54 protein-coding genes (2 of these 54 running past the window's edge) are annotated in these 57,671 nt (G+C 30.0%); 5 read left to right on the top strand and 49 right to left on the bottom strand.

What is annotated here, in order from left to right:
- Positions 1-256, top strand: partial view of an MBL fold metallo-hydrolase RNA specificity domain-containing protein gene (locus tag J418_RS0102995; RefSeq protein WP_017750576.1) — the 3' end only. It extends 1,262 nt beyond the left edge of the window; only the last 256 of its 1,518 coding nucleotides appear in the window; its start codon lies beyond the left edge, outside the window; it ends in the stop codon at positions 254-256.
- Positions 257-308: 52 nt separating this feature from the next.
- On the opposite strand, the gene J418_RS0102990 is transcribed toward J418_RS0102995, so the two are convergent.
- Complete coding sequence (locus J418_RS0102990; RefSeq protein WP_017894759.1) at positions 309-1,415, bottom strand: methyl-accepting chemotaxis protein; 1,107 nt, start codon at positions 1,413-1,415, stop codon at positions 309-311.
- 190 nt (positions 1,416-1,605) lie between these two features.
- Here J418_RS0102990 and gltX point away from each other — a divergent pair, with 190 nt between their 5' ends.
- Positions 1,606-3,063 carry a glutamate--tRNA ligase gene (gene gltX / locus J418_RS0102985; protein WP_017894758.1) on the top strand — a complete coding sequence of 486 codons (1,458 nt, stop codon included), beginning with the start codon at positions 1,606-1,608 and terminating at the stop codon, positions 3,061-3,063.
- Positions 3,064-3,107: 44 nt separating this feature from the next.
- Here the strand turns inward: gltX and J418_RS0102980 are convergent, their stop codons facing one another.
- The 4 genes from J418_RS0102980 to purB all read right to left on the bottom strand — a co-directional run bounded on the left by J418_RS0102980 (position 3,108) and on the right by purB (position 7,409).
- Positions 3,108-3,521: an acyl-CoA thioesterase gene (locus tag J418_RS0102980; protein ID WP_017894757.1), complete on the bottom strand. Its 414-nt coding sequence runs from the start codon at positions 3,519-3,521 to the stop codon at positions 3,108-3,110.
- A 20-nt stretch (positions 3,522-3,541) separates the two neighbouring features.
- Positions 3,542-4,372: a hypothetical protein gene (locus tag J418_RS0102975; protein ID WP_017894756.1), complete on the bottom strand. Its 831-nt coding sequence runs from the start codon at positions 4,370-4,372 to the stop codon at positions 3,542-3,544.
- A gap of 85 nt (positions 4,373-4,457) precedes the next feature.
- A complete protein-coding gene (locus J418_RS0102970) occupies positions 4,458-5,903 on the bottom strand; it encodes an NAD(P)/FAD-dependent oxidoreductase (protein WP_017894755.1) in 1,446 nt (481 codons plus the stop codon).
- 75 nt (positions 5,904-5,978) lie between these two features.
- Positions 5,979-7,409, bottom strand: coding sequence for an adenylosuccinate lyase (gene purB, locus J418_RS0102965; RefSeq protein WP_017750582.1), 1,431 nt, complete (start codon positions 7,407-7,409; stop codon positions 5,979-5,981).
- A gap of 190 nt (positions 7,410-7,599) precedes the next feature.
- Here purB and J418_RS0102960 point away from each other — a divergent pair, with 190 nt between their 5' ends.
- Entirely contained in the window at positions 7,600-7,821 is a 222-nt protein-coding gene (locus J418_RS0102960) for a DUF378 domain-containing protein (protein WP_017750583.1), read from the top strand.
- A gap of 44 nt (positions 7,822-7,865) precedes the next feature.
- Here J418_RS0102960 and J418_RS0102955 read toward each other — a convergent pair whose 3' ends face one another.
- The 42 genes from J418_RS0102955 to dprA form a co-directional block, all read right to left on the bottom strand.
- Positions 7,866-8,126 (bottom strand): HPr family phosphocarrier protein, encoded by a 261-nt coding sequence (locus tag J418_RS0102955; RefSeq protein WP_017750584.1) that lies wholly within the window; start codon positions 8,124-8,126, stop codon positions 7,866-7,868.
- A 95-nt stretch (positions 8,127-8,221) separates the two neighbouring features.
- Positions 8,222-9,415, bottom strand: coding sequence for a pyridoxal phosphate-dependent aminotransferase (locus J418_RS0102950; protein WP_017750585.1), 1,194 nt, complete (start codon positions 9,413-9,415; stop codon positions 8,222-8,224).
- A 76-nt stretch (positions 9,416-9,491) separates the two neighbouring features.
- On the bottom strand, positions 9,492-10,748 hold the full coding sequence (locus J418_RS0102945) for a hypothetical protein (protein ID WP_017894754.1): 1,257 nt from the start codon (positions 10,746-10,748) through the stop codon (positions 9,492-9,494).
- Between the two features lie 17 nt (positions 10,749-10,765).
- Positions 10,766-11,626 carry a decaprenyl-phosphate phosphoribosyltransferase gene (locus J418_RS0102940; protein WP_017750587.1) on the bottom strand — a complete coding sequence of 287 codons (861 nt, stop codon included), beginning with the start codon at positions 11,624-11,626 and terminating at the stop codon, positions 10,766-10,768.
- Positions 11,627-11,750: 124 nt separating this feature from the next.
- Entirely contained in the window at positions 11,751-12,011 is a 261-nt protein-coding gene (locus J418_RS0102935; RefSeq protein ID WP_017750588.1) for a stage V sporulation protein S, read from the bottom strand.
- Positions 12,012-12,159: 148 nt separating this feature from the next.
- Positions 12,160-13,704 carry a ribonuclease Y gene (rny, locus tag J418_RS0102930; RefSeq protein WP_017750589.1) on the bottom strand — a complete coding sequence of 515 codons (1,545 nt, stop codon included), beginning with the start codon at positions 13,702-13,704 and terminating at the stop codon, positions 12,160-12,162.
- 209 nt (positions 13,705-13,913) lie between these two features.
- The gene (gene recA, locus J418_RS0102925) at positions 13,914-14,999 is read right to left on the bottom strand and encodes a recombinase RecA (protein WP_017750590.1); all 1,086 of its coding nucleotides are present in this window, start codon (positions 14,997-14,999) and stop codon (positions 13,914-13,916) included.
- A gap of 224 nt (positions 15,000-15,223) precedes the next feature.
- Positions 15,224-15,811, bottom strand: a complete 588-nt coding sequence (gene pgsA, locus J418_RS0102920; protein WP_017894753.1) for a CDP-diacylglycerol--glycerol-3-phosphate 3-phosphatidyltransferase — start codon at positions 15,809-15,811, stop codon at positions 15,224-15,226.
- Complete coding sequence (gene rimO, locus J418_RS0102915) at positions 15,795-17,135, bottom strand: 30S ribosomal protein S12 methylthiotransferase RimO (protein WP_017750592.1); 1,341 nt, start codon at positions 17,133-17,135, stop codon at positions 15,795-15,797. The genes pgsA and rimO overlap by 17 nt, the downstream gene beginning before the upstream one ends.
- Before the next feature lie 95 nt (positions 17,136-17,230).
- The gene (locus J418_RS0102910; protein WP_017894752.1) at positions 17,231-19,504 is read right to left on the bottom strand and encodes an FtsK/SpoIIIE family DNA translocase; all 2,274 of its coding nucleotides are present in this window, start codon (positions 19,502-19,504) and stop codon (positions 17,231-17,233) included.
- 109 nt (positions 19,505-19,613) lie between these two features.
- Positions 19,614-20,300, bottom strand: coding sequence for a ClpP family protease (locus J418_RS0102905; protein ID WP_017894751.1), 687 nt, complete (start codon positions 20,298-20,300; stop codon positions 19,614-19,616).
- Positions 20,301-20,384: 84 nt separating this feature from the next.
- Positions 20,385-21,590, bottom strand: a complete 1,206-nt coding sequence (gene dapG / locus J418_RS0102900) for an aspartate kinase (protein WP_017750595.1) — start codon at positions 21,588-21,590, stop codon at positions 20,385-20,387.
- 83 nt (positions 21,591-21,673) lie between these two features.
- Positions 21,674-21,946 (bottom strand): YlmC/YmxH family sporulation protein, encoded by a 273-nt coding sequence (locus tag J418_RS0102895; protein WP_017750596.1) that lies wholly within the window; start codon positions 21,944-21,946, stop codon positions 21,674-21,676.
- Positions 21,947-22,011: 65 nt separating this feature from the next.
- On the bottom strand, positions 22,012-23,310 hold the full coding sequence (locus tag J418_RS0102890; RefSeq protein WP_017894750.1) for a M16 family metallopeptidase: 1,299 nt from the start codon (positions 23,308-23,310) through the stop codon (positions 22,012-22,014).
- Between the two features lie 111 nt (positions 23,311-23,421).
- Positions 23,422-25,533 carry a polyribonucleotide nucleotidyltransferase gene (locus J418_RS0102885; protein ID WP_017894749.1) on the bottom strand — a complete coding sequence of 704 codons (2,112 nt, stop codon included), beginning with the start codon at positions 25,531-25,533 and terminating at the stop codon, positions 23,422-23,424.
- Positions 25,534-25,611: 78 nt separating this feature from the next.
- Positions 25,612-25,875, bottom strand: a complete 264-nt coding sequence (gene rpsO, locus J418_RS0102880) for a 30S ribosomal protein S15 (protein ID WP_017750599.1) — start codon at positions 25,873-25,875, stop codon at positions 25,612-25,614.
- Positions 25,876-25,997: 122 nt separating this feature from the next.
- Positions 25,998-26,930 carry a bifunctional riboflavin kinase/FAD synthetase gene (locus J418_RS0102875; protein WP_017750600.1) on the bottom strand — a complete coding sequence of 311 codons (933 nt, stop codon included), beginning with the start codon at positions 26,928-26,930 and terminating at the stop codon, positions 25,998-26,000.
- Between the two features lie 2 nt (positions 26,931-26,932).
- Positions 26,933-27,814 (bottom strand): tRNA pseudouridine(55) synthase TruB, encoded by an 882-nt coding sequence (truB, locus tag J418_RS0102870; RefSeq protein ID WP_017750601.1) that lies wholly within the window; start codon positions 27,812-27,814, stop codon positions 26,933-26,935.
- The gene (locus J418_RS0102865; RefSeq protein ID WP_017750602.1) at positions 27,815-28,780 is read right to left on the bottom strand and encodes a DHH family phosphoesterase; all 966 of its coding nucleotides are present in this window, start codon (positions 28,778-28,780) and stop codon (positions 27,815-27,817) included. It lies immediately after the preceding gene.
- Entirely contained in the window at positions 28,770-29,132 is a 363-nt protein-coding gene (gene rbfA / locus J418_RS0102860) for a 30S ribosome-binding factor RbfA (protein WP_017750603.1), read from the bottom strand. Before rbfA ends, J418_RS0102865 begins: the two co-directional genes overlap by 11 nt.
- A gap of 32 nt (positions 29,133-29,164) precedes the next feature.
- Complete coding sequence (infB, locus tag J418_RS0102855; RefSeq protein WP_017894748.1) at positions 29,165-31,228, bottom strand: translation initiation factor IF-2; 2,064 nt, start codon at positions 31,226-31,228, stop codon at positions 29,165-29,167.
- Positions 31,229-31,245: 17 nt separating this feature from the next.
- Positions 31,246-31,557 (bottom strand): ribosomal L7Ae/L30e/S12e/Gadd45 family protein, encoded by a 312-nt coding sequence (locus J418_RS0102850; protein ID WP_017750605.1) that lies wholly within the window; start codon positions 31,555-31,557, stop codon positions 31,246-31,248.
- On the bottom strand, positions 31,547-31,816 hold the full coding sequence (gene rnpM / locus J418_RS0102845; RefSeq protein ID WP_017750606.1) for an RNase P modulator RnpM: 270 nt from the start codon (positions 31,814-31,816) through the stop codon (positions 31,547-31,549). Before rnpM ends, J418_RS0102850 begins: the two co-directional genes overlap by 11 nt.
- Before the next feature lie 13 nt (positions 31,817-31,829).
- The gene (nusA, locus tag J418_RS0102840; RefSeq protein ID WP_017750607.1) at positions 31,830-32,900 is read right to left on the bottom strand and encodes a transcription termination factor NusA; all 1,071 of its coding nucleotides are present in this window, start codon (positions 32,898-32,900) and stop codon (positions 31,830-31,832) included.
- 17 nt (positions 32,901-32,917) lie between these two features.
- Positions 32,918-33,382: a ribosome maturation factor RimP gene (rimP, locus tag J418_RS0102835; protein ID WP_017750608.1), complete on the bottom strand. Its 465-nt coding sequence runs from the start codon at positions 33,380-33,382 to the stop codon at positions 32,918-32,920.
- 207 nt (positions 33,383-33,589) lie between these two features.
- Positions 33,590-34,231: an amino acid ABC transporter permease gene (locus J418_RS0102830; protein WP_017894747.1), complete on the bottom strand. Its 642-nt coding sequence runs from the start codon at positions 34,229-34,231 to the stop codon at positions 33,590-33,592.
- Complete coding sequence (locus J418_RS0102825; RefSeq protein WP_017750610.1) at positions 34,228-34,899, bottom strand: amino acid ABC transporter permease; 672 nt, start codon at positions 34,897-34,899, stop codon at positions 34,228-34,230. Before J418_RS0102825 ends, J418_RS0102830 begins: the two co-directional genes overlap by 4 nt.
- The gene (locus J418_RS0102820) at positions 34,899-35,699 is read right to left on the bottom strand and encodes a transporter substrate-binding domain-containing protein (RefSeq protein ID WP_017750611.1); all 801 of its coding nucleotides are present in this window, start codon (positions 35,697-35,699) and stop codon (positions 34,899-34,901) included. The genes J418_RS0102825 and J418_RS0102820 overlap by 1 nt, the downstream gene beginning before the upstream one ends.
- 42 nt (positions 35,700-35,741) lie before the next feature.
- On the bottom strand, positions 35,742-36,467 hold the full coding sequence (locus J418_RS0102815) for an amino acid ABC transporter ATP-binding protein (RefSeq protein WP_017750612.1): 726 nt from the start codon (positions 36,465-36,467) through the stop codon (positions 35,742-35,744).
- 313 nt (positions 36,468-36,780) lie between these two features.
- Positions 36,781-41,091 (bottom strand): PolC-type DNA polymerase III, encoded by a 4,311-nt coding sequence (locus tag J418_RS0102810; RefSeq protein ID WP_017894746.1) that lies wholly within the window; start codon positions 41,089-41,091, stop codon positions 36,781-36,783.
- A 55-nt stretch (positions 41,092-41,146) separates the two neighbouring features.
- Positions 41,147-42,196: a flavodoxin-dependent (E)-4-hydroxy-3-methylbut-2-enyl-diphosphate synthase gene (ispG, locus tag J418_RS0102805; RefSeq protein WP_017894745.1), complete on the bottom strand. Its 1,050-nt coding sequence runs from the start codon at positions 42,194-42,196 to the stop codon at positions 41,147-41,149.
- A gap of 28 nt (positions 42,197-42,224) precedes the next feature.
- The gene (gene rseP, locus J418_RS0102800) at positions 42,225-43,235 is read right to left on the bottom strand and encodes an RIP metalloprotease RseP (RefSeq protein WP_017750615.1); all 1,011 of its coding nucleotides are present in this window, start codon (positions 43,233-43,235) and stop codon (positions 42,225-42,227) included.
- Between the two features lie 21 nt (positions 43,236-43,256).
- Positions 43,257-44,432: a 1-deoxy-D-xylulose-5-phosphate reductoisomerase gene (locus J418_RS0102795; protein ID WP_017894744.1), complete on the bottom strand. Its 1,176-nt coding sequence runs from the start codon at positions 44,430-44,432 to the stop codon at positions 43,257-43,259.
- 160 nt (positions 44,433-44,592) lie between these two features.
- Entirely contained in the window at positions 44,593-45,390 is a 798-nt protein-coding gene (locus J418_RS0102790; protein ID WP_026142614.1) for a phosphatidate cytidylyltransferase, read from the bottom strand.
- A gap of 43 nt (positions 45,391-45,433) precedes the next feature.
- Positions 45,434-46,189: an isoprenyl transferase gene (locus tag J418_RS0102785; RefSeq protein WP_017750618.1), complete on the bottom strand. Its 756-nt coding sequence runs from the start codon at positions 46,187-46,189 to the stop codon at positions 45,434-45,436.
- A 73-nt stretch (positions 46,190-46,262) separates the two neighbouring features.
- Positions 46,263-46,820, bottom strand: a complete 558-nt coding sequence (frr, locus tag J418_RS0102780; protein WP_017750619.1) for a ribosome recycling factor — start codon at positions 46,818-46,820, stop codon at positions 46,263-46,265.
- 17 nt (positions 46,821-46,837) lie between these two features.
- A complete protein-coding gene (gene pyrH, locus J418_RS0102775; RefSeq protein WP_017750620.1) occupies positions 46,838-47,551 on the bottom strand; it encodes a UMP kinase in 714 nt (237 codons plus the stop codon).
- Between the two features lie 83 nt (positions 47,552-47,634).
- Positions 47,635-48,555, bottom strand: a complete 921-nt coding sequence (gene tsf, locus J418_RS0102770) for a translation elongation factor Ts (RefSeq protein WP_017750621.1) — start codon at positions 48,553-48,555, stop codon at positions 47,635-47,637.
- Between the two features lie 91 nt (positions 48,556-48,646).
- Positions 48,647-49,348 (bottom strand): 30S ribosomal protein S2, encoded by a 702-nt coding sequence (gene rpsB / locus J418_RS0102765; protein ID WP_017750622.1) that lies wholly within the window; start codon positions 49,346-49,348, stop codon positions 48,647-48,649.
- 140 nt (positions 49,349-49,488) lie between these two features.
- A complete protein-coding gene (gene codY / locus J418_RS0102760; RefSeq protein WP_017750623.1) occupies positions 49,489-50,265 on the bottom strand; it encodes a GTP-sensing pleiotropic transcriptional regulator CodY in 777 nt (258 codons plus the stop codon).
- A 295-nt stretch (positions 50,266-50,560) separates the two neighbouring features.
- Entirely contained in the window at positions 50,561-52,678 is a 2,118-nt protein-coding gene (topA, locus tag J418_RS0102755; protein ID WP_017750624.1) for a type I DNA topoisomerase, read from the bottom strand.
- Positions 52,679-52,780: 102 nt separating this feature from the next.
- Complete coding sequence (dprA, locus tag J418_RS0102750; protein ID WP_017894742.1) at positions 52,781-53,893, bottom strand: DNA-processing protein DprA; 1,113 nt, start codon at positions 53,891-53,893, stop codon at positions 52,781-52,783.
- 151 nt (positions 53,894-54,044) lie between these two features.
- Here dprA and J418_RS0102745 point away from each other — a divergent pair, with 151 nt between their 5' ends.
- Both J418_RS0102745 and J418_RS0102735 read left to right on the top strand, forming a co-directional pair.
- The gene (locus J418_RS0102745) at positions 54,045-55,562 is read left to right on the top strand and encodes a YifB family Mg chelatase-like AAA ATPase (RefSeq protein WP_017894741.1); all 1,518 of its coding nucleotides are present in this window, start codon (positions 54,045-54,047) and stop codon (positions 55,560-55,562) included.
- 325 nt (positions 55,563-55,887) lie between these two features.
- The gene (locus J418_RS0102735) at positions 55,888-56,256 is read left to right on the top strand and encodes a YraN family protein (protein WP_017750628.1); all 369 of its coding nucleotides are present in this window, start codon (positions 55,888-55,890) and stop codon (positions 56,254-56,256) included.
- 20 nt (positions 56,257-56,276) lie between these two features.
- On the opposite strand, the gene J418_RS0102730 is transcribed toward J418_RS0102735, so the two are convergent.
- The gene (locus J418_RS0102730; RefSeq protein WP_182915960.1) at positions 56,277-57,029 is read right to left on the bottom strand and encodes a ribonuclease HII; all 753 of its coding nucleotides are present in this window, start codon (positions 57,027-57,029) and stop codon (positions 56,277-56,279) included.
- Between the two features lie 139 nt (positions 57,030-57,168).
- Positions 57,169-57,671: the 3' portion of a ribosome biogenesis GTPase YlqF gene (ylqF, locus tag J418_RS0102725; protein ID WP_017750630.1), read on the bottom strand. The gene runs 343 nt beyond the window's last position; the window shows 503 of its 846 coding nt (coding positions 344-846); the start codon falls outside the window, past its right edge — the gene reads right to left on this strand; it ends in the stop codon at positions 57,169-57,171.

Here is a 57,671-nt window from a genome sequence, read left to right as displayed (position 1 = left end):
AGCTAAGCCGGAAAAAATAATACTTGTACATGGTGAAAAACAGTCTTTAGAAAGTTTTAGTAATTTTTTAAATTTAAGGGGTTACTCAACATTTATAGCTAGTGCAGGAGATACTTTTATACCTGGTATAATTCCGAAAAAATTTAGTATGGTTAGAAATAAAATATTATCCATAATAAATTCTATAGAAGACCTGGATTCTTTTGACAGGGAAACTCTAATAGAAAAAATAAGTTCTCAAATTAAAAATATATAAAAAACAGAAGGATTACATAAATATCATTAAATTCATGTAATCTTTCTAATTTTTATTCTTTAATTAAACTTTTAATTTCATTACTGATACCTGAAGATAAATTTGAAAGTTTTTGTGAAGCAGCTGCTATTTCTGACGAAGATGAAGATATGAATTGTGAATCTCGCGAAATTTTTTCTATTCTCTCTAGTATTTCACTATTATCACTTAAAGTTTCATTAAAAGACTTTTTAGCTTTATCTATAAGATTTGGAACTGTCGTAATTGAATTTATAATATCCTCAAATGAAATTATAGTATCATTGGCTACTTCAGCTTGATTCTCTAGTAGTGATCCAACTGCATTTGAATTATCAATAACATCTTTTGTTTCATCTATTATAGAAGTAACCAGATTAGCTACTCTTTCTGATGAATCTTTAGATTTTTCTGCTAATTTTCTTACTTCATTTGCAACTACTGTAAAGCCTTTTCCATTCTCTCCTGCTCTGGCAGCTTCTATAGAAGCATTTAGTGCTAAAAGATTTGTTTGTTGAGATATTCCTGATATAACATCAGTTATTTTTCCTATTTCGGACACTGTACTAGATAAACTATTTATCTTATTCATCACTATATCAAAAGAGCCCTTTATATTTACTATATATTTTATAAGTTCATATATTTTATCTTCTCCCTCTTTTGCATTTAATGTACTATGTTTAGTATTCTTAGATATCATTAATAACTTTTGTTCTATCAAGTCGACTTTATTCTTCAAATCTTCAATCAAAGTAACTACATTTACTATTTCATCACATTGTAAATTTGTATCCTTGGATATATTCTGTATAGAACTTGCTACTTCATTAGCAGAAGATACAATTGTTTTTGATATATTAAATATATTATTAACAGATTGTGGTTGCTTGGAATCCATACTATCATTCACATTAATTAAATTATCTTCAATACAAGATATGTTTTTTACATCTTGATTTATAGGCTTGCCTATACCAAAAGATATAATTATACAGATAACTGATATTATTGCAAGACATATTATAAAATTATAATTATTTATACTTTTTGTATAACTTAAAAAAAAGTATACAATGCTTATAATTACTATAGGAATTACTGAAAAACATATGCACATCAATCTAGGTCTTTTATTCATCTTTTATAATTACCTCCACATGTTGCTGAATTTTATATATGTATATTATACCAAAAGTGCTTGATATTTAAAATCATCTTGACACCCAAACTCCATTATTATATGATTTAATTAAGATTAAGATTAATTTTAACCTTTCGTCTTTTGGATGAGAGGTTTTTACTTTAAAATAATAGGAGTGAAGTTAATAATGACTAAAGTAAGAACAAGATTTGCACCAAGTCCAACAGGTTATATGCATGTCGGAAATCTACGAACTGCCTTGTATGCTTATTTGATAGCAAAACATGAAGGTGGAGATTTTATACTTAGAATAGAAGATACTGACCAGGAAAGATTTGTAGAAGGTGCTTTAGATATAATTTATGACACTTTAAAAATAACAGGGTTAAAACACGATGAGGGGCCAGATATAGGTGGTCCAGTTGGTCCTTACATTCAAAGTAAAAGAACTAACATATATATAGAATACGCAAAACAGTTAATTGAAAAAGGAGAAGCTTATTACTGTTTCTGTTCAAAAGAGAGACTTGATGAACTTCATAAAAATGCAGAATCAGCAAAACAAACTTATAAATATGATAAACACTGTCTCCATCTTTCAAAAGAAGAAATACAAGAAAATTTAAATTCGGGAGTACCCTATATAATAAGACAAAACAATCCTGAAACTGGTACTACAGTTTTTCACGATGAAATTTATGGAGACATATCTGTAGACAATTCAGAATTAGATGACATGATACTTATAAAATCTGATGGATTTCCAACATACAATTTTGCCAATGTTGTAGATGATCATCTTATGGGAATAACTCACGTTGTAAGAGGAAGTGAATATCTATCTTCTTCTCCAAAATATAACAGACTGTATGAAGCTTTTGGATGGCAGGTTCCAATTTATGTTCACTGTCCACCAATAATGAAAGACACTCATCATAAATTAAGTAAAAGAAATGGAGATGCTTCTTTTGAAGATTTAATAAAAAAAGGCTATCTAAAAGAAGCAATAATAAATTACATAGCCCTACTAGGCTGGAATCCTGGAGGCGAAAATGAAATATATAGTTTAAACGAGTTGGTGAAGGCTTTTAATTACAAAAACATAAACAAGTCTCCTGCTATATTCGATGACGTAAAATTAAAATGGATGAATGGTGAATACATAAAAAAAATGAATACTGATAAGTTTACTGAAATGGCAATACCTTATTATAAAAAAATAATAACAAAAGATTTAAATTTTAAAAAGATAAGTGAACTTGTGCAAACTAGAATTGAAGTATTACCTGAAATTTGTGATCTAATAGATTTCTTTCAGGATCTTCCAGAGTATTCAGCTGATATCTACGTTCATAAGAAGATGAAAACAACTTTTGAAAATTCGCTTTTAACTCTTGAAAAAATCCTTCCAGTATTTGAAGCAATAGATGACTGGAATATAAAAAATATAGAAGATGCATGTATGAATCTAGTTAAGGAACTGTCTGTTAAAAACGGTATAGTTTTGTGGCCTATAAGAACTGCCCTGTCTGGAAAAAAGTTCTCTGCTGGTGGTGCTTATGAAATTGCAGATATCATAGGTAAAGAAGAATCTCTAAAAAGATTATCTATAGGAATTGACAAATTAAAATCGGCTATTAAATAAAATGAAAGCTGCATGAAAATATCTAATTTTTCATGCAGCTTCTACTATTTTAACAGCTGAATCTTGTCCCAAAAACTTGTATATTTTTTTTGCAGGTTTATTATTTTAAAATCTTTATTTACAAAGGTTTGAGTAGTTTTGCCTTTAGCAATCAGTTTTCCTGTAGATTCATGTATGACCTTATAGTTAAGTATTATTTTAACTGGAGTTAGCTCTCCAATTGAAGTTTCAACTATCAATTTATCATCGTACACTGAGGGTCTTAAATACTTGCAGTAAGTTTCAACAAGTGGCATGAGTATACCCCTTTGTTCCATTTCATTATAGGTAATATCAAGTTCTTTTATAAAGTCTCCTCTAGCTACTTCGAACCAGATATAGTAGTTGGAATGGTAGGCTATTCCCATCTTATCTGTTTCAGCATATCTTACATTTATCTTCGTAGTACTTGTATACATAAATAACAAATTACTCCTTTTTATATAGTATGATTATCTAAGTCTTCTTTTATTAAAATAATACTACTAAAACTTATAATAATATTATTGTCAAATAAAACAAATCTATCATAAACTTTTTTAACAATACATTCTTTTATAAATTTAAATTTTCCTTGATTTATAGTTTCAATACTAATTTTTTTTCCAATGTGAGAATTAAAATATTTTTCCATATAATTTTCCATAGAAATGATTTCTACATGGGTATGTTTAGTATTATATTCTTTAAAAGAACTATTTTTTAAGTATATTGCTGATATATTCCAAACTGGTAAAACAAAAATTTGATTTTGAGAATCTCTAATTCTTAAAACATTGTCATCTGCATATATCAAAAATACATTTTCCATTGTATTTACTGATGGATATTTAAATGATATATCAATATATTGGTTATAAAATCCAGATAAAAACTGACTAATATAATTATGGTAATCTTTTTTAGCAGAAGTTTCTTTAACTTTCGCATCTTTTTTATCTTTTACCAAACTGCCATCTGCAGCTTGGTTTGATATCTTATTATCTTTCTTACTAACTTTTTTATCTTGCTTTACTTCTCTTTTTTTATTTTTAGAATCTATATCTTTTTCAGATAAAAAATTTTTTTCTAAAAAATCAAATAACTTTTTTCTATCTATCAAAGGATCTTCATGATAACCGTGAGAATGTTTTTCTCTTTTAAAATGATTGTCAGGTTCTCCATGATCATTATAATGTCTTCTATATCTCTCTATTCGCCTCATATATTTGGGCAGCATATATAGTGCAATCTGCATAAAATCATCTATATCATTATAGGATCTGCTCATATTAATACCTCCACGTATATCAGTATACTATATGATATGGAATCATATGCAAGCAGTTACACTACATGTTATTATAATTTCAATATTATTTTTTTAAATTCATAATATCAGATCTACTTGCTCTTTTAGGAAGTATAGATGACCCTGGACCTCTTCTCTTAACTTCATCTTCATCTATTTTTAATTCTCTTGCTATAATTTTTTTTACTCTTGGTTGGCAGAACATGCCCTGACACATTCCCATCCCTGCTCTTGTACGTCTTTTTATACCATCTATTGAATTCGTCTTTATAGGTCTTCTTAAAGCATCTAAGATCTCCGCTTCTGTAACCTTTTCACATCTACATATTATATGGGTTTTAGGATCTTTGGAATTAATATCCCCAACAAATTTTTCATCCTTTTTTACTATAATAGGCTTTCTATAAGGGTTAAATTCTTTATTTTTTTCTAACTTCACATTCATTTCTGATATTATATCCACTACTTTTAGAGCTATCGCAGGTGAAGATGTAACTCCTGGAGAATCAATACCTGCTACATTAATAAAACCTTTAATTTGAGTTTCCTCTATTATAAAATCTTTTGTACTGCTAGTTGGCCTTACTCCTGCAAAAGATGTTATAGCCTTTTTCATATTAAAACCTGAAACTGATTTTTCAGCCGTTTTTACTATATATTCAAGTATTTCCTCATTAGTAGATACATCATTCCTGTCAGATACTTCTTGAGCATTTGGTCCAATCATAAGGTTGCCATGATATGTAGTTGTTACCAATATTCCTTTTCCCTTTTCGGTCGGGACCTGAAATATAACACTATTTACCAAATAGGATTGATCCTTATTAAAGATAACATATTGTCCCTTTCTAGGAATAATACTAAAATAATTTAATCCCAGCATATTAGATATTTTATCACTATACGCTCCTGCTGCATTTATAACATATTTACTTTCTAATTTTCCTTTATTGGTAACTATTTCAAAATATTCCTGCTTTTTAATTATTGAAGTAACTTCATGTTCCAATTTCAATTTGACGCCATTTTCTACTGAATTTTCTGCTAGTGCAATTGTCATTTCATATGGTGAACATACACCTGCATTTTTGCAATATAATGCCCATTTAACATCTTTACTTATATATGGTTCCATCTCTATAGCTTTCTGTCCATTGATTATTTCCATACCTTGTACACCATTTTTTATTCCATTGGTATATAGCTCTTCTAAATGAGTTTTCTCATCATCATTGAAAGCCAATACCAATGAACCTGTTTGTCTGTATCCAAAATTCAATTCATTATTTAAATTTTCATACATTCTGTTTCCTTTAACACAAAGCTCAGCTTTTAATGTACCTGGTATATCTGAATATCCACCATGAACTATACCACTATTAGCTTTAGATGTACCACAAGATACATCATCTTGTTTTTCAAGTATACATAAATTCAATTTATATTTTGAAAGTTCTCTTGCAATTGAACAGCCTACTATGCCTGCACCAATAATTGTAATATCAAACATAAAATTTCCTCCATTAAATGAATTTTATGTTTACATTATACTACTAAATCAGCATAAATTAAATTATTTACAGTTCTATACGTTTATCTCAACTTTTTCTCCAAGAATATCTTTATTTTTTTCAAGCAGCGGCTTTATATCACAATTTATAAAATCTTCTACCTGTTGTTTTGACCTTCCAGTAAATTTATATGGATCTATCAAATCCAATATTTCATTTTTGTCCATATTAAAGAAAGGATCTCCTATTATTCTCTGAATAAGGTCGTTTTCCTGTCCTTCCATTTTAACTTTTTTAGCAGCCTCCATTGAATGAACTCTTATTCTCTCATGAAGTTCCTGTCTGTCTCCACCCTTTTTAACAGACTCCATTATTATATTTTCAGTAGCCATAAATGGAAGCTCCTTTTTAACATGGGATTCAATTACCTTTTTATATACGACCATATTTTCTGATACATTAAGATATAAATTTAACACTCCATCTAAAGCTAAAAATGCTTCAGGTATTGCTATTCTCTTATTTGCTGAATCATCCAGTGTCCTTTCAAACCATTGTGTTGCGGCTGTTATCGCTGGGTTCAATGAATCTACTATTATATATCTTGCAAGTGAGCCTATTCTCTCACATCTCATAGGATTTCTCTTGTATGCCATGGCTGAAGATCCTATCTGATTTTTCTCAAAAGGTTCCTCCATTTCCTTCATGTTTTGGAGTAATCTCATATCATTGCTAAATTTATATGCACTCTGTGCTATTTCAGATAGTGTATTTAATATTATAGAATCTACCTTTCTAGTATACGTCTGGCCTGTAACCATAAACTCATTTTTAAATCCCATCTTTTCAGTTACAATTTTATCAAGAGCTTTTACTTTTTCAGTATCTCCATCAAAAAGTTCCATAAAACTAGCCTGAGTTCCTGTAGTTCCTTTAACTCCTCTAAATCTTAAGGTATCTATCACAAATTGAAGATTTTCCAAATCCAGGTAAAGATCTTGTATCCAAAGAGTAGCTCTCTTTCCTACTGTAGTTAACTGAGCTGGTTGAAAATGAGTAAATCCAAGAGTAGGCAAATCCCTATATTTTAATGCAAATTTAGTTAATACATTTATTACATTTAATATTTTTTTCTTAATCAAATTAAGTCCATTTCGCATAATTATTAAATCAGTATTGTCCCCTACGTAACAACTAGTAGCACCTAAATGAATTATTCCTTTTGCTTTTGGACACTGAAGTCCATAGGCATATACATGGCTCATTACATCATGTCTAACTTCTTTCTCTCTTCTTTGTGCATCTTCATAATTTATATTATCAACATTGGCCCTTAATTCGTCCACTTGCTCTTTGGTTATATTAAGTCCCAACTCTCTTTCGCTATCTGCAAGAGCAACCCATAGTTTTCTCCATGTTTTAAATTTCATTTCTTCTGAAAATATGTAACTCATCTCTTTTGATGCATATCTTGTATTCAATGGTGTATTATAAGTATCTCTCATATTAAAATTCCTCCGCAATTATTTAATTTTTCTATGCTTTTCGTTCATATTATAACATATGAAAACTTATTTTTATACTTTTATATTCGTATTTTTAACATAATACTGTAATTATAAATATACGGTTCTATATTTTTTGGTATTTAAATATAATTTTACTGATAAGTAATATTTTGGGAGGTAAAGTTCTATGTATAAATTTACCATTATAGATATCGTTTCTCTTTTTTTAATACTTATATGTGCTTTAAATCAAGGATTATATGGTATTTCAGATTTTAACCTAATTGAAATTATATCTGGCGGTCATGACAAATTGATAGGAAAAATTATTTACATACTTATGGGAGTATCTGGAATAGATATAGTTATATTTTTAATGAAGGCAAGAAATTATAATTCATATAAATAAATGGCCCATTAGGAGCCATTTATTTATGTAAGTTATTCTTAATTTTATTCTTCCAATGAGTCTATTAATTTAGCTATTTCCTCAACAGCCAAAGATTCGTCGTCTCCTGATGCAGTAATTTTTACTGTTGAGTTGTTTGTAACACCTAATGATAGTACTCCTATTAAACTTTTAATATTAGCTTTCTTTCCATCAAATTCTATAGACACATCTGATTTAAATGAAGAAGCTTTCTTAACTAATAATGTTGCAGGTCTTGCATGCAATCCTGTTGCACTTTTAACTGTAACTTCCTTAGATACCATTTTATTCACCTCAATTATTCTGTAATTAAATTATTTAAAAACTCTCTTTTCATTATAACATTTTTTTTACTTCTTTTAAACATATTTTGGTTAAATTAATTTATACCATTGATAAACTTTTCTATTCTATCCAATCCTTCCTTTATATTTTCCATAGATGTAGCATATGATAGTCTAATATAATTATTCACTCCAAAACCACTACCTGGTATTACTGCTACTTTTTCCTTTTCAAGAAGTTCACTGGAAAAACCAAGTGAATCATTAATTTCAACTCCATCAACTTTTCTGCCAAATAATTTTGATATATTTATCATTACATAAAATGCACCTTGTGGTTTAATAGCAGTTATTCCTTGTATATTTTCTATACGTGATATCATATATTTTCTTCTATTGTCAAATTCTTTTATCATGTATTTAATATCAGAACTATCGTGTTTTAACGCACACAAAGATGCATATTGGGATATGGAATTAGCATTGCCTGTAGTATGGCTTTGTATATTAGACATTAATTTTATTATTTTACTGTTTCCTGCTGCATATCCTAATCTCCAGCCTGTCATAGCATAAGTCTTTGACATTCCATTTATAACTATTGTTCTATTATAAGCGTCTTCTGATATACTTGCTATACTTATATGAAGGTTATTATTATATATTAATTTTTCATATATTTCATCAGATATTATAATTATATCTTTCTTCTTTGCAAATTCTGCTATATTGGAGAGTTCCTCTTTAGTATATACACTTCCAGTAGGATTATTAGGACTATTTATTATAATTGCTTTAGTTTTAGTTGTAACTGACTTCTCAAGATCTTCTATAGTATATTTAAATCCATTTTCCGCTTTAGTTGATACAAAAACAGGTATACCATCAGCAAGCTTTACAAGTTCAGGATAACTAACCCAGTATGGCACTGCTATAAGCACTTCATCTCCTGGATTTAATATAGCAGATAATACATTTGAAATACACTGTTTGGCACCTGTGGATACAATAATCTGAGCAATTCCATAGTTTAAATTATTATCCTTTTTAAATTTATTTGCTATTTCCTGTCTAAGATCAGCTATTCCAGCAGCTGGAGTATATTTAGTAAAACCATTTTTCATTGCATCTAAAGCAGCTTCTTGAATATACTGTGGTGTATTGAAATCGGGTTCTCCTGCTCCAAATCCTATTACATCAATACCTTCTGACTTCATTTGTTTTGCTTTGGCTGTTATTGCTAAAGTTATAGATGCTTGAATTTTTTCAGCTTTTTTTGATAAGTTCATTTTTATTCCTCCATTTTACATTTGAATGATATTTTAAATTATTAACTGTTCATGAAGCCAAAATTAAATAATCTATTTAATTTTTTCTTATCTTGCCAAATAAAAATAAATTTTTAAAAAACATATAAAAATAATATAAAAGCACAAATATTATTGGAAAGGAATACCTTCCCTGTCCTTCCGTTACAAAATAAACACATGTAAACATAAAGAATAGTAATACTCCATATATATTAAATTTACTAATAAGATAGCTTCTGCGTTTTATTAAACATTTTAATATAAATATACTATAAACTATTATACATAATATAGCTGGAGCGAAAACTATCTCCCTTATAAGATTTGCATAAGCAATAAGAAAATACCTAAAGCCATTGCTTATTCCGCTTGCATATGTACTATAAATTATATCATCTCCTACAAAATATGTATTAAAAAGTCTTTTAAATCCCAATTCAATAAATTTGGCAGGATGAGATTTTATCCATTCTTTAGCAGATGTACTTAACATTTTATTTTTACCAGTCATATTTTCATTTTTATATTCTGAAGTATTTACAATGGAATTTTCAACTGAACTGGCCGCCATCCAACGTCCTTTTGAATTTTGGGAGTTATTATTTATATATAGTACTATTCCTCCGTTATTGGACACATAAGTAAATTCACCCATTAATTTAGAATTTCTATATATCCAGGGCGAAATTACAATAACTGTCACAACTAATACTATCAATGCATTTTTTATAGAACCTATAATCTTCTTGTTCATTATAATTTCCACAAGAAATATTGCAAAAAATATTATTATAAAAAATGGCTTAATCATAGTATTAATTCCTGATAAAATACCAATCCAAAAGTATTTAAATTTTACTTCACTCATATAGAAATTAGTTATAATTAAAAGTACTACTGTAAAAAGTAGTTCTGTACCTAATATACTATTATAAAAAATATTATTTGGTATAAATACAAACAAAGCAAATAGTATCCTTCTATCTATATCATTTAAATCTAGTTTAAATAAAATTGATTTAAATAATAAGTAACTTATAAATGTCAATATTATATTGAATATTTTAGCTTTAATAACACTAGCTCCAAATAACTTAAATATGCCACCCAATACAATGGAATATCCAACTGAAGTATACGTATCTCCCCATGAACCTCCATTTGCTATTGTAACTGCCATTTTATAATAATAATCAAAATCTGAGAATGGTGCGGAATTTATAAATATTATCCACAATGCACATAATACCATACCTATTATCATAATGATTTTATAATAAAATGTATCTTTTAAAATATTTCTTATCTTCATCCAAAATCGGCACCTTTCTAAAGTTTTAGATATATTATAGCAACTACACTTATAATCCAAATAATAATGTCTATTAAAAATGGCTTATCTTTAGCAAAAACATCTTCGGGCCTGCCTCCTAAATTTTTCTTGTCTATCAAGTATTCATATCTGAATATTCCATAGAGTACAAATGGAATTGTAAGCATCATGGTCCTACTTTGAATTGAGCTAAATGTATAAAGACAATATGCCATTAATATAGACGGATTAACTATAGTAAGCATTTTATCTATATTATTAACAGAATACTCTTCTAATATTTTTCTATGAGATGCACTTTTATCTTTTAATGTCAATATCTCACTTTTCCTTTTATTTAGTGCCAAAAATAGAGATAAAAGTACAGTACACAAAAACAGCCACGGTGATACAGATACTCCTGTAGCAATGCTTCCACTCTCTACCCTCAACATAAATCCAAAGGTAATTATCATTACATCTATTATAACTACATTTTTTAATTTGAAAGAATACATTATATTTATAATTATATAAATCAGTATTATGCTAAATATTGCAATATCCATAAATCTATAACTTATAAAACTGACTAAAACAAATAGAATTATATCTAAAATTATAGCTGACTTTTTACTTACCCTTCCACTTGGAAGAGGTCTTTTCTTTTTTTCAGGATGGCATTTGTCCTTTTCTATATCAACTATATCATTCAATATATATACTATTGATGAAGTAATACAAAATAGTATAAATGTCAACATGTTTGAAACAACTGCATTTATGTTTAAAAATTTTCCCGAAAAAATAACTGCTGCAAAAACAAAAAAATTTTTAATCCACTGTTTTGGTCTCATTAATTCTAACAATGCTGCCATAAAAATCCTCCTAGGTTGTATATCTTTTTTAATTTTAACATAGTATGTAAGATAGTCAATGGATAAATTAAACAAGGACTTGATAATAATTCAAGTCCCCATGAATACAATATTCAATCTATATTTATCTTGGCTGCACTATTAACTTAATAGCAGTTCTTTCCTCACCATCTATCTCAACATCGGTAAAAGCTGGTATACATATTAAATCGATTCCACTAGGTGCCACAAACCCTCTAGCAATTGCCACTGCTTTAATTGACTGATTCAATGCACCAGCTCCTATAGCCTGTATTTCTGCAGCTCCACGTTCTCTTAATACCCCCGCAAGAGCCCCTGCAACTGAATTTGGACTTGATTTTGCTGAAACTTTTAATACTTCCATAGTAACCCTCCTATATATTAACCCTATTTGTTATTGATATTATTATTATCACTTTATAATATTCTACAAAAAATTAAAAATTCCTTTTAGATTTAATAAAGCTTCATCATTTAAAAAATCCAAAAGAAATTCTCATTTATTTTAATTATTATTTTGCATACTCAACTGCTCGAGTCTCTCTAATTACATTTACTTTGATTTGACCAGGATATTCTAATTCTTCTTCTACCCTTTTTACTACATTCCTTGCCATCTCAACAGCTCCTGCATCGTCAATATCTTCTGGTTTAACCATAATTCTAAGTTCTCTACCCGCTTGAATGGCATATGACTTTTCTACACCTTCACATGTATTTGCTATCTCTTCTAATTTTTCCAAACGCTTGATATAAGCTTCCAAAGTCTCTCTTCTAGCTCCAGGTCTAGCTGCTGAAATTGCATCAGCTGCCTGAACAAGTATTGCTTCTAAAGATTGAAATTCTACATCTCCATGATGGGCTGCTATAGCATTTACTATCAATGGTGATTCATGATATTTTTTAGCTACATCTGCTCCTATAATTGCATGTGGACCTTCAACTTCATGATCAACTGCCTTGCCTATATCATGAAGAAGACCAGCTCTTTTTGCTATAGTTGGATCCATACCTATTTCAGAAGCCATGAGACCAGCTAAATAAGAAACTTCTATAGAATGTTTTAATACATTTTGACCATAACTGGTTCTATATTTCAATCTTCCAAGTAATTTTATTATTTCTAAATGAAGACCATGTACCCCAGTTTCAAATGAGGCCTGTTCACCCTCTTCTTTAATATCACTTTCCAATTCTTTTTTAGCTTTCTCTACCATTTCTTCTATTCTCGCTGGATGTATTCTTCCATCAATTATAAGTTTTTCTAACGCTATTCTAGCAATCTCTCTTCTTATAGGATCAAATCCTGACAATATTACAGCTTCAGGTGTATCGTCAATAATTAAATCTACACCTGTTAAAGTTTCAAGAGTTCTTATATTTCTACCTTCTCTTCCTATTATTCTTCCCTTCATTTCATCATTGGGAAGAGTTACAACATGTACTGTAGTTTCCGCTACATGATCTGCAGCACATCTTTGTATAGCACAAGTTATAATTTCTCTAGCTTTTTTATCAGCTTCTTCTTTAGCTTTAGCTTCAATTTCCTTAATCATAACTGCAGATTCGTGCTTAATTTCTTTTCTAACTTTTTCTAATAAAATTTCCTTAGCGTCTTCGGAACTCAGTCCTGATAATCTTTGAAGCTCCTCATTTTGTTTTTTATAAAGATCCTCTATACCAGACTGCATTTTCCCAATTTCTTGTTGCTTTCTATCCAGAGCATTTTCCCTTTTTTCAAGCATATCATTTTTCTTATCTAACGATTCTTCCCTTTGAATAATCCTTCTTTCAAGTCTTTGAACTTCATTTCGCCTATCTCTAGACTCCCTTTCCACATCATTTCTTAATCTGTGGGCTTCTTCTTTGGCTTCTAATATAATTTCTTTTCTTTTGGATTCAGCCTCTTTTTTAGACTCTTCACGTAATTTATTGGATTCTTCAATAGTTTTTGATTTTATATCAGATAATTTATTTTTTATAGTATAAAATTGAGCTAATATAATGACTGCTATAACTATACCAGCAATAATTTCATATATTAATATAGAATTCACATGTACACCTCCCTTGCTTATCTTTATGCATCTATAACCTTTAAAATATGTAAGCGTAGAAAAGGTGTCATATTTATTCAATTGGTAATTTCTAAGCACATGACAAACCAGAATTTGTCTTAATTTTATATTATATTTTAAACATTGTCAAGTTCCTATACTGCAATACTATTATGCATATATTGGTTAATTTTATAAATAAAAATTATCTATTTATCTTGTGTTTTTAAATTGCTTTTTTCATCAACTGACTTTTCACCTTTATTTTTATCATTTTCCCTTTTATTAGGCTTTTCTAAAGGCAAATTATATTTTTCTCTTATCTTATTTTCTATTTCCAATCTTATATCTGGATTATCCCTCAAAAATTGTTTGGAATTTTCTCTTCCCTGGCCAAGTCTTGTTTCATTATAGGAAAACCAGGCTCCACTTTTTTGAACAAATTCTTCTCTAACCCCAACGTCTAAAACATTGCCCTCCTTTGATATTCCATGATTATACATTATATCAAATTCCGCACGTTTAAAAGGAGGTGCCACTTTATTTTTAATAACTTTTACTTTGGTTCTATTTCCAACAATATTATCTCCTTGTTTTATAGAATCTATTCTCCTTACATCCATTCTAACAGAAGAATAAAATTTTAATGCTCTTCCACCAGGAGTAGTTTCGGGATTGCCAAACATAACACCAACCTTTTCTCTAAGTTGATTTATAAATACCGTTACACACCTTGATTTATTAATTGATGCTGTTAACTTTCTAAGAGCTTGTGACATAAGTCTAGCTTGAAGTCCTACATGAGAATCTCCCATTTCTCCTTCTATTTCTGCTTTTGGTACCAACGCTGCTACAGAGTCAATTACAATTACATCTATGGCATTTGATCTAACCAATGCTTCCACTATTTCAAGTGCTTGCTCTCCTGTGTCCGGCTGAGATACTATTAGATTTTCAATATCTACTCCTAAGTTTCTAGCATAGGAAGGATCTAGGGCATGCTCTGCATCTATAAATGCTGCTACCCCACCTGTTTTTTGAGCCTCTGCCACTATATGCAGTGCTACTGTAGTTTTTCCAGATGATTCTGGTCCAAAAATTTCAACTACTCTTCCTCTTGGAACTCCTCCTATTCCAAGTGCTATGTCCAAATCGAGACACCCTGTAGAAATGGAATCTATATCTAATATACTATTTTCTCCAAGTTTCATTATAGAACCTTTTCCAAATTGTTTTTCTATCTGTCCCATAGCTGATTCTATAGCTTTTAGCTTTTCATTATTTAAACTTGCCAAAGATTTCACATCCTTTCATATTCGAACGTATGTTCCTAATCATTATATACCACATTATTTATACAGTCAACCTATAAATTAAATCTCCGATATCATATTATAAAATAATTTTTACATAGTCAAAATTACTAATGATATAATTTCACCTATATAACTAATTATAGACATTTTTTTAGAGTTTTAATCCATTAATCACATGAATTAAAACTCTAAAAATTAAAATTTTATTTATCAATATTTATTACTTTTTTATTCTTAACAAAATAATCTACACCAGACACTATAGTCATTATTATGGCTAATGCCATAAAGATATCTGTAGTCAAATTTAAAAATTTATGAGGATGATTTACTACAGTTCTAAGTAATCCTAAAGATATATGATTATAATTTAAATTTATAAGAGCAAATATTATAGCTATTATTTGAGTTACAGTCTTAGCTTTACCCCAAGGGCTAGCTGCTATTACCGTACCTTCAGCAGCAGCAATACTCCTAAGTCCTGTTACTGCAAATTCTCTAGCTATTATTATCATGGATACCCATGCTGGTATTATATGATATTCAACTAACGATACAAGAGCAGCTGTAACTAACAGTTTATCTGCAAGCGGATCCATAAATTTCCCAAACCTGGTAATTTGATTTCTGCTTCTTGCTATATATCCATCTAATTTATCAGTTACCGATGCTAAAATAAATATTATTATAGCAATAAATTTAAAATACGGAATATCCTTTACTGCCATAAATACTAAAAATACAGGAACAAGTATCATCCTAACTATTGTAAGTTTATTTGCTAAATTCATCACATACAACTCCCATTAAATCATATTCAAGACTATCTACAATTTTTATTTTTATTATACTGCCAATTTTTAATTCACTTTTGTTCCTTATGTATATACTTCCATCTATCTCTGGACTCATTTCATAACTCCTGCCAAAATATAAATCATCTTTTTTATCTTCTAAAATAACTTCATATGTTTTTCCTATTTTAGCCCTATTGATTTTCTGAGATATTTTTTGCTGAAGAAACATAATTTCTCCTTCTCTTTGAACTTTTATATCTTCTGGAATCTGGCTTTTCATTTTATAAGCTGGAGTTCCCTCTTCCCTTGAGTATTTAAAAACTCCAAGTTTATCAAACTTCATATCATTTACAAATTGTTTTAATTCTCTAAAATCCCGTTCTGTTTCACCGGGAAATCCTACTATCAACGTAGTTCTTATAACAATATTGGGAATAAATTTTCGCAGATTATTTATATTTTGAATTATTTCAGCTTTTCTTCCTTTTCTGCCCATGGATTTAAGTATATTATCACTTATATGCTGTATAGGTATATCTATATATTTGCATATCTTATTGTTTTTTGCTATTTCATATATTAGTTCCATCGTTATCTCTTCTGGATAGCAATAAAGCAGTCTAATCCATTTTAATCCATCTATTTTGGAAATGTCCTGTAAAAGTTCAGGCAGCATTTTTCTTCCATATAAATCTATTCCATACCTTGTAGTGTCCTGAGCTATTAATATTATTTCCTTTACTCCTTGCTGCACAAGTTCCATACATTCTTTAAAAATTGACTTCATATTCCTACTTCTATATTTTCCTCTAATTTTAGGTATTATACAGTAAGTGCATAAATTATCGCATCCTTCTGCAATTCTCACATAAGCAGTTGATGATGCTGTTGTAAGTATTCTACTTCCTTCATTTATTTTAACATTACTATAGTTAAAACTGTATACCTTATCAGATTTATTTTCAATATAATTTTTAATACTTTCATTCAATTTGTCATAATCATTAACTCCAAGCATTATATCAACCTCTGGAAGAAGCTGCATAATTTCATTGCCATATCTTTGTGCCAAGCATCCTGTAGCAATTAGTATTTTACAGTTAAATTCTTCTTTGTACTTAGACATGTCCAGTATGGTATCTATTGATTCCTGCTTGGCAGATTCTATAAATCCGCAAGTATTTACAATTATTATATCTGCCTGTTTTAATTCAGAAACAAGATCATAATCGTATTTTAAATTATTTAAAATAATTTCAGAATCCACTCTATTTTTATCACAGCCTAAACTTATAATTCCGACTTTTAGCTTATTCAATTTTCTCCTCCTAATTTCAGGTTGCAAATATATGATCCATATTTAATAATACATATGTTATTGTAAATCTACTTTATTAATTTTACAAGATAAATTTATAATTTAAATTCATCTTTATTTACCAGTACCTGTCTTGGTTTCGTTCCATCTTTTCCAGATATGATACCTCTGTCCTCCATCTGTTCTATTATTCTAGCAGCTCTATTATATCCAACTCTCAATCTTCTCTGGATAAGAGATGTAGATGCTTGTCCTGAATCTAGTACTATTCTAATGGCCTCATTTAAAAGTTCGTCACAATCTTCATCATTTTTAGATACACTTGTATCTATTTCTTCAATTATTTTATTTTCATATTGTGCTTCGCCTTGTTTATCTCTAATATATTTAACTACATTCTCTACTTCCTTTTCAGATATAAAAGCACCTTGTATTCTAACAGGTTTTCCTTCCCCAACAGGATAAAACAACATATCTCCTTTTCCAAGCAGCTTCTCAGCTCCACTTGTATCAAGTATGGTTCTGGAGTCTATCTGGCTGGATACTGCAAAAGATATTCTTGAAGGTATGTTTGCCTTAATTACTCCAGTAATTACATCTACAGATGGTCTCTGAGTTGCTATAACAAGGTGCATTCCTGCAGCTCGTGCCATTTGGGCAAGACGTCCTATATAATCCTCTACTTCATTTGGACAAACCATCATAAGATCAGCAAGCTCATCTATTATCATAACAACAAATGGCAATTTACTATCTACTATTTGTTCATCTGCCAACTTATTATAACCTTCTATGTTTCTTACTCCAGTATCCGCAAATAGCTTATACCTTCTATTCATCTCTTGAACGGCCCAATTCAAAGCACCTGCAGCTTTTTTAGGATTTGTGACAACTGGTATTAAAAGATGTGGTATACCATTATACACACTCAGTTCAACAACCTTTGGATCTATCATAAGCAATTTTACTGTTTCCGGGGAATACTTATATAACAAGCTTATAACTAAAGTATTTATACATACACTTTTTCCTGAACCAGTTGCTCCTGCAATAAGAAGATGGGGCATTTTTGTTAAGTCAGATACTATGCAATTTCCTCCTATATCCTTTCCCAAACAATATGCCAGCTTTGCTTTAAAATTTGAAAATTCCTTTGATTCTACAACTTCTCTCAAATAAACTGGAGTAAGTATTCTATTTGGTACCTCTATACCTATAGCCGATTTTCCAGGTATAGGTGCCTCTATTCTAACCCCTGTAGCTGCAAGTCCTAATGCAATATCATCAGATAAATTGACTATTTTACTTACTTTCACACCAGGACTTGGCTGAAGTTCAAATCTAGTAACAGAAGGTCCTTTACTTACCTGCATTACTTTAGCTTCAACTCCAAAACTGTTTAAAGTTTCCTCCAATTTGTTGGCACTGTTAATTAGTTCTTTCTTATCTTCTTTATTTAATTGAGATTTAATGTTTTGTTTTAACAGATCTATCTCAGGATAGTTATATACTAAATCTTGAACTTCACTTTCAATCATTTTTTTATTTAATTCTTCGTTTATAGATTTGTCAGGGACTTTATCTGCCGCTATTTCTATTTCAATTGGATGATCTAAAGATTTACTTTTTTTATCCAGATTATCAGCGGTATCAATTTTTTTATCCTCTTGTTTTTTATCCTCTAAAAGTTCTTCATCTTTGGATTTCATAAAGTTTAATATTTTTATTCTATTATTCAAACCTTTAATAAATCCTTCTTTTTCATCTATATCTTTTACTTTGCTTATACTATCTCGGTCTTCCACTATTGTATCTTGATTTTCTTCGGATATAGAATCTTTAATTTTATGTATTACATCATATAAAGTCAGTTTGCTCATAATTATTACGGATATGAAATATAGTGCTAAAAATATAACATAACATCCTGTATCTCCAAACAGTTTAAGTAGAGGTATATCTATAAACAGACTTATAATTCCCCCATGAACTATATTATCCAAACTATACATACTCTTTATACTGTCCAATATACTATTATAAGGATAATAATCCGACATAGTTATCATCTGTATAAAAAGAAGCGTATTTATCGTAAATAATATTATGCCATAAAATCTTTTGCTAAAATTAATTTTATTCTTTCTTGCTAAAACACATCCTCCTATAAAAATTATCAAAGCAGGGAAAATAAAAGCTCCAAGCCCCATAAGCATAATTAATATTTTCTTTATATTTCTTCCTACTATACCTGATGTAGAAGGTGAAAATACGCTTATTAACATTAAGATTCCAAAAGTAATTAGTATTATTCCTTTAATATCACTATTTGAACTTTCTACTTTTTTTCTCCTTCTTTTTCTAGTCATAAAAATCACCTCCAAAGTCATAATATCTTTATTTTATTATATTCTACATTACCTTTTCATTTCCTTTGAATAAACATAAATACCATAGGATCAGCTCCTATGGCTAATTTTACTTATTTTGTTTGTCTATAAGCTGGTGGATTTTTGATATAGCTCTACTTATTCCACCTACTTCATCAATTAATCCAGCTTCTACAGCTTCCCTGCCAACCAGCATAGTACCAGTATCATTTAAAAGTTTATCCGTCTTCAACATGAAATTTGTCAATTTTTCTCTATTAATATTTGAAGTTCTAACAATAAATTCATTTATTCTGTCCTGTATTTTATTAAAATATTCAAATGTTTGATGAACCCCTATTATCATACCATTCATTCTAACAGGATGAACTATCATAGTTGCAGATGGCGATATAAATGAATAGTCTGAACTTGTAGCTAAGGGAACTCCTATGGAATGGCCTCCTCCTATTACAAGAGATACCGTAACTTTGCTAAGACTGTTTATCATCTCAGCTATAGCAAGACCTGCCTCTACATCTCCTCCTACAGTATTTAAAATTACAAATACACCTTTAATGTTACTATTTTGTTCTATCGAAACAAGCTGAGGTATTACATGTTCATATTTTGTAGTCTTAGTCTGGGGTGAAAGTACTTCATGGCCTTCTATTTGACCTATTATAGGTAAAACTTGAATATCATCTTTAATATTTGAAATACTATTTATTCCTAATTCCCTTATATTTTGTCTTGTATTTTCATCTGTTCCTCTATTTTCTTCCTGACCTGACATAGTATATCTCCTCCATAATCAAATTGTATATACTACTATTTTGTTCATTGAAGAGGTTCCATATACATTAATCATTAATATTGACTAATTTTCACTAAGACCAAATCCTTTATGCAGTGCATTTATAGCTGTATTTTCAAAACGACTTTCAACAAGACACCATATTGTAGTGTGAGAATCTGCTGTCTGAAGAACCTGTATATTTTCTTTTGCCAGTATTTTAAGTATATTTGCCATAACTCCTGGTATTCCTCGCATGCCATTTCCTACAAGAGCTATTTTTGTACATTCCTCAACTATAGAATATTTTAATCCAAGACTTTCAGCTACAATTTTAAAATTTTCGATATCTTTATTATCTATTGTAAAAATCTTCTGTTTTTTAAATACATTTATAAGATCTATACTAATAAGATTGTCTGCCAATTCATCAAACAAATTAAAATAATTTTTATTTTGGGGATTTTCATCATATTTTACAGTAATTTGAACTCTATTATTTACAGAAGTTATTCCACTTATTATCCTATCTTGATTTTCCATAATGGAATTACTGATTATTGTGCCTGTACTATTATTAAGAGTATTTTTAATAACTAGTGGTATATTACTATTCATAGCTATCCTTACAGCTCTAGGATGTATTACCTTGGCCCCTTGATCTGCCAGCTGAAATACTTCATTATAGCTTATCTCCTTAATTAGAGAAGCGTCAGCTACTACTCTAGGATCTGCAGTCATTATTCCATCTACATCCGTATATATTTCAACTTTTTCTGCTTTTAAAGCGTTTCCTAAAAGTACAGCTGTAACATCGCTTCCGCCTCTTCCAATAGTAGTTATAAATCCACTTTTACTTATTCCTTGAAATCCGGAAACTATCGGAATTTTATTTGAGCCTATTATTTCAAATAATTTCTTTGGATCTACATTTATTACAGATGCTTCATTATAATTATCATCAGTTATTATAGATGCCTGAGCCCCGGTAATTGGAACAGCATGTAATTCTCTCTTTGATATTTCGTCTGATAAAACAACAGCACTTATAATTTCTCCACAGCTCATTATCAAATCACAAGCCAATTTATTTTTCACCTTAAAATTATCGCTTATTAAAGAAAGTAATGTATCAGTGGCATAAGGTTGACCTTTTCTTCCCATGGCAGATACTACTACTACTGGAAAATAGCCATCTTTCTTCGCCTTAATAACTTTGTTTACTACATCTTCTCTTCTTTCATGTGTAGATACTGAAGTTCCACCAAATTTTTGTACTAATATTTTCATATCTATCCCCCATTTTATTGTCCATTGTAATAAATATTTTATTACTATGCTACATTCATTTTATTAATAAGCTTAAGGTTTTGTTAATGGGTTTTTTTTAATTTTTTTTCATCAGCATCTATTATTATTGTTTTAGCACCAATCTTTTGAACACAATCCCAAGGTACTTCTACAAATTCATTTTTACCAAACAGTCCAAATTTAGATTTATTTTCATTTAACAATAATATCTTTAAGTTACCATTTTCATCTATAATAATATCATTATTACCCAGAGAGTTAAATCTGTCACCATCATTTACATTTATAATTTCATACCTTTCAATATCTCCATAAAACTTTATATTGTCACTCATAAGTAATTCCTCCAATTCACATGATTTGCTATATAAATAATATGAATTGTATATATAACTTATTACTATATATTTATACTATTACCTTTTTTAAAAGGATTTTCACATTCACCTAATATACCTTTAACTATATCCACATCTATATCTAATCCTACAAATGCTGAATTTAATATTCCTCTTTTAAAAGTTTTTTCCATTACTTCGTTTAATTTATCAGTATTAATTTTATCTATCTTTATCATTATATCTTCAGGGCTATTTACTTTATTTAAAAAAAGAACTGACTTCCCATTATTGAACATTCTACTTGTAGTACTTTCTATTCCCAATATATAATTTCCTTTTAACTGCTCTTTTGTTTTCTGTAGTTTTTGAGATCCAATACCAGATTTTATTAATTTAAATACTTCTTCCTGTATTATATTTATGGCATCATAGGCATGTTTTGGATTCAATCCAGTATATATGCTGATTACTCCTGTATTATTAAATGACGCTATATAGGAATATATAGAATAGCATAAACTTTTTTCTTCTCTGATTTTTTGAAATAAAATAGATGATGCTCCTCCACCAAGTATATTACTTATAAGCAATTCAGCATATAAATCATCATTTCCGCTCTCTATACCAGGTATTCCGAGATTTAAGTGCAGTTGCTCTATATCTTTCTTTTTAAATATATGTTTTTTTAAAAATTTAGGATTTGAATACTGTACTGCTTTTTCATTATTATTTTTCCACTGTCCAAAATACTGCTCCACCACTTCTTTAATGGTGCATAAGTCTATCTTGCCAGATATTGATATTACAGCATTTTGTGGTACATAATATCGTTTTAAATAATCTATTACTTGCTTTCTGGTAAATGATTTAACATTTTCTTTAGTACCAAGTATTGGGTAGGATATTGGATCGTTGCCCCATATTGCCTTGCTGTGAATGTCTGATAGGACATCCTCTGGGGAATCCTCGCTCATGTTTATTTCTTCAATTATGACTCCCTTTTCTTTTTCCATATCTTCAGGTGAAAATTTACTATTAAAAAGCATATCCGATATAACATCCAAAGCTAAATTCAAATGGGAATATAATACTTTTATATAAAAACAAGTAGCTTCCTTTCCTGTAAAAGCATTTATCTGTCCGCCTACTTCTTCTATACATTCAGCTATATTAAACGCATTTCTCTTTTCAGTACCTTTAAAAAACATATGCTCAATAAAATGAGATATTCCATTTTCATATATGCCCTCATTTCTAGAACCATTTTCTACCCACAGTCCTACACTAATTGAGTTAACATGATCTATATTTTCTACAACTAATCTTAATCCATTGTCCAGCTTAATTATATTGTACATAATTTTATCATCACCTTCTTTTATTTCAAATTACAATTACACTATATTCTATGTATATTTCAATTATTTATAATTGAAAAAAATAAAAAGGCGCGTAAGCCCTTCTATTTTTTAGTCCTCATCTGATTTCTTTTTTTCTGAATCCTTTATTGCATCTTTCCTAGAAAGATTTATCCTGCCTTGATTATCTATTTCTATAACCTTAACAAGTATTTCATCTCCTACTGAAACTATATCTTCAACTTTATTTACTCTAGTAAAATCAAGTTTCGATATATGTACCAGGCCTTCTTTTCCTGGAAGTATTTCAACAAATGCTCCAAAATTTGTAGTTTTAGTAACTTTGCCTAAGTAAATTTCTCCTACTTTTACTTCTCTTGTTAAGTCGTCTATAATCTTTAATGCCTTTTTAGCAGATTCAGTATCATCTGACATTACAAATATGTTACCATCTTCTTTTATATCGATTTTTACTCCTGTTTCCGCTATTATCTTATTTATTACCTTTCCACCAGCTCCTATTACATCTCTTATCTTGTCAGTATCTATGCTCATAGTAAATGTCTTTGGTGCATATTTAGAAAGATCTTTTCGTGGAGCACTTATACATGCATTTATTTTATCAAGTATAAACAATCTAGCTTTTTTCGCTCTTTCCAAAGTTTCCTTTATACAGTGCAATGAGAGTCCATGAATTTTAGTATCAAATTGTATAGCTGTTATTCCTTCCTCAGTTCCTCCTACCTTGAAATCCATGTCTCCAAAGAAATCTTCTATTCCCTGTATATCAGTAAGTAATTCTTCCTGAGATAAATCATCACTAGTTATAAGTCCTATGGCAATTCCTGCTGCCGGTCTCTTTATAGGAACCCCAGCATCTAAAAGTGCTAAGGTGCTTCCACATATACTTGCTTGAGATGTGGAACCATTAGAACTTAAAACTTCTGATACAAGTCTTATTGTATATGGAAATTCAGACTCACTTGGAATGAGTGGTATCAAAGCTTTTTCTGCTAGTGCACCATGTCCTATCTCTCTTCTTCCAGGTCCTCTAAGAGGTCTAGTTTCACCAGTACTATAAGATGGGAAATTATAATGGTGTATATATCTTTTAGATTCTTCTAAACCTATTCCATCAAGCACTTGAACATCTCCGAGAGATCCAAGAGTAGCTACTGTCATTACCTGGGTTAATCCTCTTGTAAATAATCCAGTACCATGTGTTCTTGGAAGTATTCCAACTTCACAGCTTATAGGTCTTACTTCATCAAATTTTCTTCCATCAGGTCTTCTATGTTCATTCAAAAGCATATTTCTGACTATTTCCTTTTGAATTCTATATACAACATCACTAATATCTGCTTTATTATCTGGATATTTATCTCCAAATTCCTCATCTAATTTCTTTTTGACTTCATCAAGTGCATCATTTCTTTCATCTTTATCAGTTATATACATAGCTTCTTTAATACTGTCAAAAGAAAAATTTCTAACTTCATTTTCCAAAGTTTCATCGACTTTATATAATTCCGGTATGTCTTTCTCTTTACCATATTTTTTCATGGCTTCTCTTTGAAATTTAGCAATTTTTTTACACTCTTCAAAGCCAAAATTTATGGCATTATACATTACATCTTCTGCTATTTCATCTCCACCGGCTTCTACCATCATCACTCTATCTTCAGTGGCACATACAGTCAAATTCAATGTACTTTTTTTTCTTTGTTCTAATCCTGGATTTATTACAAAATCTCCATCTACTATTCCAACAGAAACAGCCCCTACAGGAGTATTGAAAGGAATACTTGAAAGGCACAATGCCAGAGATGCGCCATTTATAGAAAGTATATCAGGCAGGTTATCTTGTTCAACAGATACTACAGTACATACAACTTGAACATCATTTCTATATCCTTTAGGAAATAACGGTCTAAGAGGTCTATCGATTGCCCTCGCATGTAAAATAGCTTTATCAGTAGGTTTACCCTCTCTTTTTATAAATCCTCCAGGTATCTTTCCTACAGAATAGAGTCTTTCTTCATATTCTATGCTTAATGGAAAAAAATCTACCCCATCTCTTGGTTTTGCAGAAGAGTTTGCATTTACTAGAACAACAGTATCACCATAACTTATTAAAATGGCACAATTGGAAAGTCTTCCAACCTTACCATAATCAACTTTCAGAGTTCTTCCTGCAATAGTAGTTTGAATAACTTCACTCATTAAATTACCTCCTTCACTTACGTCTAAAATATTAATATTTTTTTAAAATAATAGAGCGGTTTGAAAGCCGCTCCAAGATTATTTTCTTAAATTTAATTCTTTTATAATAGTACGATATCTTTCAATATCTTCTTTAATTAAATAATTAAGAAGTCCTCTTCTCTTACCAACCATCATTAAAAGACCTCTTCTTGAATGATGATCTTTCTTATGAACTTTCAAATGTTCATTTAAATGATTGATTCTTTTAGTAAGAAGTGCTATTTGAACTTCAGGTGAACCTGTGTCTCCTTCATGTCTTTCATACTTCTTTATTATTTCCTGCTTAATTGCCTTTTCCATTTTGCTACACCTCCAAATTGTTAATCCCCTATATTCCAAGAAAGACGTCGGCAAGTCGAATTTCTTAGCATAAGGATCACGTCTGTAATTATAGCAAATAAAATTAATAATGTAAATTAATTTTAAAAATTAATTTCTAAGTTTTTCTTATTTGCATAATTTCTATCACTTTCAAGTTGACTGATTAATTGATCTAAATTTTGAAATTTAAATTCATCCCTAATTCTATCAATAAAATAAATTCTCAGTTCACTTCCATATATATCTTTGTTAAAATCTAAAATATTAGTTTCAACACTCAATTTATTATCATTTGTGGTAGGATTATATCCTACATTTGTTATACCCTTATAAAATTTATTTTCAAATTTTACAGCTGTAAAATATACTCCTTCTTTTGGCAAAATAAATTTTGTATCAAATTCCATATTAGCAGTTGGAAACCCCAATTTCTTCCCAAGATGTTTTCCTGGAATTATTTTTCCTTGAAGCATATAAGGTCTTGAAAGCATATTGGCAGCCTGCTTTACATCACCCTGATCTGCAATAAGATTCCTTATAATTGTACTTGATATGATGTTATCATTAAATTTTACTGGTTTTATAATATCCAATGAGAATTTGTATTTTACGCTTAACTCTTTTAAGAGTTCAATGTTTCCCATATTCTTATATCCAAATCTATAATTGAATCCAACTACAAGTCCTTTTGCATTATAATTTTGTATAAGTTTAATTATAAATTCTTTTGGTGATATTTTCATAAAATCATAATCAAAGCTTGCCATATTTATTATATCCAAACCAGACTCTTTTAATACTTCTAATTTACTTTCATTATTCATTAAAATTTTAGTAGCAGACTTTTTATTTATAATATTTCGTGGATGAGATTTAAACGTAAATACCATACTTTTTGCATTATTGCCTTTTGAGAGTTCAATTGCCTTTTTTACAAGTTGCATGTGACCTAAATGAAGTCCATCAAAACTTCCAAGTGCAATATATGTTTTTTCTTTTAAATGAATTTTAAAATTATCTTCTATTACTATCATATCTAATTACCCCGAATCAATAATTTTATCATTTTAAAACCAGTATTACCATTATTCATACCAATCCCTATAAATTGGTCTCTATCTATGTACACCCTATAAATTTCATCTGGATTCACATATTTTAAAAACTCCTCGTCATATATAGGAATTCCATTTAAAACATTCTTTTTAAAATTGTGTTTCACAAAAACTTTTGGACATTTGTTTAATGCTTTATCCATGGGGATTATATGCTGTAACACATTTTCATTATTCAAGTCATTTATAGATATGGAGTTCAAAATATCAAATTCCCCAGTATGTGTGCGAACAAGGCTCCACATAGCCCCACCACAACTCAAACTTTTCCCTATATCATAACAGAGACTTCTTATATAAGTTCCTTTTGAACATTCAACTTTTAATTTTACATAAGGAATATTTATGTTCATTATATCTATGTTATATATGGTTATATCTCTACTCTTTCTCTCGATTTCAATTCCCTGTCGTGCTAAATCATATAATCTTTTTCCATTTACTTTTAATGCAGAATACATTGGTGGTATCTGTTTTATATTTCCTATAAAACTACTTATTGTATCAATTAGTTGATTTTGATCTATATTTACATCTGATTTACTAATAATATTACCATACTTATCATAAGTATCAGTTGCTATTCCCAATCTTAATTCAGCTATATAAGTTTTTCTGCCTTGCATTATATAGTCTACTAATTTGGTAGCACGTCCTATGCAAACTGGTAAAACCCCTGATGCTCCTGGATCGAGGGTGCCTGTATGACCCACCTTTTTAATATTTAAAATAGTTTTTACCTTTTTAACTACATCAAAAGAAGTCATACCAACAGGTTTATTTATATTTAAAATTCCATTCATCTACATCAACTCTTTTTGTATTTCTTTGATTATCAAGTTTCCTGCCTCATTTATATCTTTCCCATGAATTTCAAGCCCTGCCGCTCTCATATGACCACCACCATTAAATTTTTCTGCAATCTTTCTTACATCTACAATTTCTTTAGATCTAAGGCTTGCCTTTATTCCTTCTTCTGATTCTTTCAATAATAACGCAACTTCCACTTTTCCTATTTGAAGTCCTATATTAACTATATCATGGGTATCTATATCCATACCGTCTTTTACTACTTCATCAATCATAGCTTTAGTCACATATATAACACATATACTCTCATCTATAATTTTCATGCTTTCTATAGCTTTGCCACTTAATTTAACTTTTTCAAATTTCTTGTTTTCAAATAACATTCTATGAATTTTGCTAAAGTCAAATCCTGTATTTATCAAATTTCCTGCAATATTATGTGTCTTTTCCGTAGTTGAAGAATATCTAAAAGATCCTGTATCCGTAATAAGAGAGGTATACATACATATGGCCATATCTTTATCTATATTGATATCAATTTTTTTTAAAATATCATACATGATTTCAGATACTGCAGCAGCTTTTGTATCCACATAATTCAAGTCTCCATATTGTTCATTGGTGAGATGATGATCTATATTTACTATTGTATAACTTTTACTATCAAAATCCAAATTGGCATTTATTCTTTTCTTATCTCCACAATCCAAAACTATAACACAATCTACATCAGATTCAACTTCAAACTTATCTGGATCAATAATATCTGAATAAGGCAAGAATTTAAAATCCTCAGGTACTTTTTCCATTGAAAGCAAGGTAATTTGCTTTCCAATACTTTTAAGACCTTGAAATAGTGCAAGTGCACTTCCAATAGAATCTCCATCAGGAGATTTATGAAAAGTAATAGCAAATTTATTACTTTTCTTTATTGTCTCCAATATATCATCAGTTATCATTGTTTTCATGCTCCTTTATCTTTCTCAGAAGCTCATCTATATGCATTCCCTGTTCTATAGTGTTATCCAATTCAATTATTAATTCTGGAATGTTTCTAAGTCTTATTCTATGACCCAATTCTCTCCTTATAAAACCTGATGAATTTTTTAAGGCTTCTAAAGTTTCCTCTTTGGATTTATTATTTCCATATAGGCTGACATATACTTTGGCATAGCTTAAATCTCTTGTGACTTCAACTTTTGTCACACTTGTCATAGCTGTGAATCTTGGATCTTTTATATCACTTCTTATTATATTGCTTATTTCCTTTTTCATTTCTTCATTTATTCTGCCACTTCTATATTTAGACATAAACTATCACCTCTCAGTATTACTTATATTAATTATAGCTCTTTCTTTTTAATTTCTTCCATAACATATGCCTCTACTATGTCACCCTCTTTTATATCATTGAACTTTTCAATAGAAAGTCCACACTCATAACCTTGAGCAACTTCTTTTACATCATCCTTAAATCTCTTCAAAGATGCAAGTTCAGATTCAAATACTACTATTCCGTCTCTTATAATTCTAACACTGCTATTTCTAGTTATCTTTCCGTCTAAAACATAGCATCCTGCAATAGTTCCAATACTTGAGATTTTATAAGTACGCCTTATTTCGGCTTTACCAATTACATTTTCTTTATAATCAGGTTCAAGCATTCCAAGCATTGCTGCTTTTATGTCATCTATGGCAGTATATATAACTCTGTAAGTTTTCATGTCGACTGCTTCTCTTTCAGCCGCTTTTTCTGCATTGACATCCGGTCTTACATTGAATCCTATTATAATTGCATTTGAAGCAGAAGCCAAACTTATATCTGTTTCAGTTATAGCTCCAACAGCTCCATGTATTACTCTTACCTTTACTTCATCAGTTGATAACTTTTGAAGGGATTGTTTGAGGGCTTCTATAGAACCTTGAACATCAGCCTTTACAATTATGTTCAACTCTTTTACCTTTCCCTCTTTTATCTGATTATATAGATCTTCCAATGAAACTTTATGTGTAGATTGAAGATATTCTTCTCTGACTTTCTGTTTTCTGCCATCAGCTAATTCTCTTGCTGTTTTTTCGTCTTTTACTTCGTTGAATTTATCTCCAGCTTGAGGTACCTCAGATAATCCCAATATTTCAACTGGAATAGATGGTCCTGCAGATTTAATTTTTTTACCCTTGTCATCAAACATTGCCCTTATTCTTCCGTAAGTTGTTCCAACTATTATAGAGTCTCCTACATTTAATGTGCCATTTTGAACAAGTAGTGTTGCTACAGCGCCTCTACCCTTATCAAGTTTTGCTTCAATTACAGCTCCTCTAGCATTTCTATTAGAATTTGCTTTAAATTCTTGAACTTCTGCAGTTAAAAGAACCATTTCCAGCAATGTATCTATACCTTCCTTGGTATGAGCTGAAACTGGAACACAAATAATATCTCCGCCCCAATCCTCAGGTACAAGCCCATATTCTGTTAATTCCTGTTTTACTTTATCTATATTTGCACCAGGCCTATCTATCTTATTTATAGCAACCACTATAGGAACATTGGCAGCTTTGCAGTGATTTATAGCTTCTTCAGTTTGAGGCATTATACCATCATCTGCTGCAACTACAAGTATAACTATATCGGTTATCTGAGCTCCTCTAGCTCTCATTGCTGTAAAAGCTTCATGTCCAGGCGTATCTAAAAATGTTATCTTTTCTCCATTTATAGTTACAGTATAGGCTCCTATATGTTGAGTTATTCCTCCAGCCTCATGAGAAGTAACTTTTGATTTTCTAATAGCATCCAAAAGTGATGTCTTACCATGATCTACATGACCCATAACGGTTACTACAGGAGGTCTTTTTTGTAAATTATCTTCAGATTCAATTTCTTCTTCCTCTTGTTGTTCTGAAATTTCTTTATCGATATTCTTCTCCTTTTTCACTACAATTACATCAAACTTCTCTGCTAATTTTTCAGCTGTTGAAAAATCAATTTCCTGATTTATTGCCGCCATTACTCCCATAAATATAAGTTGCTTTATAACTTCCGTAGATGATTTTCCTATTTTTTCTGACAATTCCTTTACAGTTATCGTATCATCTATTTCTATTATTTTTTCTTCCTCTTCTGATTCTTTATCTTTAGGAATATTTTTAGATTTAGACTTTTTATTATTTTTATTGCTTTTATTATTAGAATCATTGTTTTCATCTACAGCACTTTCAATATTTTTATCATCTTCTGCATTTTCCGCCTTGTCAGATAAAAACTCTTTTATAAGATTAGCATCCTCTTCTTCTATAACGCTCATGTGATTTTTTACTGCTATACTAAATTCCTCAGAAAGAAGTTCAATTAATTCCTTGCTGGATATATTTAGCTCTTTGGCCAATTCATAAATTCTTATTTTTGACAAATACTTCACCCCCGAAATTAAAGTTTATCCTCTTGGTTAATACTAATTAACTTTTCGCTTATGTTTTTATCTTTAACACCAATGATTTTTATTTCATCTACTCCAATAGCTTTTCCAAGATCCTCTTTAGAATATTTTATTATAACACTTATATTATATTTATTGCCATATTTCAAAAATTTATTTAAAGTGTTTTCAGAAGCATCTTCAGATAATATTATAAGATAAACTTCATGCTTTTTAATATTTTCTTCACATTTATTATATCCTTCTAAAATTTTTCCTGCACGTTTGGCGAGGCCTAAAAATTTCAAAAAATCATTTTTCATTTTCTATTTCTTCCTTCAAGCTGTCATATAAGTCTTCATTTATTTCTATTTCAAGATTTTTTTGAAGTCTTTTATTTTTAAAAGCCTGTTCAAGACATGTAATATTCTTACAAATATAGGCTCCCCTTCCGTTTTTCTTTCCTGTAAGATCCACAAAAACTTCGCCTTCTTTATTTTTTACTACTCTTATTAGTTCTCTTTTTGGTTTCATTTCCATACATCCAAGGCACATTCTCTGTGGTATCTTCTTTTTTTTCATAAATAACACCACCTTAATTTATATTATCTTCTTTACTATTATCTAATTGTGTTTTGCTCTTTATATCGATTTTCCAACCTGTAAGTTTAGCTGCTAATCTAACATTTTGTCCTTCTTTACCAATAGCAAGAGATAATTGATCATCATCTACTACAATTTGTGCAAATTTATTATCTTCATCTATATCTACATCTAAAACCTTAGCAGGGCTTAAAGCATTAGCTATATATTCTTCTGGAAGTTTACTCCACTTTATTATGTCTATTTTTTCATTTTTAAGTTCATTTACTATGCTTTGAACTCTTATTCCTTTAGGTCCTACACAAGCACCCATAGGATCCACATTTTCATCGTTGGAGTGTACTGCTATTTTAGTTCTGGAGCCAGCCTCTCGTGCAATTGACTTTATATCTACTATACCATCGAATATTTCAGGTACTTCCAATTCAAATAATCTCTTTATAAGTCCTGGATGTGTCCTGGATATTACAATTTGTGCACCTTTTGTAGTATTTTTTACTTCTACTATATATAGCTTGATTCTATCATTAAAATTATATTTTTCACCAGGCATTTGTTCATTAGGTCCGAGTACAGCCTCTGTTTTGCCTAGATCTATAAGAACATTATTCTTATCTTTTCTAATTACCGTTCCAGTTATTATATCATCTTCCTTTTCGGTAAAATCACTATATATAATTCTTCTCTCTTCTTCCTTTATTCTTTGAATTACTACTTGTTTTGCGGCTTGTGCAGCTACCCTACCAAACTTCTTAGGAGTAACTTCTATACTTACCAAATCCCCAAGTTCATATTTTGGATTTATTGCTCTAGCTTCGTCTAGTGATATATCATTTAATTCATCTTCTATTTCTTCTACTACTGTTTTTTGGGAATATACATGGATTTCTCCATTTTCCCTATCCATGGTAACTTTCACGTTTTGACCATTGCCAACATGTGCGGCATAATTTTTCTTGTAAGCAGCTACCAATGCATCCTCTATAGTAGTAAACAGTAAATCCTTGCTTATTCCTTTTTCCTTTACTATTTCTTTTAAGGCCTCTATAAATTCTTGATTCATTTCTATTATACCTCCCCTTAGAAATTAACCTTCAAACTCACATCATAAATTTTGTTTTTAGGGATAGCTACTTCATTATCTTCAACTTTTATATATACGTCATCTGTATTGAAATTCAAAAGCTCCCCTTCATATGTTTTCTTTCCATCTAATAATCCTTCTATATTTACAGTTACCATATTTCCAATATATTTTTTTAAGTGATCATCTGTATATAATTTTCTTTCTATTCCAGGTGAAGATACTTCCAAATAATATGAAAAACTTATAGGATCTTTTTCATCAAGCATAGCACTAACTTCTCTGCTTACTTTCTCACAATCATCTAGAGATATTGGAGAATTTTCATTATCTATATATATTCTTAAATAATTTTCATTTTCTTCTTTAACTAATTCTAAATGATATAATTCATATCTTAAATTACTAACTATAGGATTTATTAATTTACGTAATCTATCTAATAAATTATTTTTATCCATATTTTATTTCCTCCTTACTTTATATGTTAAACAATTCGAAAGAAAAAATGTAAAATCATAATTTAAAAACGCAACTTACGCTGCGTTTTTACAAATAGAAAGAGTGGGTTTTAACCCACTCTACAATTAAACAATCTTCTGTAGAATTACTACTCTAATTCTAACATAACAAAATACTTATTTCAAGATAAATATTGATTCTAAATATCAACGAACTATCTTAAGCTGCTGCTTATCTGCTAATATGGACAAAATATAATTGATTATGAAATAGGTGAAAGCTAACATTGCAAAAATAGTTATTACCTGTGATGTTTTTGCATATTGACCCATTATTATCATTCCCTTACCTGTTAACTCCTCAATTCCTACAGCCCATACATATGATGTATCTTTTATTACTGTAATAAAAGTAGAACAAAGCGGAGGAATCATATTTCTAAGAGCCTGAGGTAGTACAATATATAATAGTATCTTCCCATATGAAAATCCCTGAGAAGCCGCTGCTTCCCATTGGCCTTTGTTTATAGAGTTTAAACCAGCTCTTATAACCTCAGCCACAATTGCACTAGTAAATATAGTCATTGCCACAATACCTGCATTCATAGGTTGTAATTTAGTCATAAATCTTATACCTAGTATGAATAAAAGTAAAGGCATATTACGTACAATTTCTATATACAAAACTGCTATCTTACTTACAATTATATGATTTGAATATCTTGCAATTCCTAAAATAGTTCCAAAAATAAAACTTAATATAATAGTAACTATAGCTATGTGGAGTGTTGTTCCTAAACCTTTTAACAGGAATAGTAATATTTCTGGTTTAAAAAGTTCCGTGATCATACTCCCACCTCACTTTTATTTTCTATTCTCCTGGCAAATCTTGCAAGAGGCAGGCATAATAGCAAATACAACAATGCAGTAACTATGTAAGCTGGACCATAGTATAAATTATTACTTGACCAAGAATCAGCCTGATACATCAAGTCTCCTCCTGCTATCATAGCCATTACAGACGTGTTTTTTATCAAACTTACAGCTTGATTGGTAAGAGGTGGAAATATTATTCTAATTGCCTGAGGCAAAATAACATACCTCATAGCTTGAATATTGGTAAATCCCTGTGAAACAGCTGATTCCATTTGTCCTTTTGGCACTGCTTCAATACCTCCTCTGACTACTTCGGCAATATATGCTCCATGATATATTCCAACGCCAATAGCTCCTACCGCAAATACTGATATCATTATATTAAAATGAGGAAGCACATTATACAAGAAGAAAACTTGAATTACAAGCGGAGTATTTTGTATAATTGCAACATATATCTTATTTATTCTTTTCAATGGTTTATTATGTGACGTGCCCATTACGCCAAATATAATGCCCAATATTAAAGCTAAGGCTAATGCTAATATAGATGCCAGTATAGTTGTTAAAAAGCCCTGCAAAAATATAGATTTATCATTTAAAAGAGCTTCCCATTTAAATAATGCAAAAGGACCTGGCACTATTGAATCCCCCACTTAGCAATCAGCTTATCTAATTCACCTGATTTTTTCATTTCACTAATAGTTTCATTTACAGCCTTAGCTAATTCATCATTTCCTTTTTTAGTAGCAACACCATAATCTTGTGGGCTAAATTTTTCTTTTAAAACAACTGTTGAATTGTCAATATATCCAGTTAATATTGATCTATCTACAGAAAAGCAATCAATTCTTCCTGAATCTAATGCTGATTTAATATCAGGATAGCCTTGGAATTCCATAAATGTAACTTTACTTCCAACCTTTTCTGCTTCTTTCTGTATTGCCTGTTTACTTGTGGCACTTTGAGCAACTCCTATTTTTTTTTCGTTTAAACCTTTTAAGTCCTTGATACCAGAACTTTTCTTAACCATTAATCCTACGCTATCTGTAAAATATGGTTCTGAAAAATTATAACTCTTCTTACGCTCATCAGTTATAGTAAAGGTAGCTGCAATCATATCAACTTGTCCACTGTCTAAGAGTGGTCCTCTTGTTTTAGCTGTTACACCTTGAAATTGTACTTTATTTTCATCTCCAAATATCTTTTTGGCAACTGCTTTTGAAAGATCAATTTCAAATCCTTCAATTTTAGAAGTTTTAGGGTCCTTATATCCAAATTTAGGTACATCTAGTTTGACACCCACTTTAAGAGTTCCTCTATCTTTTATTGCTTTAAGATCAGAACCTGAAGTTTTTTGTGAACTAGAACTACCGCACCCTGCAAAAGTAAAAGCAACTATTAACAATAAAATTCCAGATAAAATTTTGATTTTTTTCATGTTTCTGTTCCCCCAATTAATAATTATTTTATATAAGTACCTTTAATGTACTATTCGACTTAAAAACATCTTTGTCCTCTCATTAGTCGGATTGGTAAAAAAGTGTTCTGGTGAACCTTCCTCTAATATTGATCCTTTATCTACAAATATGACCCTATCTGCAACTCTTCTTGCAAATCCCATTTCGTGAGTCACTGCAACCATTGTAATACCTCCACTTGCAAGATCAATCATAACATCTAACACTTCTTGAATCATTTCCGGATCCAAAGCTGATGTAGGCTCATCAAACAATATAATTTCCGGTTTCATATTAAGTGCCCTTGCAATAGCTACACGCTGCTGTTGTCCTCCTGATAATTGAGCTGGATAAACATTTGCCTTATCTTTAAGTCCTACTCTTTCTAGATAAGCCATTCCAGATTCCTCAGCTTCTTTCTTCGGAACTTTTTTAATCAAGACTGGTGCAAGAGTTAAATTTTCTAGTACAGTCTTATGTGGATATAAATTAAACTGTTGGAATACCATTGCAACTGATTGTCTTATTTTCGTAACTGGGGCTTTAGGTAATGTTATATCAGTATCATCTATTATAACCTTGCCCTTACTTGGCTTTTCCAACAAATTCATACACCTTATTAATGTACTTTTACCAGATCCGCTTGGACCAATTATAACTACTTTTTCTCCATTAGACACTTTCAAATTAATCCCTTTTAATACATGTAAATCTCCAAAATATTTGTGAACATCTTTTAATTCAATCATTTTAAATCACCTTTTCCAAGTAAAATTGAAATTTTTTAAAATATAATTGTATGAAATTAAAATATAAAAATTATTAATGAATAATATCGAAATAAATCATTCTTACTATATATTAATTTTATAATTATTATGCAATATCAATTGTATATTGTCAATAGTAAAACATATTTTTATTATTTGTCTTTATTTGTGAAATGCTTGAGTATTATATGTTCATGATTTATAATATTGATAAAAATAAAGACATAACAACAATGTTTAAAATTGCAATCATGTCTCCATATATTTATTAAATTTAAATTTTAAAAATTATTTATGCAAACAAAGAAAGCTGATTTGTTTCTGGAAGTCCTTTTAGGCATCCATGAACATCTAGCATTTCTATTGCACTTTTAGAAGCTTTACCTCTCATTTTTAAATCTTCTTTTGATATAAATTCTCCTTGTTCTCTGCCTTTAACTATATTTTTTGCTGCATTTTCTCCTATACCCTGAAGTGCATTTATAGGAATCCTTATCCCTTCGTCTTCTATTAAGAACTTTACAGCATCCGATTTATAGATATCTACTGGAAGAAATTTTATTTTTCGTTTATACATCTCATAAGAAAGTTCTAAGATTGTTAGGAGCCCTTTCTCTTTCTGTGTAACATTATTACCCATAGTATATATTTCATCCATTTTTCTCTTTATTGATTCTTCCCCTTTTATAATTATATCTACATCAAATTCATCAGCTCTAACTGTAAAATAAGTAGCATAATAAGCCTTGGGATAATATACCTTAAAGTAGGCAATTCTAACTGCCATCATAACATATGCCACGGCATGCCCTTTAGGAAACATGTATTTTATCTTCTTACATGAATCTATATACCAATCTGGTACATCATGCTCTCTCATAAGTGCTTCTCGCTCTTCTGTTAGACCTTTTCCTTTTCTCACTTTCTCCATTATGGTAAATGCATCTTTCGGAGGTAAACCTTTGTTAAGCAAATACATCATTATATCATCTCTACATGCTATACAATCGCTTAACGTAGTATATCCTTCCTTTATATAATACTGAGCATTATTCAACCATACATTGGTACCATGAGATAGCCCTGATATTCTTACTAAATCGGCAAAATTCTTAGGTTTTGTATCCAAAAGCATCTGCCTTACAAATTTTGTACCAAACTCAGGTAATCCATATGTTCCAACAGGACAACCCAGTTCCTCAGCAGTAACTCCTAATGCTTCCGGTGAAGTAAAAAGGCTCATGACTTTATGATCCCCCAGAGGAATTTTTTTAGGATCCAATCCTGTCAAATCCTGAAGCATTCTCAAAACAGTAGGGTCATCATGACCCAATATATCCAGTTTCAATAATCTACCACTTATGGAGTGATAATCAAAATGCGTGGTTATTATATCTGTGTCATTATCATCTGCCGGATGTTGAACTGGAGTAAAATTGTATATTTCATTATCAGCTGGAACTACCATTACTCCACCAGGGTGCTGCCCTGTAGTTCTCTTTATACCAGTACATCCAATTGTAAGCCTTTCTATTTCAGCCTGGGGTGCTGTTATATTTTTCTCTGATAAATATTTTTTAACATATCCATAGGCCGTCTTTTCAGCTATAGTTCCAATAGTTCCAGCTTTAAAAACGTGTCCTTTACCAAACAATACTTCCGTATATTTATGTACTACAGATTGATATTCACCTGAAAAGTTCAAATCTATATCAGGCTCTTTATCTCCATTAAAACCAAGGAATGTTTCAAATGGTATATCGTGTCCATCACGTCTCATATCAGTTCCACATTTTGGGCATTTCTTTTCTGGAAGATCCGCACCAGAACTTACTGAACCATCCGTAATAAATTCACTGTGTTTACATTTAGGGCAAACGTAGTGTGGTGGAAGGCCATTTACCTCTGTAATATTTGACATGGTAGCAACAAAAGAAGATCCTACAGATCCCCTGGATCCTACAAGATATCCATCTTCTGATGACTTTGCTACAAGTTTTTGTGCAATTAGATATAAAACAGCATAGCCGTTGTTTATTATGGAATTCAATTCTTTATCCAGTCTTTTTTCTACTATATCAGGTAATTTATCACCATATACGGAATGTACTTTATGTAATGTCATATCCTTTATCTGTTCTTCTGCACCTTCTATCTTAGGAGGAAATGTTTCATCCGGTATCGGTTTAACATCACCTATCATATCGGTAATCTTGTTTGTGTTGTCTATAACTACTTCTTCTGCCTTTTCTGTCCCAAGATATTGGAACTCTTCAAGCATTTCCTCAGTAGTTCTAAAATATAAAGGCGGCTGATCATCTGCGTCAGAGAAACCCCTGCCAGCCATTATTATCCTTCTAAATACTTCATCTTTTTCATCCATAAAATGTACATCTCCTGTAGCAACTACCGGAAGATTATATTTATCTCCAAGATAACAAATTCTCTTATTTATTTTTTCAAGTTCTTCTTGCCCATTTACAGTTCCATTTCTTATCATAAATTCATTATTACCCGTAGGCTGTATCTCCAGATAGTCATAAAACTTCAATGTATGTTCAAGTTCACTATCACTCTTTCCACTTAAAACTTCTCTATAAATTTGTCCTGCTTCACAAGCACCGCCTATGATAAGTCCTTCCTTATACTTCATTATAAGACTTTTAGGCATTCTAGGCCTTTTAAAAAAATAATCAAGATTAGAGAATGAAACTAGTTTATATAGATTTTTTAATCCGATCTGATTTTTTACTAAAATTATAAGATGATATGTAGGTTCCTTTTTTATATCTATATTTTTTAAAAATTCACTATTAATTTTTCCAAGATTAAGTATGTTTCTATCTTTAAGAATTTTAAAACATCTTAAAAGTATATCGGCTGTCGCTCTTGCATCGTCTACTGCTCTATGATGATTTTCAAGGGATATACCCAGATGTTTTGCCACTACATTTAATTTAAACTTCTTTAATTCGGGAAACAGGAATCTAGAAAGAAGTACTGTATCCACAATTGGGTTTTTAAATTCCATATCCATATCCCTGCAATTCTTCTTTATAAACCCTGTGTCAAATCCTGCATTATGAGCTACTACTACTGAATCTCCTATAAAATCTATAAATTCAGGTAGTATTTTCTCTATTGGATCCGCACCACTAACCATAGAATCTGTAATACTTGTAAGATCCACAATACGGCCAGGTATTGGAATTTGAGGATTTACAAATTCACTAAATCTGTCTATTATTTTTCCATCTTTAATTTTAATTGCACCTATCTCTATTATTTTATCATTAATACTTGAAAATCCTGTAGTTTCAATATCAAATACTACATAGGTGTCATCTAGGTTTCTTTCCTCTCCTCCTATGGCAATTGGAACACCATCATCTACTAGATAAGCTTCTATACCATATATAACTTTTATATTATATTTTTTTGCAGCAGCCATAGCTTCAGGATAAGCTTGAACTACACCATGGTCTGTTATAGCTATAGCTCTATGTCCATAACTTGCGGCTCTCTCTATAAGATCTGAGGCAGAACTTACAGCATCCATGGCACTCATCTGTGTATGAAGATGTAGTTCTACTCTCTTTTTAGATGCATTATCCGTCTTTTTTGTCTTAATGGATTTTACTATATCCTTTGCCATTATTACCAATTCTCTTGCATAAGGATCATTTACAGATTCTCCTCTTACAGTACAGTAAAGTCCTTCCTTTATCTCTTCAATTATTCTCTCTGCATCTCTTGGCCTTGGGAAAAACTTAACCGTAATAGAACTAGTATAATCTGTTATATAAAATGTAACTATTTTTCTTCCTGTCTTAGTTTCTATAATTTCCTTTTTAAATATAGTTCCCCTTATAACTACAATACCTTGAACTTCTGTTATATCTTTTATTTCCATAGGTGCTCCAGTTATCGGTTTTCCAAATATGATAGATCCGGATTTAACTTCTCGATTTTCATTTTTAAAAGCACTATTTCTTTTAGATGTTGTTTTGTTTTGAACCTTATTTGGTACTATAGACCTATTTTTCAGCATACTCTCTATATACTTTTTTTCCTTGTTCTGGCTTTCTTCTAAGAATTTCTCATTATAAAGATTTTTGTCATATATCAAAAACACAGTACATTCTATTCCAAATATATCCACTATAACTTTATGCATAAGCTTTTCTAAATTTTTATTTTTTAGAAAATTGTATATGAAATTATTTCCACTATATATGTTTATAGTATTGTCTTCTACCTTTTTTGAAGATTTAGTCAAAAATTCTTTACATACAGGAATATACGAGGAAATTATATTTACTAATTCAAGCCAATAATTATTGCATACTTCGCCTAAGGATACATTTGATATGTCCTTATAACATATAAGATCAATATTATTAAAGCATCCTAATTCTTCACTAACTATCTGCTTTATTTTATGTTTTACCTTGAAATTTAGCTCATTAACCGATTTAACAATTACTTTTAATTTATTGCTCTTTTTTAAATACTGAACCTTTTGCAGCTTTATTTCTTCAGGAATAATATCACTATTGCAATCTATATTTTCCTGCAAAAGTTTTATAATGTCAGTACTCATTATTCACAGCCCCCTTATGTACAAAACTGAGCTAACAACATATGCTTTTTGTTAATTACATATTTTGAATTTCTTCCATAAGAGCTTCAACTAGATTTTCTTCTCTTACTTTCTTTATAATATTTCCATTTTTAAATATAAGTCCTTCACCTTTTCCTCCAGCTATTCCAATATCAGCTTCTCTTGCTTCTCCAGGTCCATTTACCACACAGCCCATTACTGCTACTCTAATATTTTTATTTATATGAGAAAGCCTTCTCTCAACTTCTTCAGCTATTTTTATAATATTAATTTCAGTCCTGCCGCAAGTAGGACAGGATATCAACTCAATTCCCTGTTTTCTTAATCCACAAGCTTTTAGTATTTCTTTTCCAACTTTAACTTCTTGTATAGGATCTCCAGTTAAAGACACTCTTATAGTATCTCCTATTCCTTCCATAAGAAGCGTTCCTATTCCTACACTCGACTTTATAGTACCAGTAAATCCAGTACCTGCCTCTGTTACTCCAAGATGAAGCGGATATTGGCAAATTCTAGATATTTTTCTGTAGCTGTCTACCATTTGAATAACATTAGAAGATTTTATGGATATAACAATATTATCGAAATTTACATTTTCAAGTATTTTTACATGATTCAGCACACTTTCAACTAATGCATCTGAAGAAACCCCTCCATATTTTTTTAACATATCTTTATTTAAAGAGCCTGAATTAACCCCTATTCTAATTGGTATATTTGAATTTTGAGCTGCTTTAGCAACCTCTTTTACTCTATCATTACTACCTATGTTGCCTGGATTTATTCTAAGAGCAAACACGCCATTTTCTATGGATTTAATTGCCAGTCTATAATCAAAATGTATATCTGCAACTACAGGTATATTTACACTTTTTGTGATATCTTTAAGTGCAGTACATGCCTCAATATCAGGAACAGCACATCTCACTATGTCACATCCCATTTTTTCCAAGGACTTTATTTGTTTTATGGTAGCTGCTCTATCTCTTGTATCCGTATTTGTCATGGATTGCACAGTTATTTTGGAATCTCCACCTATAAATATATTTCCTAATTTTATTTTTTTAGTATTTGATCTACTCATTATTAAACTCTCAACTTTCAAATTTATATTAAAATTGAATAGGATGTATTAAATCTTTTACTGTTACCAGTACCATAAGCATCATAAGGATAGCAAATCCTACATAATTTATTACTCCTACTTTATTCTGATCTACTCTTTTCCCTGTTATTATTTCAAACAGAAATAGAAATATGTAACCACCATCCAATGCTGGAAATGGTATTATATTAAATATTGCAAGTTGTATACTTATATATGCAGAAAAAGCCAATAAAGTAAGTATACCTGCCTTTGCCGCTGCTCCAGATAATTTAATTATAGTAACAGGTCCCCCTACATCATTCATATTGGCCCTTCCCTGGAAAAGTGTTTTAAAAAATGAAAAAGTCTGATTGATAAGTGATCGTGTCTCTACAAATCCATATGATATGGACTGGCCTATACCAGGGCTCTTTATTTGTCTTGGAGCCACTCCCACCATATATCTATTTTCAGCCTTATCCTTAATTGGAGTTAGTGTAACTTGTTTTAAATTTCCATCTCTATTATAAGTAATATTAACTGGCTCCTTACCACTTAAGTATACCGCAGATGAGAAATCCTCCCATGTAAGTACTTTAGATTTATTTACCCTAACTATTTTATCTCCAGATTTTAATCCTGACATCTGTGCTGGATAATTGTTTACTGTTTTATCTATTATAGGAGCTAAATATCCTTTTTGCGATGCTATTATGGCAAATAAAATTACTCCAAGTATAAAATTCATTATAGGTCCTGCTGCTACAACACTTAATTTTCTAAGAGGACTTTTATTATTAAATGCCCTTGGATCAGTACTCTCTCCTTCATCGCCGAGCATTTTGACATATCCGCCTATTGGCAATAATTTAATAGAATACTGTGTTTCATTTTTCTTTATTCCAAATAGCTTTGGGCCCATTCCTATTGCGAATTCCTCTATCTGAACTCCATTTATCTTTGCCAAAGTAAAATGTCCTAATTCATGAATAAAAATTAATACTCCAAAAGCTATTATTGCTGCAATTATATACAATAACCATTCCTCCTAAATATATTATTTAATTCTTTCATCTGCATAAGAGTATTTGAGATTTACATAATTTTTTATGCTCCTATTTAATTCCAGTATATCATCTAATGTATAATCTCCTTTTCTCTCAAATTTATTCATACAGTCTTCCAATATATCCATTATATCTAAAAACTTTATCCTTCCAGACAAGAACAGAGAAACGGCAGCTTCATTGGCACAATTTAATATAGCTGGCATGGTTCCACCTATTTTTCCCGCTTCATAGGCCAGTTTAAGTGGTCTAAAAGTATCCATATCAGGTTTTTCAAAATGCAAACTTGAAATACTGTAAAAATCCAATGTATCTACTACTTTGTTTTTTCTTTCCGGATAATTTAATGCATATTGTATGGGAAGCCTCATATCTTTACTTCCAAGTTGTGCTATAATACTGCCATCCTTATATTCCACCATGGAATGAATCAAACTTTCTGGATGAACTAAGACTTGTATTTTTTCATATGGCATATCAAAGAGCCAATGAGCTTCAATAACTTCCAACCCTTTATTCATAAGAGTTGCAGAATCTACTGTAAGTTTTCTTCCCATTTGCCAGTTAGGATGATTTAAAGCTTCATCCACAGTCACATCTAAAAGTTCACTTCTTTTTTTGCCTCTAAATGGTCCTCCAGAAGCTGTAACAATTAATTTATTCACATTTTCAATTTTATTTCCTCTAAGGCATTGAAAAATTGCTCCATGTTCTGAATCTACAGGGATAATTTTCGCATTATTCTGCTTTAACTCTCTTTTTACAATTTCACCTCCAGCAACAAGAGTCTCTTTATTCGCAAGTGCTATAGTCTTGCCAGCCCTTATGGCCTTTATAGTTGGTACAAGTCCTACTATTCCAACTACAGAAGTAACTACTATGTCTACATTTTCTAAAGAAGCTATTGTATTTAATCCTTCTATTCCAAATAATATTTTTGTATTTACATTTTTATTACTACAATATTCTTCAACTTTATCATAAGATGATTTTTCATTTAAGACTGCATATTCGGGTTTAAATTCATTTATTATATTAACAAGCTTTTGGAAACTGCTATTTGCAGAAACTCCAATCAACTTGAAATTTTCTCTATCACTTCTAATTACATCAAGTGTTTGAGTTCCTATGGAACCCGTAGATCCCAATATGGAAATTTTCTTCATTAAAACATCTCCCTATTAAATTAAACTATAACTTGAACTACTTATTTAACAGCAATTAAACTATGATTATTATATCATATTTACATTATTATAATAGTTAAAGTTTATGAAACTATTTAAAACAAATATCCCCATATACAGAATGAGGATATTTTTGATTTTATATTAAATTTAAAAATATCAAGTAACAATAGACTATAAATCCTGAAAATAACACACTGTCAAATCTATCTAAAATTCCACCATGCCCAGGTATCAGATGACTATAATCTTTTACTCCTGCATATCTTTTTATAGATGATGCAAATAGGTCTCCAAACTGGCCAAAAATTCCACAAAGAATTCCTATTGCAATATAATTGTACAAATGTATCGGAACGCCTCTATAAGCACAGAATATACCAAATAATCCACATATGACAGTACTTCCTATTATTCCGCCTATAGATCCTTCTATAGTTTTCTTAGGACTTAATTTAGGACTTAATTTGTTTCTTCCAAAAATCCTTCCACTATAATAAGCAGCAGTATCACAAACCCATGATGAAATAAATATAAGCCATACTAAATACTTTCCATAATCAGATTGGTTAACTATAACTATATAACTAAAAAACACACCTACATATAAAAATCCGAATACAGTTACGGCTGCATCTATAAAATTATATTTTAAATCAAGAACTGGTATACAAATAGTAATAAACACTGCTATTATAAGAAATAAAAATATGAATTTGTAATCCATATAATAATTTATAAAAATGTAATATACTATACAAATTAAATACCCAATTATACTTATTGGCTTTATTTTATTTTCCTTTGTTGTCTTATAAAATTCATACATTCCCAAAAGTGACAATATCATAATTAAATATTTTAGATATATTCCACCTATAAATAGAAATAATATAAAAGGAGCAATTATAACCGCTCCTAAATATCTATTATTCAAAATAGCACCTCCACAGTTGATACTTAATCTGCCAAATAATAATTTATTTAATTTTTCCAAATCTTCTATCTCTATTTTGATAATCATATATAGCTTGAAGTAGATCTTCTTTCTTGAAATCAGGCCAATTTATATTAGAATACCAGAATTCGGAATATGCACACTGCCACAGTAAAAAATTACTAAGTCTCTGTTCGCCACTTGGTCTTATTATAAGATCTGGATCTGGCATTCCCTTAGTATAGAGATAATTTGAAACAAGATTGTCATTTATATCCTCTTCCTTCAGCAATCCATTCTTTATATCCAAGGCCATAAGTTTAAAGGCTCTTACAATTTCTGCTCTTCCTCCATAATTAAAAGCTAAATTTAATACTAATCCTGTGTTGTCCTTTGTGTTATTATATGCGTTTGTCAATTCCCTTGCACATAATTCTGGAAGTCCAGATGTATCTCCAATATTATTTATAACCACATTGTTTTTATTTAATTCATCAAGTTCTCTTCTTAAATATTGAACTAGGAGTTTCATAATTGCAGAAACTTCATCTTTAGGTCTCTGCCAGTTTTCAGTAGAAAATGCATATACAGTCAAATATTTTACTTTCAACCTATCGCATTCTCTTACAATTTTCTTTAGAGCTTCTACTCCTGCTTTGTGTCCCATTGTCCTTGGGAGCTTTCTCTGCTTAGCCCATCTTCCGTTTCCATCCATAATAATAGCTATGTGTGTAGGTATATTATCTTCATCAATATGTAGTATTGTATTTTTATTATCTTTATAAAATTTTTCTAACATATTCAAATTCTCCGTTCGACAAATTAGATTTATCTTAATAAAACCTGCAAAAGCAGGTTTTATAGCAAAAAGATTATATTGACATAATTTGCTTCTCTTTATCAGCAATTATGTTTTCTATTTCTTTTATAAATTTATCAGTTTTCTTTTGTATCTTGTCTTCTGATGATTTTAGTTCATCTTCTGTTATTTCATTGCTTTTCTTCATTCCCTTAAGCTTGTCATTACAATCTCTTCTTATAGATCTTACTGCAACTTTTGAATTTTCTTCTGATTTTTTTATATTTTTAACTAAATTTTTTCTAGTTTCCTCTGTAAGTTCAGGAACCATAAGTCTTATAACTTCACCATCATTTGAAGGATTTATTCCCAAATCTGATTTTAATATTGCCTTTTCTATTGCCTTAATAGCACTTTTATCCCAAGGTTGGATAGCAAGTACCCTAGTTTCAGGTATAGAAACATTTCCAAGTTGGTTTATAGGTGTATTAGTACCATAATATTCGGCCTCTATTTTATCAATCATAGCCGGATTAGCCCTTCCTGCTTTCATAGAAGCTAACTCCTTCTTCAAAGATTCAGTAGTTTTCTGCATCTTTTCATCTGCCATTTTTAAAACATCATTAATCATAAAAAATACCTCCTAATCTATCCTTTACTTACGAGTGTACCAATTTCTTCCCCTAAAACAGCCTTAACTATATTTTGAGGATTATCCAATCCAAATACCAAAATAGGTATATCATTGTCCATACATAATGTTGTTGCTGTGGAATCCATAACTTGAAGTCCTTTATCCAGTACTTCTATATAATTGAGTTTTTTATATTTTTTAGCATCATTGTATTTATGGGGATCCTTGTCATATACTCCATCTACTTTTTTAGCCAGAAGTATAACTTCAGCTTCTATTTCAGCTGCACGAAGAGCAGCTGTAGTATCTGTAGAAAAATATGGATTACCTGTTCCTGCTGCAAATATTACTACTCTATTTTTTTCAAGATGTCTCATTGCGCGTCTTCTTATAAAAGGTTCTGCTACTTCTCGCATTTCAATAGCCGTTTGAACTCTAGTATTAACTCCCAAATTCTCAAGAGAATCCTGTAATGCCATTGCATTTATGCATGTAGCAAGCATACCCATATAATCTGCTGTAGTTCTGTCCATATCAGCTCCATTTCTTCCTCTCCAGATATTTCCTCCGCCTACAACAGCCCCTACTTGAACTCCCATATCTACAATTTTCTTTATTTCTTTGGCTATATTTTTTGCTACTTGAAAATCTATTCCATATCCATTTTCTCCTGCCAGTGCTTCTCCTGACAATTTAAGCATTACTCTTTTATATTTAGAACAATCCATATTGTACCTCCAAATTATTATAAATGTATATAATTAATAGCCACTCTAAAAAAAGAGAACACTGAGTGTCCTCTTTTCAGTTTCTATTTGCCTTCCATTTGCTTCTGTACTTCTGCAGCAAAGTCCTCTTCTTCTTTTTCTATTCCTTCGCCTTTTTCAAATCTTACAAAAGCAGAAGCTTTTATTGGTGCTCCAACTTCTTTAGACTTATTCTGCAAATATTTGTTGATAGTTAAATCTGAATCCTTTATCCATACCTGATTAACTAGACAATTTTCTTTATAGAACTTTTTGATTCTACCTAAAACCATCTTTTCAACAATTTTTTCAGGCTTACCTTCATTTAGTGCCTGAACTTTATATATTTCCTTTTCTTTTTCAATGACATCTTGATCTACTGAAGATTCATCCAAAAACATAGGATTAGCAGCAGCTACCTGCATAGCTAAATCTTTTGCTACTTCTTTCAATACTTCACTTTGTTCGTCACATTCAAGTTTAACAAGAACACCTATTCTTCCGTCTCCATGTATATAACTTTGAATAACTCCATTTTCAACTGACAATTTTTCAAATCTTCTTACTGCCATATTCTCACCAAGTGTAGAAATAAGCTCTGTAAGTGCTTGAGATATTGTCTTTGTTTCATCAAGTAAATACTTTTCCTCTACAAACTTTTCTACAGAACTTGCACTTGTAGATGCTGCCTGTTTTGATAATGCATTTGTGAATTTAACAAACTTATCATTGATTGCTACAAAATCTGTCTCACAGTTAACTTCAACTATAGCAGCAGATTTTCCATCTTCTGAAATATATGTGCTTACAACGCCTTCAGCTGCTGTTCTTCCTGCTTTTTTAGCTGCTGCAGCCAAGCCTTTTTCTCTAAGTATTTCAATAGCCTTATCAATATCTCCATTTGAATCACTCAAGGCCTTTTTGCAGTTCATCATGCCTGCTCCAGTTCTTTCTCTTAAATCCTTTACCATTTTCGCAGTTATCATAAGCATATTCCGTTATTAGCATTATTAAAGATCACTAATCAACGGTTTTCCACTCCCTTCAATATTTGTATTTAATCCCAAATCAAATTTACTATTCAGCTAGTTGCTCTCCCTGTCTTCCTTCTATAACAGCATCGGCTACTTTAGATGTAATCAATTTTACCGCTCTTATTGCATCATCGTTTCCAGGTATAACATAATCCACTTCGTCAGGATCACAGTTTGTATCAACTATAGCTACAACTGGAATGCCAAGAATTTTAGCTTCTGATATAGCATTTTTTTCTTTTCTTGGATCTACTACAAACATTGCACCTACATTATTTGCATTCATAGCTCTGATACCGCCTAAATTTCTTTCAAGCTTATCTTTTTCACCTTTCAATTTTATAACTTCTTTTTTAGGAAGGACTTCAAAAGTTCCATCCTCTTCCATTTTATCTAAATCGTCTAATTTTTTTATTCTAGTCTTTATAGTTTCGAAATTTGTAAGCATACCGCCTAACCATCTATTATTAACATAGAACATATCGCATCTCTTTGCTTCTTCTCCAATTGCTTCCTGAGCCTGCTTTTTTGTTCCTACAAAAATTATATCTTTTCCTGCTTGTGATACTTCTCTTATAAAATTATATGCCTTTTCTACCTTTTTAACTGTTTTCTGTAAATCTATTATATATATTCCGTTTCTTTCTGTGAATATATAAGGAGCCATTTTAGGGTTCCATCTTCTAGTTTGATGTCCAAAATGAACACCCGCTTCTAATAGTTGTTTCATTGAAATAATTGACATAAATTTCCCTCCTAGGTTTTTCCTCCATCATCTGCATATTTATAAATTACCATAAGGCACCAATTTATAAATTAGATAATGTGTGTGATTATTACTGTATGTAGTATATCATATTGAAAAGATGTATTCAATAAAATTTACTATTTTATTTTTTTAAGTTCATCCATAAGTTTATCATTTAATATCTTTATATGAGTTCCTTTCATTCCAAGAGATCTTGACTCTATCACACCTGCACTCTCAAATTTTCTCAACGCATTTACAATAACAGATCTAGTTATTCCTACTTTATCAGCTATTTTAGATGCTACAAGCAATCCTTCATTTCCATCTAATTCATTAAATATATGTTCAACTGCCTCTAATTCTGAATATGAAAGTGTGCCTATTGCCAATTGTACTACAGCTTTTTTTCTAGCTTCCTCTTCTATTTCATCATTTTTTGCCCTTAACATTTCAAGTCCAATTATAGTGGCACTGTATTCTCCAAGTACTAGATCATCATCAGTAAACTCTTCTTTGAATTTAGATATAAACAATGAACCAAGTCTTTCTCTATTGCCCACTATAGGAACTACCGTTAAAAATTTACCCTTGATATATTCTTCTCCTTCGTTTCCAAAGTTGAATATTTGAATATTGGATGCATTTGATATTGTCTCACGTATATTAAGTAATTTATTATTATATTCTTCCGGAAATCTCATATTATTTATAAATTCCATATTTATATCGTTGTTTTCCGAACTTTCAGAAAAATTATAGCCCAATATTTTGCCTTTTCTACTTATAATATATACACTGCAATTTAATACATTGCTTAATAAATTACATATATCATCAAAAACTACCGGTTCAGTTCCTGATTTTTGTAATATCTTATTTAGCATCCTTGTTTTGTTTAACAGAGATGTCATTTCGATTCCTCCTTTGATGTTGAATTTATTAATACGTTACTACACATATTATAACACTATAAAATAAAATCCCTTATATTAATTTTCACAACAAGTAGAATAATTCCCATTACAAAATTAACAATTTAGATTTTTTAAAATATTTAGAATTATTTTTTACACCTAATTATAATAACATAATAGCTATCATATTTCAACATTATTTTTTATTTAAAACCTGGACATAAGATATGCATAGTCCATATAGATGTTAGTAACTATCTTCTATATAAACTATGCATATCTTATCCACTATCTATTTATCCTTATTATCTGAATCTGAATCAGAATTTTTATCCTCTTTATATTTCCTATGTTTACATTCACTATTTGAACATTCTAAAAAACTTCCTTTAGATTTATTGTATTTCTTCACCATATAATTTCCACACTCGGGACACAGCTCATTTGTTGGTTCAAACCAACTTACAAAATCACAGTCTGGATAATTACTGCACCCATAAAATTTTCTTCCTTTTCTGCTTCTTTTTAATACTATCTTACCTCCACACTTAGGGCACTGCACATCCAACTCTTCTACTATAGGTTTCGTATTTTTACATTCAGGATAACCTGGACAGGCAAGGAAATCGCCAAATCTCCCATGCTTTATTACCATGAACCTACCACATTTATCACACTTTATATCTGTTACTTTATCTTCTATTGTTATCTTGGCTACTTCTTTTTCAGCTATATCAATTGATTTCTTTAAAGGTTTAAAAAACTCACCTACAACTTTTCTCCAGTTAACTTTGCCTTCTTCTATATTATCTAATTTTGATTCCATGCCTGCTGTAAATTCTACATCTACTATTTGCTTGAAATATTCACTTACTATATTATTTACTATATTCCCTAATTCTGTAGGAATCAATGTCTTTTTATCCCTCTCAACATATTTTCTGTTAAGAATTGTAGATATTATTGGTGCATAAGTACTTGGCCTTCCTATTCCGTTTTCTTCCAATGTCTTGACTAATGATGCCTCTGAATATCTTGCTGGTGGTTGAGTAAAATGCTGTTTTTCATCAATGGATTTCTCAATTAATTTTTCATCTACGCTTAGTTCTGGTAAACTTGTTTCATCTTTTTCATCGCCTGTAGAATAATCATAGACTTTCATAAATCCATCAAAATTAACCTTTGATCCACTTGCTTTCAATCCATAATTTTTATTTATTATATCTATTGATTTTACATCAATTATACTTTGTGCCATCTGGCTTGCTACAAATCTCTTCCATATTAAGTTATATAATTTATATTGTTCAGGTTTTAAGCTTTCCTTAATTTGATCAGGAACTAATGATATATTAGTAGGTCTTATAGCTTCATGTGCATCTTGAATATGTTTTTTACTTTTAAAATTTCTTGGTTTTTCTGGAATATACTTATCTCCTAAAGTTTCCTTTACAAAATCCCTGCAATCATTTTGAGCCTCTTCTGAAATTCTTACCGAATCTGTTCTCATATATGTTATAAGTCCAACTGTACCATGTTTTTTTATATCAACACCTTCATAAAGTTGTTGTGCTACAGACATAGTTCTCTTTGTAGAAAAATTCAATTTTCTATATGAATCCTGTTGAAGTGTACTTGTAGTAAATGGCGGCAGTGGATTCTTGTTTTTTGAAGTCTTTTTAACATTTTTTACTATAAATTCTCCTGATTTTAGATCTTCAATTATTTTGTCTACTTCTTCTTTATTGTTTATCTCAATCTTCTTTTTATTTAAAGTAGTAAGTCTAACTTTAAAAGTTTTTTTTGTAGATTGTTTATGCAAAAAACATTCTACTGTCCAATATTCCTTTGGTATAAATTCCTTTATCTCTTTTTCTCTTTCACATATCATCTTTAATGTAACAGATTGAACTCTTCCTGCACTTAATCCCCACTTAACTTTTCTCCAAAGTATAGGGCTTATCTTATATCCTACCAATCTATCTAAAACTCTTCGTGCCTGTTGTGCATCTACAAGATTTATATTGATTTTTCTTGCCTGCTTTAAAGAGCCTTTGACTGCACTTTTAGTAATCTCATGAAATTCTATTCTACATTTATCATCTTCATCTAAATTTAAAGCATGTAATAAATGCCATGAAATAGCTTCACCTTCCCTATCAGGGTCGGTAGCAAGATATATTTTATCGCTTTTCTTAGCTTCTTTTCTAAGCTTGCTTAAGAGCTCACCTTTTCCTCTTATTGTTATATATTTAGGATTATAGTCATTGTCAACATCTACACCTAGTTGACTTTTAGGCAGATCCCTAACATGCCCCATGGAAGCCTCTACTACATAATTCTTTCCCAAATATTTGCCTATTGTTTTAGCTTTTGCTGGCGACTCTACTATAACTAATTTCTGTCCCATATATTATTACTCTAATTTTTTAAAATTAATCAGAGCATTACACCCCCTCATATTTTATCTAGTACATTTTAATTTAATAGTTTTACAGTAGAATATTATGTATTAATTTATAATTTTATTTTTATCCGGTACTTTAACATAATAATTTCCTGAAAGACAAATTATCTTATTTTTTAACTGCAATTCAAATAATAACCCATATAATTGTTTTATGTCAACATTAGTTTCCCTAAAAATATCATCTATATGTAGTGGGGTATCACCTATAATGTCATATATTATTTTTTTATTTCCACCTAATTTATCATTGTTTTCTTTATATTTTATATCATATTCTATTTTCATAAGTTGAAATAAATCCTCAAAATTATTAAATGGATACGCGCCCTCTTTTATTAATTTATTTGTTCCCTTACTCTCATTAGAAAAAATTGGACCCGGGACTGCCATTATATTTTTTCCCTGTTCCAAGGCTATATCTGCAGTTATTAACGCACCGCTTTTCTCTCCGGCTTCAACTACAATTACTAAATCACTTAATCCACTTATTATTCTATTTCTCATAGGGAAATTATAGGACATCGGTGGTGTTCCCGGTGCAAATTCAGAAATAATACATCCTCCTTTTCTCAAAATTTCATAATATAATTTTTCATTATTTCTAGGATATATCACGTCTATTCCTGATCCCAAAACTGCACATGTATATCCGCCCGATAAAACACATCCTCTATGGGCGAACGCATCTATTCCCCTTGCTAGGCCACTTATTATGTTTATATTATTTTTAGAAATTTCTGAGCTTATCATATCAGCTACATTTCTTCCATATATACTACACTTTCTAGAACCTACTATTGCCACATTTAAATTTATATTCAATTTTGTTATATCTCCTATATAAAACATAACAACTGGGGCATCCATATACTCTTTTAGATTCTGTGGATACAATTTATCGTTTAAATTAACTGATTTAATACACTTTCTATATGCTTTTTCAACTATATTTTCTAATCTTTCCTTATCCCAGGCTAGTTTTAAATTGCTGTTCATTTTTAAATTTTGTTTATTATTAGAACATATTTGTATGGACTTATTATGGTAAACATTTGTCATCCAAATTTCTTCTGTATTTTCAAATCTTTTTATTAAATTTACTTTTATTCTATTAGGCAAATTAACAATCGAAAACCATAAATCATATATATTCATACAGCACTCCACCTTTTAAAAATTAATATTTTTTATTATTAACACTAAAAAATTATTTTATTCACTCCTTATCAAGCGAAATTTTTATAAATACAATTCAAATTCGTTTAATTGTATTTATTTGTGTCAATAATTAAGCAGAGGTGATGTCATGGTTATAAAAATAAATGCTGCAGCCATTATAGGCATAGATGCAAATATAATATCTGTAGAAGTAAATGTTGAAAATGGATTCCCGTGTTTTAATATTGTAGGATTAGCAGATGCTTCTGTTAGGGAATCAAAAGACAGAGTACGATCTTCTATAATAAATTCAGGATATAAATTTCCTATAAAAAAAATAACTGTAAATTTAGCTCCTGCATATATTAAAAAAACCGGTTCACTTTTTGATCTTCCAATAGCCATAGGAATATTATATGCTACCGGACAAATACATTTTAATGATTCAAAAGAATTTATACTTATTGGTGAACTATCTCTTTTTGGTAATTTAAATAGAGTAAACGGTGTATTAGCAGTAACTATTGAGGGATTAAAAAACAATATTAAAAATTTTATAACTCCAGATGATAATAAAGATGAATGTTCACTTATAAAAGATATAAATTGTTATCCATTTAAAAACCTGAAACAAGTAGTATCTTTTATAGAAAATAGAAATATACTTCCATACACTAATAAAATAAAAAATGCAGATTTTAAAAAATATGGGTTGGACTTTTCAGATATAATAGGTCAAGAAAGTTGCAAACGCGCTGTAGAAGTTGCTGCTGCAGGTAACCATAATATATTCATGATCGGTCCTCCAGGTTCTGGTAAAACAATGATAGCAGAGCGAATACCTACTATACTTCCAAAATTAAATTACAAGCAGTCTCTTGAAGTTACAAAGATATACAGTTCAGCAAATATGCTCAATAAAAATGAATCCATCATTAAATATCCTCCATTTAGAAACCCTCATCACACTACGACCCCAGTTACCATAATAGGAGGTGGAGCTAATTTAGCCCCTGGAGAGATCTCACTTGCTCACAATGGAATATTATTTCTAGACGAAATAACTGAATTTAAAAGAAATGTATTGGAAACACTGAGACAGCCTTTAGAAGAAAATTTCATAATGATAAGTAGATGTAATGGTAAAGTGGTTTTTCCATGTAATTTTATGACAGTATTGGCTGCAAATCCATGTAGATGTGGTAACTTTGGTTCCAATAGATATTGCTCTTGTACAGAGTATGATAGGAAAAGATACATATCCAAACTTTTTTCTCCATTAATGGATAGAATTGATCTATTCATTTTTGTACCAACTCCCTCTCTTAAAGATATTGAAAACAAACCTATAAATGAAACATCTAAAGATATACAAAAGAGGATAATTGGTGTTAGAAAAATTCAAGAAGAAAGATTAAAACATGAAAATATTTATTTCAATTCTCAGATGAGTGTAACACTAATAAAAAAATATTGTAAACTTGATAGTAAAACTAAAAATTTAATAAATAATATATTCTGTAAATACAACTTGAGCTTGAGAGCTTATAATAAGATACTTAAAATATCACGAACAATAGCTGATATGGATAATAAAGAATTAATAAAAGAAGATCATGTTATAGAAGCTCTAAATTACAGAAAATTTTTAGAAAATATAATTTAATCGCATAAAATATTTTGTAATATATTCCATTTAATGTAAAAAAATATTATAATATTATACATACAAAAGTATAAAAGTGTTTCCACTATAATTTTAAGATTGGAGATAATAAAAATGAACTTTTCAATAGTTATATTTCTATTAATATTAGGAGCTATTATGTTTTTATTTGGATTAAGAACTAAGAACCATCATATGATTACCTCAGGAAGTGTAATTATAATATTTCTCTTATTAATATCAATAAATATATATATTCCACATACAATAAATTGTTTTAAATAAAAAATACCTACATTTGTAAATACCATAATAGGAGTAAGAAATGAAATATAATAATAAAAAAATAGGTGATTTGGGAGAGAATATTGCTGTAGATTATTTATATTCCATAGGATATTCTATAATAGAAAAAAACTTCAGATGTAAAACAGGAGAGATCGATATAATATCCCAAAATAAAAATACTATATGTTTTATAGAAGTCAAAACAAGGCATTCAAAAAATTATGGTGAACCTTGTGAAGCTGTAAATCATTTTAAAAGAATTAAAATTTACAGGACTGCATATATTTACGTACAGAAAAATAAATTATATAAATACAATATAAGATTTGATATAATAGAAATTATGATAAATTCCAATAAAAAGAGCTATAATATTAAATTAATTAAAAATGCCTTTCAAGTATAAGCTAATATATTAGCTTATACTTAAATTATATTCTTCAAAAAACTTAATCTATGTAATTTACAGATTCCATATTTTTTTATGGCATCGATATGTTCTTTAGTGCCATATCCAGAATTACTTAAAAAATTATACTGTGGATATACCTTGTGATACTCTTTCATAAGATTATCCCTGTATACTTTAGCAATAATGGAACCAGCTGCTATACTGGCGCTTTTCGAATCCCCTTTTACTATAAATTCGTTGTCTATATCCAAATTATTTACTGCATATCCATCCGATAATACAAAATCAACTGGAACTTTCAAACCTCTAACTGCTCTTTTTAATACCTCATTATTACACCATGCAATTCCTTTTTTATCAATTTCATCATTATTTATAATAGAAATATTATAAGTTACTGCCTTACTTTTTATTACATCTGAAATTTCTTCTCTTTTCTTGGCTGAAAGTTTTTTCGAATCCTTAATTCCCATAACTAATTCTTTTTGATCTTTATAATTCATATTAAATACTACTGCCCCTGCTGCTATAGGCCCTGCAAGTGGTCCTCTTCCAACTTCATCTACTCCTGCTATATATATACAGTTTGAGAATCTTCTATCAAATTTATACATCTTTTCTACTCTTTCAATTTCACTTTCTGTACTCTTGAAAAACTTTAAGAGTACTTTAGATAAACCTTTGACATTTTTTCTTTTATCGCACTCCAAATAATTTGCTACTTTTAAAAGAGATTCTTCATTTAAATCAAAATAATGTTTTTCCATTTCATGTACTACTTTATTTAGTTGATAGAAAGTTAACTCAGCCCTTTTTTTCAATATAATATTTTGCATATCTTCTATACTAAATTTATCTAAATCAATATCAGTTGACATATTAAAACATCTCCTGTAAATTTATAAGCTATTTAGGAAATTCCAATGAAATAGTACCAATTTTTCCAGATCTGAACTCATCCAATATCATATTGGAAACTCTATTATAGTCTATATTGCCGCCTTTTATTATAGCTCCACGTTTTTTAGCTATATTGTCAATAATATCAATAGCATTATCACTTAAAGAATCTAATTTATATCTCTCAATAAGTTTGTCTGGATAATTTGAAGAAAGTACTTCTATAAGATGTACTGCTAATTCTTCAGTATCCATAATTTCATCTTTTATGGCACCTGTAAATGCTAAATTTAGCTGTGTTTCACTGCTTTCTAATTTAGGCCATAGTATTCCAGGAGTATCCATAAGTTCCATTCCAATTTTAGTCTTAATCCATTGTTTTGATTTGGTAACTCCAGGCTTATTTCCCGTTCTGGCAATCTTGTTCCTAGCAATCTTGTTTATAAAAGATGATTTGCCTACATTAGGTATTCCAACTACCATTACTCTATCTACTATCTTATTTATTC

The organism is Clostridium tyrobutyricum DSM 2637 = ATCC 25755 = JCM 11008 (assembly GCF_000359585.1).
Taxonomy (GTDB): Bacteria; Bacillota; Clostridia; order Clostridiales; family Clostridiaceae; genus Clostridium_B; species Clostridium_B tyrobutyricum.
The sequence above is the reverse complement of the archived record's forward strand: the minus strand, read 5'-3'. Positions and strand labels throughout refer to the sequence as shown.

Excerpts from the sequence above, each read along its gene's own strand:
- J418_RS0102990 (WP_017894759.1), bottom strand. The coding sequence starts at position 1,415 with ATGAATAAAAGACCTAGATTGATGTGCATATGTTTTTCAGTAATTCCT.
- gltX (WP_017894758.1), top strand. The coding sequence starts at position 1,606 with ATGACTAAAGTAAGAACAAGATTTGCACCAAGTCCAACAGGTTATATG.
- J418_RS0102980 (WP_017894757.1), bottom strand. The coding sequence starts at position 3,521 with ATGTATACAAGTACTACGAAGATAAATGTAAGATATGCTGAAACAGAT.
- J418_RS0102975 (WP_017894756.1), bottom strand. The coding sequence starts at position 4,372 with ATGAGCAGATCCTATAATGATATAGATGATTTTATGCAGATTGCACTA.
- J418_RS0102970 (WP_017894755.1), bottom strand. The coding sequence starts at position 5,903 with ATGTTTGATATTACAATTATTGGTGCAGGCATAGTAGGCTGTTCAATT.
- purB (WP_017750582.1), bottom strand. The coding sequence starts at position 7,409 with ATGAGAGATACTTATAATACACCATTGAATACAAGATATGCATCAAAA.
- J418_RS0102960 (WP_017750583.1), top strand. The coding sequence starts at position 7,600 with ATGTATAAATTTACCATTATAGATATCGTTTCTCTTTTTTTAATACTT.
- J418_RS0102955 (WP_017750584.1), bottom strand. The coding sequence starts at position 8,126 with ATGGTATCTAAGGAAGTTACAGTTAAAAGTGCAACAGGATTGCATGCA.
- J418_RS0102950 (WP_017750585.1), bottom strand. The coding sequence starts at position 9,415 with ATGAACTTATCAAAAAAAGCTGAAAAAATTCAAGCATCTATAACTTTA.
- J418_RS0102945 (WP_017894754.1), bottom strand. The coding sequence starts at position 10,748 with ATGAAGATAAGAAATATTTTAAAAGATACATTTTATTATAAAATCATT.
- J418_RS0102940 (WP_017750587.1), bottom strand. The coding sequence starts at position 11,626 with ATGGCAGCATTGTTAGAATTAATGAGACCAAAACAGTGGATTAAAAAT.
- J418_RS0102935 (WP_017750588.1), bottom strand. The coding sequence starts at position 12,011 with ATGGAAGTATTAAAAGTTTCAGCAAAATCAAGTCCAAATTCAGTTGCA.
- pgsA (WP_017894753.1), bottom strand. The coding sequence starts at position 15,811 with ATGAATTTAGCAAATAAACTTACAATAGTTAGGATGATACTTGTTCCT.
- J418_RS0102910 (WP_017894752.1), bottom strand. The coding sequence starts at position 19,504 with ATGACTAGAAAAAGAAGGAGAAAAAAAGTAGAAAGTTCAAATAGTGAT.
- J418_RS0102905 (WP_017894751.1), bottom strand. The coding sequence starts at position 20,300 with ATGTCAGGTCAGGAAGAAAATAGAGGAACAGATGAAAATACAAGACAA.
- dapG (WP_017750595.1), bottom strand. The coding sequence starts at position 21,590 with ATGAAAATATTAGTACAAAAATTTGGTGGAACTTCAGTATCTACACAT.
- J418_RS0102895 (WP_017750596.1), bottom strand. The coding sequence starts at position 21,946 with ATGAGTGACAATATAAAGTTTTATGGAGATATTGAAAGGTATGAAATT.
- J418_RS0102890 (WP_017894750.1), bottom strand. The coding sequence starts at position 23,310 with ATGTACAATATAATTAAGCTGGACAATGGATTAAGATTAGTTGTAGAA.
- J418_RS0102885 (WP_017894749.1), bottom strand. The coding sequence starts at position 25,533 with ATGAGTGAAGTTATTCAAACTACTATTGCAGGAAGAACTCTGAAAGTT.
- rpsO (WP_017750599.1), bottom strand. The coding sequence starts at position 25,875 with ATGGAAAAGGCAATTAAGCAGGAAATAATAAAGAAGTATGAAAGACAT.
- J418_RS0102875 (WP_017750600.1), bottom strand. The coding sequence starts at position 26,930 with ATGATAGTAATAGAAGATAATTTTAAAATTCATTTAAAAGAAAAAACA.
- truB (WP_017750601.1), bottom strand. The coding sequence starts at position 27,814 with ATGAATGGAATTTTAAATATAAATAAACCTGTTGGTATGACTTCTTTT.
- J418_RS0102865 (WP_017750602.1), bottom strand. The coding sequence starts at position 28,780 with ATGATAACTGATGATATATTGGAGACAATAAAGAAAAGTAATAAATTT.
- rbfA (WP_017750603.1), bottom strand. The coding sequence starts at position 29,132 with ATGTCTAAATATAGAAGTGGCAGAATAAATGAAGAAATGAAAAAGGAA.
- J418_RS0102850 (WP_017750605.1), bottom strand. The coding sequence starts at position 31,557 with ATGAAAAATGATTTTTTGAAATTTTTAGGCCTCGCCAAACGTGCAGGA.
- rnpM (WP_017750606.1), bottom strand. The coding sequence starts at position 31,816 with ATGAAAAAAAAGAAGATACCACAGAGAATGTGCCTTGGATGTATGGAA.
- nusA (WP_017750607.1), bottom strand. The coding sequence starts at position 32,900 with ATGAATCAAGAATTTATAGAGGCCTTAAAAGAAATAGTAAAGGAAAAA.
- rimP (WP_017750608.1), bottom strand. The coding sequence starts at position 33,382 with ATGGATAAAAATAATTTATTAGATAGATTACGTAAATTAATAAATCCT.
- J418_RS0102830 (WP_017894747.1), bottom strand. The coding sequence starts at position 34,231 with ATGATCACGGAACTTTTTAAACCAGAAATATTACTATTCCTGTTAAAA.
- J418_RS0102820 (WP_017750611.1), bottom strand. The coding sequence starts at position 35,699 with ATGAAAAAAATCAAAATTTTATCTGGAATTTTATTGTTAATAGTTGCT.
- J418_RS0102815 (WP_017750612.1), bottom strand. The coding sequence starts at position 36,467 with ATGATTGAATTAAAAGATGTTCACAAATATTTTGGAGATTTACATGTA.
- J418_RS0102810 (WP_017894746.1), bottom strand. The coding sequence starts at position 41,091 with ATGAGTACTGACATTATAAAACTTTTGCAGGAAAATATAGATTGCAAT.
- ispG (WP_017894745.1), bottom strand. The coding sequence starts at position 42,196 with ATGAGTAGATCAAATACTAAAAAAATAAAATTAGGAAATATATTTATA.
- J418_RS0102795 (WP_017894744.1), bottom strand. The coding sequence starts at position 44,432 with ATGAAGAAAATTTCCATATTGGGATCTACGGGTTCCATAGGAACTCAA.
- J418_RS0102785 (WP_017750618.1), bottom strand. The coding sequence starts at position 46,189 with ATGTTAGAAAAATTTTATAAAGATAATAAAAATACAATACTACATATT.
- frr (WP_017750619.1), bottom strand. The coding sequence starts at position 46,820 with ATGATTAATGATGTTTTAAAAATGGCAGATGAAAAGATGCAGAAAACT.
- pyrH (WP_017750620.1), bottom strand. The coding sequence starts at position 47,551 with ATGGATTGTTCTAAATATAAAAGAGTAATGCTTAAATTGTCAGGAGAA.
- tsf (WP_017750621.1), bottom strand. The coding sequence starts at position 48,555 with ATGATAACTGCGAAAATGGTAAAGGATTTAAGAGAAAGAACTGGAGCA.
- rpsB (WP_017750622.1), bottom strand. The coding sequence starts at position 49,348 with ATGTCAATTATTTCAATGAAACAACTATTAGAAGCGGGTGTTCATTTT.
- codY (WP_017750623.1), bottom strand. The coding sequence starts at position 50,265 with ATGACATCTCTGTTAAACAAAACAAGGATGCTAAATAAGATATTACAA.
- topA (WP_017750624.1), bottom strand. The coding sequence starts at position 52,678 with ATGGGACAGAAATTAGTTATAGTAGAGTCGCCAGCAAAAGCTAAAACA.
- dprA (WP_017894742.1), bottom strand. The coding sequence starts at position 53,893 with ATGAATATATATGATTTATGGTTTTCGATTGTTAATTTGCCTAATAGA.
- J418_RS0102745 (WP_017894741.1), top strand. The coding sequence starts at position 54,045 with ATGGTTATAAAAATAAATGCTGCAGCCATTATAGGCATAGATGCAAAT.
- J418_RS0102735 (WP_017750628.1), top strand. The coding sequence starts at position 55,888 with ATGAAATATAATAATAAAAAAATAGGTGATTTGGGAGAGAATATTGCT.
- J418_RS0102730 (WP_182915960.1), bottom strand. The coding sequence starts at position 57,029 with ATGGAAAAACATTATTTTGATTTAAATGAAGAATCTCTTTTAAAAGTA.